At 33.0% G+C, this 57,671-nt stretch carries 58 protein-coding genes, 1 other RNA gene and 1 pseudogene (2 of these 60 cut by a window edge); 43 read left to right on the top strand and 17 right to left on the bottom strand.

Features of this window, described 5'->3' with window-relative positions; all coding sequences use genetic code 11:
- The 10 genes from C3729_RS11395 to C3729_RS11440 all read left to right on the top strand — a co-directional run.
- Window positions 1–1,319 carry the 3' portion of a TonB-dependent receptor gene (locus C3729_RS11395; RefSeq protein ID WP_104794272.1) on the top strand. The gene continues 1,051 nt to the left of window position 1, outside the view, so the window shows 1,319 of its 2,370 coding nt (coding positions 1,052–2,370); its start codon lies beyond the left edge, outside the window; the stop codon is at window positions 1,317–1,319.
- A 141-nt stretch (window positions 1,320–1,460) separates the two neighbouring features.
- Window positions 1,461–2,795: a trigger factor gene (locus C3729_RS11400; RefSeq protein WP_069798575.1), complete on the top strand. Its 1,335-nt coding sequence runs from the start codon at window positions 1,461–1,463 to the stop codon at window positions 2,793–2,795.
- A gap of 148 nt (window positions 2,796–2,943) precedes the next feature.
- Window positions 2,944–6,360 carry a M16 family metallopeptidase gene (locus C3729_RS11405; protein WP_104794273.1) on the top strand — a complete coding sequence of 1,139 codons (3,417 nt, stop codon included), beginning with the start codon at window positions 2,944–2,946 and terminating at the stop codon, window positions 6,358–6,360.
- 164 nt (window positions 6,361–6,524) lie between these two features.
- Complete coding sequence (locus tag C3729_RS11410) at window positions 6,525–8,282, top strand: tetratricopeptide repeat protein (protein ID WP_104794274.1); 1,758 nt, start codon at window positions 6,525–6,527, stop codon at window positions 8,280–8,282.
- A 124-nt stretch (window positions 8,283–8,406) separates the two neighbouring features.
- The gene (locus C3729_RS11415; RefSeq protein ID WP_104794275.1) at window positions 8,407–9,054 is read left to right on the top strand and encodes a response regulator; all 648 of its coding nucleotides are present in this window, start codon (window positions 8,407–8,409) and stop codon (window positions 9,052–9,054) included.
- A gap of 10 nt (window positions 9,055–9,064) precedes the next feature.
- Window positions 9,065–9,373: a hypothetical protein gene (locus C3729_RS11420; RefSeq protein WP_104794276.1), complete on the top strand. Its 309-nt coding sequence runs from the start codon at window positions 9,065–9,067 to the stop codon at window positions 9,371–9,373.
- A gap of 89 nt (window positions 9,374–9,462) precedes the next feature.
- Complete coding sequence (locus C3729_RS11425; RefSeq protein ID WP_104794277.1) at window positions 9,463–10,173, top strand: hypothetical protein; 711 nt, start codon at window positions 9,463–9,465, stop codon at window positions 10,171–10,173.
- Between the two features lie 10 nt (window positions 10,174–10,183).
- Window positions 10,184–11,089: a hypothetical protein gene (locus C3729_RS11430; RefSeq protein ID WP_133159981.1), complete on the top strand. Its 906-nt coding sequence runs from the start codon at window positions 10,184–10,186 to the stop codon at window positions 11,087–11,089.
- 29 nt (window positions 11,090–11,118) lie between these two features.
- Window positions 11,119–12,339: a hypothetical protein gene (locus tag C3729_RS11435; protein WP_104794279.1), complete on the top strand. Its 1,221-nt coding sequence runs from the start codon at window positions 11,119–11,121 to the stop codon at window positions 12,337–12,339.
- 13 nt (window positions 12,340–12,352) lie between these two features.
- A complete protein-coding gene (locus C3729_RS11440) occupies window positions 12,353–13,147 on the top strand; it encodes a hypothetical protein (protein ID WP_104794280.1) in 795 nt (264 codons plus the stop codon).
- Here C3729_RS11440 and C3729_RS11445 read toward each other — a convergent pair.
- Together C3729_RS11445 and C3729_RS11450 are read right to left on the bottom strand one after the other, a co-directional pair.
- Complete coding sequence (locus tag C3729_RS11445; protein ID WP_104794281.1) at window positions 13,137–13,718, bottom strand: DUF3109 family protein; 582 nt, start codon at window positions 13,716–13,718, stop codon at window positions 13,137–13,139. The genes C3729_RS11440 and C3729_RS11445 overlap by 11 nt on opposite strands.
- The gene (locus tag C3729_RS11450) at window positions 13,715–14,635 is read right to left on the bottom strand and encodes a DUF6427 family protein (protein WP_104794282.1); all 921 of its coding nucleotides are present in this window, start codon (window positions 14,633–14,635) and stop codon (window positions 13,715–13,717) included. The genes C3729_RS11445 and C3729_RS11450 overlap by 4 nt, the downstream gene beginning before the upstream one ends.
- A 42-nt stretch (window positions 14,636–14,677) precedes the next feature.
- On the opposite strand from C3729_RS11450, the gene C3729_RS11455 reads away from it, so the two are divergent.
- Window positions 14,678–14,911, top strand: a complete 234-nt coding sequence (locus C3729_RS11455; protein ID WP_104794283.1) for a DUF6341 family protein — start codon at window positions 14,678–14,680, stop codon at window positions 14,909–14,911.
- Window positions 14,912–14,981: 70 nt separating this feature from the next.
- Here the strand turns inward: C3729_RS11455 and C3729_RS11460 are convergent, their stop codons facing one another.
- From C3729_RS11460 to C3729_RS11485, 6 genes are all read right to left on the bottom strand, one after another.
- Window positions 14,982–15,419: a universal stress protein gene (locus C3729_RS11460; protein WP_104794284.1), complete on the bottom strand. Its 438-nt coding sequence runs from the start codon at window positions 15,417–15,419 to the stop codon at window positions 14,982–14,984.
- Window positions 15,420–15,485: 66 nt separating this feature from the next.
- Window positions 15,486–16,094 (bottom strand): fumarylacetoacetate hydrolase family protein, encoded by a 609-nt coding sequence (locus C3729_RS11465; protein ID WP_104794285.1) that lies wholly within the window; start codon window positions 16,092–16,094, stop codon window positions 15,486–15,488.
- A gap of 145 nt (window positions 16,095–16,239) precedes the next feature.
- Entirely contained in the window at window positions 16,240–17,004 is a 765-nt protein-coding gene (locus C3729_RS11470; protein WP_104794286.1) for a 3'-5' exonuclease, read from the bottom strand.
- Window positions 17,005–17,041: 37 nt separating this feature from the next.
- Window positions 17,042–17,752 (bottom strand): CDP-alcohol phosphatidyltransferase family protein, encoded by a 711-nt coding sequence (locus C3729_RS11475; protein WP_104794287.1) that lies wholly within the window; start codon window positions 17,750–17,752, stop codon window positions 17,042–17,044.
- Window positions 17,749–18,615, bottom strand: coding sequence for a lysylphosphatidylglycerol synthase transmembrane domain-containing protein (locus C3729_RS11480; protein WP_165785769.1), 867 nt, complete (start codon window positions 18,613–18,615; stop codon window positions 17,749–17,751). The genes C3729_RS11475 and C3729_RS11480 overlap by 4 nt, the downstream gene beginning before the upstream one ends.
- Window positions 18,596–19,549, bottom strand: a complete 954-nt coding sequence (locus C3729_RS11485) for a glycosyltransferase family 2 protein (RefSeq protein ID WP_104794289.1) — start codon at window positions 19,547–19,549, stop codon at window positions 18,596–18,598. Before C3729_RS11485 ends, C3729_RS11480 begins: the two co-directional genes overlap by 20 nt.
- A gap of 69 nt (window positions 19,550–19,618) precedes the next feature.
- Here C3729_RS11485 and C3729_RS11490 point away from each other — a divergent pair, with 69 nt between their 5' ends.
- From C3729_RS11490 to C3729_RS11530, 9 genes are all read left to right on the top strand, one after another.
- On the top strand, window positions 19,619–21,247 hold the full coding sequence (locus C3729_RS11490) for an ArnT family glycosyltransferase (protein WP_104794290.1): 1,629 nt from the start codon (window positions 19,619–19,621) through the stop codon (window positions 21,245–21,247).
- A gap of 114 nt (window positions 21,248–21,361) precedes the next feature.
- Entirely contained in the window at window positions 21,362–21,781 is a 420-nt protein-coding gene (locus tag C3729_RS11495; RefSeq protein WP_104794291.1) for a DUF2147 domain-containing protein, read from the top strand.
- 110 nt (window positions 21,782–21,891) lie between these two features.
- Window positions 21,892–22,899, top strand: a complete 1,008-nt coding sequence (locus C3729_RS11500; RefSeq protein ID WP_317615416.1) for a pyruvate dehydrogenase complex E1 component subunit beta — start codon at window positions 21,892–21,894, stop codon at window positions 22,897–22,899.
- A gap of 132 nt (window positions 22,900–23,031) precedes the next feature.
- Window positions 23,032–25,032 (top strand): KUP/HAK/KT family potassium transporter, encoded by a 2,001-nt coding sequence (locus tag C3729_RS11505; RefSeq protein ID WP_104794293.1) that lies wholly within the window; start codon window positions 23,032–23,034, stop codon window positions 25,030–25,032.
- 105 nt (window positions 25,033–25,137) lie between these two features.
- Complete coding sequence (locus tag C3729_RS11510) at window positions 25,138–25,611, top strand: Fur family transcriptional regulator (protein ID WP_069798615.1); 474 nt, start codon at window positions 25,138–25,140, stop codon at window positions 25,609–25,611.
- On the top strand, window positions 25,611–27,356 hold the full coding sequence (locus tag C3729_RS11515) for an OstA-like protein (RefSeq protein ID WP_104794294.1): 1,746 nt from the start codon (window positions 25,611–25,613) through the stop codon (window positions 27,354–27,356). The genes C3729_RS11510 and C3729_RS11515 overlap by 1 nt, the downstream gene beginning before the upstream one ends.
- A gap of 126 nt (window positions 27,357–27,482) precedes the next feature.
- Window positions 27,483–28,658 carry an aspartate aminotransferase family protein gene (locus tag C3729_RS11520; protein WP_104794295.1) on the top strand — a complete coding sequence of 392 codons (1,176 nt, stop codon included), beginning with the start codon at window positions 27,483–27,485 and terminating at the stop codon, window positions 28,656–28,658.
- A gap of 138 nt (window positions 28,659–28,796) precedes the next feature.
- Window positions 28,797–29,183 carry an START-like domain-containing protein gene (locus C3729_RS11525; protein ID WP_104794296.1) on the top strand — a complete coding sequence of 129 codons (387 nt, stop codon included), beginning with the start codon at window positions 28,797–28,799 and terminating at the stop codon, window positions 29,181–29,183.
- 85 nt (window positions 29,184–29,268) lie between these two features.
- Window positions 29,269–30,078: an aminotransferase class IV gene (locus C3729_RS11530; RefSeq protein ID WP_104794297.1), complete on the top strand. Its 810-nt coding sequence runs from the start codon at window positions 29,269–29,271 to the stop codon at window positions 30,076–30,078.
- Window positions 30,079–30,240: 162 nt separating this feature from the next.
- On the opposite strand, the gene C3729_RS11535 is transcribed toward C3729_RS11530, so the two are convergent.
- Window positions 30,241–30,789, bottom strand: a complete 549-nt coding sequence (locus C3729_RS11535) for a YqgE/AlgH family protein (RefSeq protein ID WP_104794298.1) — start codon at window positions 30,787–30,789, stop codon at window positions 30,241–30,243.
- A 24-nt stretch (window positions 30,790–30,813) separates the two neighbouring features.
- Between C3729_RS11535 and pdxH the strand changes: the two genes are divergently transcribed.
- Window positions 30,814–31,458: a pyridoxamine 5'-phosphate oxidase gene (gene pdxH / locus C3729_RS11540; RefSeq protein WP_104794333.1), complete on the top strand. Its 645-nt coding sequence runs from the start codon at window positions 30,814–30,816 to the stop codon at window positions 31,456–31,458.
- Between the two features lie 48 nt (window positions 31,459–31,506).
- Here the strand turns inward: pdxH and C3729_RS11545 are convergent, their stop codons facing one another.
- Entirely contained in the window at window positions 31,507–31,797 is a 291-nt protein-coding gene (locus C3729_RS11545) for an HU family DNA-binding protein (RefSeq protein ID WP_069798629.1), read from the bottom strand.
- Window positions 31,798–32,199: 402 nt separating this feature from the next.
- Here C3729_RS11545 and panD point away from each other — a divergent pair, with 402 nt between their 5' ends.
- The 4 genes from panD (at window position 32,200) to C3729_RS11565 (ending at window position 34,605) form a co-directional block, all read left to right on the top strand.
- Window positions 32,200–32,550 carry an aspartate 1-decarboxylase gene (gene panD, locus C3729_RS11550; protein ID WP_069798631.1) on the top strand — a complete coding sequence of 117 codons (351 nt, stop codon included), beginning with the start codon at window positions 32,200–32,202 and terminating at the stop codon, window positions 32,548–32,550.
- 11 nt (window positions 32,551–32,561) lie between these two features.
- Complete coding sequence (locus C3729_RS11555) at window positions 32,562–33,593, top strand: lysylphosphatidylglycerol synthase transmembrane domain-containing protein (RefSeq protein ID WP_104794299.1); 1,032 nt, start codon at window positions 32,562–32,564, stop codon at window positions 33,591–33,593.
- 190 nt (window positions 33,594–33,783) lie between these two features.
- Window positions 33,784–34,284, top strand: coding sequence for a peptidylprolyl isomerase (locus C3729_RS11560; RefSeq protein WP_069798636.1), 501 nt, complete (start codon window positions 33,784–33,786; stop codon window positions 34,282–34,284).
- 84 nt (window positions 34,285–34,368) lie between these two features.
- Entirely contained in the window at window positions 34,369–34,605 is a 237-nt protein-coding gene (locus C3729_RS11565) for a VF530 family DNA-binding protein (RefSeq protein WP_104794300.1), read from the top strand.
- Window positions 34,606–34,849: 244 nt separating this feature from the next.
- On the opposite strand, the gene C3729_RS11570 is transcribed toward C3729_RS11565, so the two are convergent.
- The 3 genes from C3729_RS11570 to C3729_RS11580 form a co-directional block, all read right to left on the bottom strand.
- Complete coding sequence (locus tag C3729_RS11570; protein WP_104794301.1) at window positions 34,850–35,230, bottom strand: YchJ family protein; 381 nt, start codon at window positions 35,228–35,230, stop codon at window positions 34,850–34,852.
- Between the two features lie 74 nt (window positions 35,231–35,304).
- Window positions 35,305–37,341: a M3 family metallopeptidase gene (locus tag C3729_RS11575; RefSeq protein ID WP_104794302.1), complete on the bottom strand. Its 2,037-nt coding sequence runs from the start codon at window positions 37,339–37,341 to the stop codon at window positions 35,305–35,307.
- 22 nt (window positions 37,342–37,363) lie between these two features.
- Window positions 37,364–37,975: a hypothetical protein gene (locus tag C3729_RS11580; RefSeq protein ID WP_104794303.1), complete on the bottom strand. Its 612-nt coding sequence runs from the start codon at window positions 37,973–37,975 to the stop codon at window positions 37,364–37,366.
- 102 nt (window positions 37,976–38,077) lie between these two features.
- Here C3729_RS11580 and C3729_RS11585 point away from each other — a divergent pair, with 102 nt between their 5' ends.
- The 8 genes from C3729_RS11585 (at window position 38,078) to rpoN (ending at window position 44,816) form a co-directional block, all read left to right on the top strand.
- Entirely contained in the window at window positions 38,078–38,596 is a 519-nt protein-coding gene (locus C3729_RS11585) for an SRPBCC family protein (protein WP_104794304.1), read from the top strand.
- Window positions 38,597–38,689: 93 nt separating this feature from the next.
- The gene (locus tag C3729_RS11590) at window positions 38,690–39,145 is read left to right on the top strand and encodes a hypothetical protein (protein ID WP_104794305.1); all 456 of its coding nucleotides are present in this window, start codon (window positions 38,690–38,692) and stop codon (window positions 39,143–39,145) included.
- Between the two features lie 100 nt (window positions 39,146–39,245).
- Complete coding sequence (locus C3729_RS11595; protein ID WP_104794306.1) at window positions 39,246–39,755, top strand: nitroreductase; 510 nt, start codon at window positions 39,246–39,248, stop codon at window positions 39,753–39,755.
- Window positions 39,756–39,869: 114 nt separating this feature from the next.
- On the top strand, window positions 39,870–40,430 hold the full coding sequence (locus tag C3729_RS11600) for a 30S ribosomal protein S16 (protein WP_069798862.1): 561 nt from the start codon (window positions 39,870–39,872) through the stop codon (window positions 40,428–40,430).
- A gap of 129 nt (window positions 40,431–40,559) precedes the next feature.
- Entirely contained in the window at window positions 40,560–41,105 is a 546-nt protein-coding gene (gene rimM, locus C3729_RS11605; protein WP_104794307.1) for a ribosome maturation factor RimM, read from the top strand.
- Window positions 41,106–41,207: 102 nt separating this feature from the next.
- Complete coding sequence (asnS, locus tag C3729_RS11610; protein WP_069798866.1) at window positions 41,208–42,656, top strand: asparagine--tRNA ligase; 1,449 nt, start codon at window positions 41,208–41,210, stop codon at window positions 42,654–42,656.
- A 69-nt stretch (window positions 42,657–42,725) separates the two neighbouring features.
- Window positions 42,726–43,271 carry an ORF6N domain-containing protein gene (locus C3729_RS11615; RefSeq protein WP_104794308.1) on the top strand — a complete coding sequence of 182 codons (546 nt, stop codon included), beginning with the start codon at window positions 42,726–42,728 and terminating at the stop codon, window positions 43,269–43,271.
- 78 nt (window positions 43,272–43,349) lie between these two features.
- Window positions 43,350–44,816, top strand: coding sequence for an RNA polymerase factor sigma-54 (gene rpoN / locus C3729_RS11620; RefSeq protein ID WP_104794309.1), 1,467 nt, complete (start codon window positions 43,350–43,352; stop codon window positions 44,814–44,816).
- Window positions 44,817–44,855: 39 nt separating this feature from the next.
- Here rpoN and C3729_RS11625 read toward each other — a convergent pair whose 3' ends face one another.
- Window positions 44,856–45,533, bottom strand: a complete 678-nt coding sequence (locus C3729_RS11625; protein WP_104794310.1) for a beta-carotene 15,15'-monooxygenase — start codon at window positions 45,531–45,533, stop codon at window positions 44,856–44,858.
- Window positions 45,526–46,062, bottom strand: a complete 537-nt coding sequence (locus C3729_RS11630) for an RNA polymerase sigma factor (protein ID WP_069798872.1) — start codon at window positions 46,060–46,062, stop codon at window positions 45,526–45,528. The genes C3729_RS11625 and C3729_RS11630 overlap by 8 nt, the downstream gene beginning before the upstream one ends.
- Window positions 46,063–46,388: 326 nt before the next feature.
- On the opposite strand from C3729_RS11630, the gene rnpB reads away from it, so the two are divergent.
- Window positions 46,389–46,718, top strand: an RNA gene (gene rnpB, locus C3729_RS11635) — RNase P RNA component class A.
- A 3-nt stretch (window positions 46,719–46,721) separates the two neighbouring features.
- On the opposite strand, the gene C3729_RS11640 is transcribed toward rnpB, so the two are convergent.
- Both C3729_RS11640 and C3729_RS11645 read right to left on the bottom strand, forming a co-directional pair.
- Complete coding sequence (locus C3729_RS11640) at window positions 46,722–47,597, bottom strand: polyphosphate kinase 2 family protein (RefSeq protein ID WP_104794311.1); 876 nt, start codon at window positions 47,595–47,597, stop codon at window positions 46,722–46,724.
- A 79-nt stretch (window positions 47,598–47,676) separates the two neighbouring features.
- Window positions 47,677–48,105 (bottom strand): DUF1573 domain-containing protein, encoded by a 429-nt coding sequence (locus tag C3729_RS11645; protein WP_104794335.1) that lies wholly within the window; start codon window positions 48,103–48,105, stop codon window positions 47,677–47,679.
- Between the two features lie 202 nt (window positions 48,106–48,307).
- Here C3729_RS11645 and C3729_RS11650 point away from each other — a divergent pair, with 202 nt between their 5' ends.
- The 9 genes and pseudogenes from C3729_RS11650 to C3729_RS11695 form a co-directional block, all read left to right on the top strand.
- On the top strand, window positions 48,308–50,923 hold the full coding sequence (locus tag C3729_RS11650) for a valine--tRNA ligase (RefSeq protein ID WP_104794312.1): 2,616 nt from the start codon (window positions 48,308–48,310) through the stop codon (window positions 50,921–50,923).
- 85 nt (window positions 50,924–51,008) lie between these two features.
- Entirely contained in the window at window positions 51,009–51,650 is a 642-nt protein-coding gene (locus tag C3729_RS11655) for a DUF4241 domain-containing protein (RefSeq protein WP_104794313.1), read from the top strand.
- 93 nt (window positions 51,651–51,743) lie between these two features.
- Window positions 51,744–52,634, top strand: a complete 891-nt coding sequence (locus C3729_RS11660; RefSeq protein ID WP_104794314.1) for a ribokinase — start codon at window positions 51,744–51,746, stop codon at window positions 52,632–52,634.
- Window positions 52,635–52,733: 99 nt separating this feature from the next.
- Window positions 52,734–53,576, top strand: a complete 843-nt coding sequence (locus C3729_RS11665) for an alpha/beta fold hydrolase (protein WP_104794336.1) — start codon at window positions 52,734–52,736, stop codon at window positions 53,574–53,576.
- A 9-nt stretch (window positions 53,577–53,585) separates the two neighbouring features.
- Window positions 53,586–54,233, top strand: a complete 648-nt coding sequence (locus C3729_RS11670) for an HD domain-containing protein (RefSeq protein ID WP_104794315.1) — start codon at window positions 53,586–53,588, stop codon at window positions 54,231–54,233.
- Window positions 54,234–54,281: 48 nt separating this feature from the next.
- Window positions 54,282–54,875: a hypothetical protein gene (locus C3729_RS11675; RefSeq protein WP_104794316.1), complete on the top strand. Its 594-nt coding sequence runs from the start codon at window positions 54,282–54,284 to the stop codon at window positions 54,873–54,875.
- Window positions 54,876–55,284: 409 nt separating this feature from the next.
- Entirely contained in the window at window positions 55,285–56,676 is a 1,392-nt protein-coding gene (locus C3729_RS11685) for an RtcB family protein (RefSeq protein ID WP_104794318.1), read from the top strand.
- A gap of 53 nt (window positions 56,677–56,729) precedes the next feature.
- Window positions 56,730–57,356, top strand: a pseudogene (prfH, locus tag C3729_RS11690) (peptide chain release factor H); the annotation flags it as partial.
- Between the two features lie 4 nt (window positions 57,357–57,360).
- A protein-coding gene (locus tag C3729_RS11695) for a tetratricopeptide repeat protein (protein WP_104794320.1) crosses the window boundary here: on the top strand, window positions 57,361–57,671 show its 5' portion. It continues 202 nt past the right edge of the window; only the first 311 of its 513 coding nucleotides appear in the window; its start codon is at window positions 57,361–57,363; the stop codon falls past the right edge of the window.

Below are 57,671 nucleotides of genomic sequence, written 5' to 3' on the forward strand. Positions count from 1 at the left end.
ACAAAGGCTATAAAGTAGGATTTCCGCATCAAGAAATCAATCACTTGAGATTGACTTCTAATAATTATTTCTTATTGAAAAACGGAACCATTAATGCTGATTTTGCTTTTCAAAACAATAAAAGAAAAGAATTTGCAGACGCAACCAATCCTGATGAAAAAGAATTGTTCTTTGATTTGAATACTTTCAACTATAACGTAAGATATAACGTGAAAGAAACCAATAATTGGGAAACTTCTTTCGGAATTGGTGGGATGCAACAATCGAACACCAATAAAGGAGTAGAAGCGCTTATTCCTGATTATCAATTTTTCGATGCAGGAGCGTTTGTTTTCACACAAAAAACTTTTAACAAAAAACTGACTTTAGCGGGAGGATTGAGATTTGACAATAGAAATGTAGATGCTCAAGAAATGCTGGAAGATACCGATGTGAAATTTGCGGAATTTAATAAAAATTACAGCGGAATTTCTGGAAGTTTAGGTTTGTCTTATCAATTAGACAAGCAATCTACTTTAAAATTAAATCTTTCTAGAGGTTTCAGAGCACCGAATATTGCAGAACTTTCTTCTAACGGAATTCACGAAGGAACTTTCAGATACGAAATTGGTGACATCAACCTGAAATCCGAAATCAGTCACCAAATTGATGCGGCATATTTCTTAAATTCAGACCATATTAGTTTTGAATTTACGCCGTTTGTGAACTTCATTTCTAATTATATTTATACCGAAAAAATGCAAGATGCAAACGGAAATGATGTGATTATTGACCCAAATGATCCAGTTCCTGCATTTAGATTTACTCAAGGAAACGCGCAGCTTTTCGGTGGAGAGATTTTCTTGGATTTTCACCCACATCCATTTGATTGGTTGCATGTAGAAAATTCATTTTCTTATGTAAGAGCTACGCAGAATAATCGTCCAGAAAATGAAAAGTTCTTGCCATTTATTCCAGCGCCAAAATATCGTGGAGAGATTAAAACCAATTTCGAGAAGGTGAATAATACTTTTTCTGATTTTTATGCTAAATTTTCAGTAGACCATTATTTCAAGCAAAATAATATTTACAGCGCTTTTGATACCGAAACTGCTACTCCTGCTTACACACTTTTGAGTGTAGGAATTGGTGCAGACATTAAAGCATTTGGCAAAAAAGACTTTTTCAATGTTTTCATCAGCGGAGAAAACTTAACAGATGTAGCGTATCAGAACCATTTGAGCAGATTAAAATATGCTCCTGAAAACCCAGCAACAGGAAGAATTGGCGTTTTTAACATGGGCGGAAATTTCAGTGTGAAACTGATGATGAATTTCTAAAAATCTAAGAAAATTACTTTATTGAGATGATAAAATTCTCGGTAAAGCGAATTGACTTTTTATAAGGAAAATTTACCTATAAAAAATGCTTTCTGTTTTCATAAAAAAACACTATTTTTGCAACTCAAAATTTTTAACAAGATGAATGTTACAAGAACCAATCATGACGAAGTAAGTGCTTTGCTTACAGTAACTTTAAATAAATCTGATTACAAAGATAAAGTTGAAAAACAACTGATCAATTATGCTAAAAATGCTACTGTTCCTGGTTTTAGAAAAGGGAAAGTTCCATTGAGCATGGTGAGAAAACAATTTGAAGCAGGTATTGCTTTTGAAGAAATTAACAAACAAATTTCTGAAGCGTTGAACAACTATGTAAACGAAAACAATTTAAGATTAGTTGGTCAGCCAGTTCCAGTTCCTATGAACGAACTAGATTACAATGCAGAAGAAGTTTCTGTAGGTTTCGAAGTTGGTTTTGAGCCAGATTTTAATATTGATTTATCTTCTTACGAAGCTCCTCATTATAAAGTAGAAGCTACTGATAAAGAAATCAACCAAAGCATCGAAAACATGCAAAAAAGATTTGCTGATAAAGATGCTCAAGATAAAGCGACTAAAGATTCTTATGTAGCACTTTCTATTGCACAAGTAGTAGAAGCTGATGCAGAAGGAGAGCACAATCATCCACCGAAAAATGTAGTAGTTTCTGCTGAGCAAAAAGAAGCTTTCGGTTTGGTAAAATCTCACAAAGTAGGTGATGTAGTGAAGTTAACTAAAACTCAGTTAACGGAAAACGAAACTTTGGCTAAAGATTTAAATTACAACGAGCATGAACTAGGTCACATTCATCATGAAGATTTAGAAGCTACTGTTACAGAAATCTATAAATTAAACTTAGCACCACTAGATCAAGAATTATTTGATAAAGTATATGGTGAAGGAAATATTAATTCTGAAGAAGAATTAAAAGCAAGAGTAAAAACTGAATTAGACGAATATTTCCAACAAAATGCTGATATTCACTTTGTGAATAAAGTATTAGAAAACGTTTCTGAAAAAACTGAAGTTCAGTTACCAGAAGCATTCTTAGTAAAATGGTTACTATTCTCTAATCCAAACATTACTTCTGAAGAGCAAGCTAAAGAAATTCTTGAAGCAGAAAAATCTATCATCAAAAATCAAATCATCGAAGGAAAATTATTCCAAGATTATGATGTAAAAGTAGATTATGCAGATGTTTTAGCTCAAGCTGAAGTTTTAGTAAACAACCAATTAGCAATGTACGGAATCCACAATCTTCCACAAGAAGAAGTACAGAAATATGCGGTAGAAATGCTAAAACAAGAAGAGCAAGTAAGACAGATTTCTCAAGAAGTTGCAATGGGTAAACTAAAAGATGTAATCCTAGAGAAAGCAAGCAAAAAAGAAACTAAAATTACACACGAAGAATTTTTAGCAGAATTACAAAAATAATTTTCTAGAAATTTCTTAGAAATATAAATCCGTCTCGAATTTCGAGACGGATTTTTTTTAACACACATTTAACTGATTTCTCTTGTCTTGATAAGGTTTTTCTTTATATTTTTATCAAATTAAATTAATATTAATCAAAATTAAAACCATGAGAAAACAATTTCTTTCTTTTGTATTGTCTTTCTTCCTGATTGCCAATGCATTTGCACAGAACATTCCTCTTGATCCTAGTGTCAGAACAGGCACACTTTCTAACGGGATGAAGTATTACATCAAGAAAAACGTAAAACCAGAAAAAAAAGTAGAATTCCGTTTAGCGATTAATGCGGGTTCTATCAATGAAGATGATGACCAGAGAGGTCTTGCTCACTTTATGGAGCACATGAATTTCAACGGAACTAAAAATTTCCCAGAGAATAAATTGGTAGATTTTCTACAATCTATCGGGATTAAATTCGGACAACACCTTAATGCGTATACCAGTTTTGACGAAACCGTTTATATGTTACCTGTTCCATTAGATAAGCCAGGAAACCTAGATTCTGGACTTAAAGTAATGGAAGATTGGGCTTTTAACGCATTACTTACCGATAAAGAAATAGAAAAAGAAAGAGGCGTAGTTTTAGAAGAATTGCGTTTAGGATTAGGAGCAGACAAAAGAATGCTAGACCAATATCTTCCTAAATTAGCTTACAATTCTAGATATGCAGACCGATTACCAATTGGTAAAAAAGAAATTCTACAAAATTTCAAACCAGATGCGTTGAGAAGATTTCACAAAGATTGGTACAGACCAGATTTAATGGCTTTGGTAGTAGTAGGAGATGTTAATGTAGATGAAATGGAGCAAAAAATTAAAGCTAATTTTAGTAAATATCAAAATCCTGCAAATGCTAGAAAAAGAGTAGACTATGATATGCCAAATCATAAAGAAACTTTGATTTCTATTGCTACTGATGCAGATGCAACTTCGTCTTCGGCGCAATTTTATATCAAAGATGATGGTCCTGCAAAACCAGATGTTACCGTAAATGATTATCAAAAAAGCATTGTAGAACAATTGGCTGCTACCATTGTGAATAACCGTTTACAAGAATTAACCAATTCTGAGAAGCCACCTTTTATTTTCGGATATGTTTCTCATAGCAATTTCTTGAGAACCAAAGATGCTTTTCAAGCGTATGCAATGACCAAAGAAGGAGAACAAAAAAATGCGCTTAAAGTGCTGTTAGAAGAAGTAGAAAGAGCAAAAAGATTTGGTTTTTCTCAAAATGAATTAGACAGAGCAAAATCAGAAACCCTTTCTAACCTAGAAAAATCTTATAACAATAGAGATAAAACAGAAAGTGCAAGATTGGTAATGGAATATGTAAGAAATTTCCTTAACCAAGAGCCAATTCCAGGAATTGAATGGGAATATGAATTGCACAAACAATATTTACCAAGCGTAACGTTAGACCAAGTGAATAACATTCTGAAAAATTATATCAAAGATGATAGCAGAGTGATTGTGGTAACTGGTCCTAAAAAAGAAAATGCAGTACTTCCTACAGATGCGCAGTTATTGGCAATTGTAGATGATGTGAAAAATGCACAGTTAAAACCTTACGAAGACAAAGCTGCCATTAAAACTTTGGTTGAGCCTTTTAAATCAAATGGTAAAATTGTAAAAACCGAAGCAGATGCCAAGTTGGGAACCACTACTTTTACATTAAGTAATGGCGCAAAAGTAACTTACAAAAAAACAGATTTCAAAGAAGACGAAATTGTTTTCTCAGCGATTAGTTTAGGTGGAAGTTCTTTAATTTCTAATGAAGACATCGAAAAAACGCAATGGGCTTTTCCAGCGCTTTCAGAATCTGGGTTTAATAAATATTCTAAAAATGACATTGCCAAATTCCTTTCTGGGAAACAGGTTTCTGTAATGCCTTATGTAGGAGGGATTTCTACAGGATTTAACGGAAATTCTACCAAAAAAGATTTCGAAACACTTTTCCAAATGATTTATGGTTATTTTACCAACCTAAATTATGACGAAGCAAGCTACAATTCTTATAAAGCGAAACAACAAGGATTTTTAGATAACCTTTTGGCAAATCCTCAAACGTATTTCCAAAGCGAAGTTCAGAAATATTTGAACCAAAAAAATCCTAGATTCTTCGGAATTTTACCAGATGCTAAAGCTTGGGAAAAAACCAGCTATAAATTAGCGTATGATATTTACAAAAAATCAGTGGCTAATGCAGGAAACTTCCATTTCTATTTTGTAGGAAATGTAGACGAAAACCAAATCAAACAACTTTCTGAACAGTATTTAGCAAGTTTACCTTCTACCCAAAAATCAGAAACGTATAAAGATTTAGGATACAGACCTCTTTTCACTTCTACAGAAAAAGTGATTAAAAAAGGGAAAGATCCTAAAAGTATGGTGATGATTAGATTCAGTGGCGAAACCAAATATAATGAGCAAGAAGACCTTGCCATGAGAGCTTTAGGTGAAGTTGCTACGATTAAAATCATCGAAAAACTTCGTGAAGACGAAGGCGGAATTTACGGAGGTGGAGCAAGAGGAAGCTTAAACAAAGTTCCTTACGGAAGTTACAATTTCAGTATTAATTTCCCTTGTGGACCAGAAAATGCAGAAAAATTAACCAAAATTGCTTTGGCCGAACTTCAAAAAATGATTGACAACGGTCCAGAACAAAAAGATTTAGATAAATTTAAAGAAGGAGAAGCGAATGATGATGTAACCAATATGAAAGACAATAATTATTGGCTACAAAACATCACGAGCTACCAAACTCAAGGTGGCGATAAATACAGCGTTCTTAATTATTTAACTAAAGTAAAAGCACTTACAGTAAAAGATTTACAGGCCGTTGGTAAAAAGTATTTAACCGATAAAAATAGAATGGTATTTACTTTAATGCCAGAAGTAGAAACGCCAAAAACAGAAGCTCCAAAAGCAGCAGTTTCTGCAAATGTAACGGCTCAACAAGTGATTGATAATTATGCCGCAGCTTTGGGTGGAAAATCTAAATTAGAAGCGGTAAAAACCGTGAAAACACTTTCTACAATTAAAGTAATGGGGATGGAAATGGAAGCGACTACTTTAGAAATGGCACCGAATAAATCTAAAGCGGTTCAAAAAGTTATGGGACAAGAAATGGTTCAAGTTTTTGACGGCGAGAAAGGGTATATGATGCAAGCTGGTCAGAGAATGGATTTACCAGCTCCTGCAATTGAAGAAGCAAAGAAAAAAAGACTATTCGAAGTGCTTTCTTACAATGCGGCAGATTTCAAAACAGTAGAAAAAGTAACGGAAGAAGGTAAAGAATTATACCTTTTAGCTGGTGCTGGTAAAAAATTATATTTTGATACCAAAACCAATTTATTGGTGAAAAGCACTTCTGACAAAGGAGATATGGTTATTCTAGATTACATGGAAGTAGACGGAATTAAGTTTCCTAAAAATATCAAATTAGCCATGATGGGACAAAACATGGAAATGACCAATAATCAAGTTATCGTTAATAAAGAAGTGTCAGTAGAAGACTTCAAATAAAAATTAATTTCATAGAAATATAAATCCGTCTCGATTTTCGAGACGGATTTTTTATGTCAGAATATACGAACTTTTTCGTATTTATTGGTAGAAGTTTAAACTCCAAATTTGTAAAAATCATAATTCATAAATTTTTATAAATTTAGACTTAGAAAAGTCTCTGCATGAAATCAATTTTATCTTTTGTATTCATTTTTACACTGAGTTTGACTTTTGGGCAAAAATCAAACCATAAAAAAATAGATTCTATTAATAATCTTCCGTTTGAAGTAAGGTTAAAAGATGCCGCAATTTTAGATAAAGTTTATCTGAAAAATGCAGAGGAATCTGCTAAAATTCATTATGACTTAGGCGAAGCTAAATCTTACAGCAACCTCAGTTTGGTCTATTATTATCAAGGGAAATATGAGAAAGATTTGGCGTATTCTCTGAAAGCGATTCATATTTTCGAGAAATTAAACGACTTAGAGAATCTTTCTTTAGAATGGGGAGAATTAGGGTATAGAATGAAGAAAAGAAATCTAGCGAAAGCGATTCAGTACATGCAGAAATCTAAACAAATTGCAGAAAAAAATAACCTTCAGAAACCCTTATTGAGCATTTATAACAATTATGGTGTGCTCAAAGAAATGAAAGTAGAATATGACAGCGCACTTTTCTATTACGAAAAAGGGCTCGCCTTAAAACAAAAAATTAATGACCAAGTCGGCATTCCTTATAGTTTGAATAATATTGCAGGGGTTTTTGTGCTCAGAAAACAATTTGACAAAGCGGAGGAAAACTATCAAAAAGCCCTTGAAATCAGAAAAAAAATAAATGATACGGTAGGAATTGCAGAAAATTACTCTTACCTAGGAGATTTGCATTTGATGCAAAAAGACTTCAAAAAAGCGATTGGTTATTATCAAAAATCAACAGAAATTACAGATAAACACAAGTATTTAGGACTTTCGCAAGATTCTTATCGCAAGATTTCAGAATGTTATGAAAATTTAGGTGAACATCAAAATGCTTTGCAGAATTTCAAGAAATTTTCAGAACTCAAAGACAGCCTCATCAATCAGGAAACCAATTCTAAAATTGCCGAATTAGAGGTGAAATTTGATACCAATGAAAAAGAAAAACAACTGCTTCAGAAACAAGCCGAAGTAGAAACTTCTAGAATCAAATTTTCGGTGGCGATTGTATTTGCGATTTTAGCCACTATTATTGGCTTTCTTTTTTATCGTCAACAAAGATTGAAAAACAAGCAACAGCATCAGGAATTTGAATTGAAATCTGCAATGGCTCAAATCGAAAGTCAAAATAAATTGCAAGAACAGCGCTTGTCTATCTCCCGAGATTTGCATGATAATATTGGCGCACAATTAACTTTTATCATTTCGTCTTTAGAAAATACAAAATTTGGAATTCCGAATTTAGAAACTGCGGTAGAAAAGCGTTTAGACAAAATCAGTGACTTTACCAGAAATACGATTGTAGAACTTCGAGACACGATTTGGGCAATGAATAAAGCAGATTTCACCATGGAAGATTTGAGTTCTAGGATTTTCAATTTTGTGGAACATGCACAATCTGCCAATCAAAATATTTTGTTCAATTTTAGCATTGATGAAAATCTTAAAAACAAGAAATTTTCTTCTGTAGTAGGAGTAAATTTATACAGAACGATTCAGGAGTCCGTGAATAATGCCATGAAATATGCTAATGCCAGTCATATCGTCATCAATGCAGAAAAATTTCAGGAAGGTTTAAAAATTGAAATCAAAGACGATGGAAAAGGTTTTGACACCGAAAATGTAGATGTAGGAAACGGATTGCTCAATATGAAAAAACGAATGGAGGAAATCGGGGGGAATTTTTCCATCAATTCAGAAATCGGGAAAGGAACTAGTGTAAATGTAGAATTGCTGAAATTTTAAAGAAATAGAACTGTAGAGTTGTAGAGTGGGAGAATTGTAGAGAGGGAGAGTTGGAGATTGATTGAAAATAATTATGAAACATGAAACCCGTATCTCGTATCTCGAAACTAATAAATAATATACCATGATAAAAATAGCGATAGTAGACGATAATCTTTTTTTGCAAAAAACGGTTCAAGAGAAACTGTCTTTTTTTGAAGATGTAGAAATCAAATCGAAATCTCTGAACGGAAAAGAATTGCTCCAAAAATTAGAAAAAAACTCCAACTTAGATTTGATTTTGATGGATATAGAAATGCCAGAAATGAATGGAGTAGAAACAACTGCCGAAGTAAAAAAGCGTTATCCGCACATCAAAATTTTAATGCTTACGGTTTTTGATAATGATGAAAAAATTTTTAAATCCATCAAAGCTGGAGCTGATGGTTATCTGCTGAAAGAAATTAATCCTCAAGAATTGTATAATTCCATCAAAGAAACGCTTTCTGGAGGCGCTGCAATGACGCCATCTATCGCGCTGAAAACATTGAAATTGCTCAGAGAACCTCAGGTTTTCGAAACGGAAGAAGAAAAAGAAAAAATTACACTTACTGCAAGAGAAATTCAGGTTTTGGAGCAATTGAGCAAAGGATTAAAATATGATGCTATTGCAGAAAATCTCATCCTTTCTAAAGGAACGATTAGAAAGCATGTGGAGAATATTTATGCTAAATTACAGGTTCATAATAAGTTAGAAGCAGTGCAGATTGCTAAGAAGAATAAATTAATTTAAATAGTACACCATGAAAAAGCTTCTCTATTTCTTGTCATTAATACTTGTTACCACTATTTCTGCACAAAATTCTAAAGATGCAGTTTTGAAAGTAAATGGCAAACCAATCGCTGCAAAATCTATTCAAAAAGTAGATACTACAAAAGTGAAAATCGGCAAAAAAGTTTCGAAGCAGAAATTAGATTCTACTTTTGATTTAACCATTTATGCTGTGAAAGAAGTTTATCGCAGAAACCCTATAGTAACGCTATTTTTCGCAATTATGGTTATAATAGGAATGTTCAAGATTTTTAAAAATTTTGGAAAAACCAAAGAGTAATATTAACTAAAGTTCTTAAAAAGATACGATTTTATTCGTATTTACTTGCCTATTTCTTCCGAGTATTTTTACAAAAAAAAAATTAAACTATGAGAAGAAAATTTATTTTATCTGCTGTTTCAGCATTTATGATTTCGGCATTTACTTTTGCGCAAGAAGGCAATAATTCTGTAAAATTTAACTTAGGAACTTCTTTTTCTAAACCTGGTGATGAACTGGCAACGGTAGCAATGGATGGTAAAAACATGCAACTCTCCGTAAGTGCAGAAGCTGCAAGATTTTTGAGTTACAAGAAAGATTCTAAATTGGGATTTAGAATTGCAGCAGTGGTAGGTTATGACAATACACACATTCTTTCTAGTGATGCGATTACTCAAATTAAGACGTCTATTCCGAATATTAAAGGAAGAATTTATCCTTTGTGTTTTAAAGGTTCTGCTTTTGATTTTGCAGGATTAGTAACCAAAGAAAAAGATTTGGGAATTGGTTTTTTGGATATTCCTGTGTATTTAATCTTAATTTCTACGGTGAATAGTTTACACTTTGATTATGGAGTTGGTTTTGGAAAACTCAAAGAATCCTCAAATATTTATGATGATAGTTTTGTAGAAACCACTACCAATAGAACCATGAATTATTTTGGTTGGGGATTTCAGCCTGTTATTTACAATTCTGAAAACGAAAAATGGTCTGTAAATGCGATGTTTGATTTCGGGAAATTTAAATGGACGAACGGAAACGGAAACACATCGTCTTTTAAAATGAGTACAGTAGGATTTGGTGCTCAATATCATTTTTAATTTTTTCAATATGATTAAGAAAATTTTCGTTCCAGTTTTTGTTTTGTTTTTCGCAGTCTTTTTTGCTCAAACCGAAAAATACAAAGCATCAGATTATTCACTGCTCAATAATGTAAAAAGCTATAATACATTTGTTTACAAGTACGATGTAGAATTAGGTAAATATTTCGTCATCGAAAAACACATCAGAATTTTTGAAAAAGGTTTGCTAAAATATGATTATGTTTTGGATAATTATTTGGATAGATTTACTCAAATCAAAAGATATACATATAATGCTCAAAATCAATTGATTTCTATAGAAACAGCGGATGATTATGAGAAGCCTCAATACTATCCTTACGAAGATTTTTTCTATGAAAATGGCAAATTGTCAAAAATTTCTGAAGTTTTAGGTAACAAAAGAATTTTTACAGATTTCAGTTATGATAAAAAAGGAAGAATTCTTAAGGAAAAAAGATATCAAGATGATAAATTGGTGTTGTCTACTGTAGATTATCATTACACTTCTGATAAAAATTTCACTACCAAAAAAGTGGTTTTTATTAATGACAATTCTAGAAAAATGGTAGACGCTGTTTATCAAAATAATTTGAAAATTTCAGAAGAAATAGACGACCCTGCTGCTAAAATTTCTTACACTTATCAGTATGACAAAAACGGAAATGAAGTGATGAAAAGTGATATGACAACAAGTTTTGATAGTCATTACGTTTACGGAAAAACTGGTGCCATTCTGAAATCCAAAAAAACAGAGTATGATGATTTAGAATTTGACATCGTTAATTATTTTGAATTTTCTGAAATTACTTACGAAGATGGTTCTACAGAAGGAAGCAGAGTTTTTGATAAAGAATTTGCTAAATCTTTCAATATGAGTGTTTTATCTTATGATTTTATAGATGATTTAAAGTAATTATTTTATATTTGGAATAAACATATACCATGATGAAAAAAATAATTCAACTTTTAGTGCTTTTGTTCGTGCAATTTTCTTTTGCACAACAAGATAATGTGGTAAAATTTCTCTCCGAAAACTGGGGCGTCAATAAAGATGTAGCAAAAATAGAAGAAGTGAAGTATTCTGTTGGCTTTACTTCTGGAAAATTTGAACCAAGAGAAACCAAAATTTATACCTTCAAAAACGGAAAAGTAATTTCTATAGAAACACAATATTCTAAAGATAAAGTAATAGAAACTTTTGAATATAATACCAAAGGAAAACCTACAAAATTCACTTATATTTCTACTGGAACAGATAAAGCCAGTGAAAATGTTTCTACATTTATATACGATAAAAAAGGAAATTTAATAGAAATAAAACCTTCTAATCCTAGATTTCATTGGCATTATAAATATCAATATAAATCTAATGGAACACCTTCTGTAATTGAAATTTTTAAAGATGGAACACTTTCTGAAAAAGATATTATCACTTCTTATCAAGACGAGAAAAACTTTACTTATATTTATGAAAATTATTCTACAACTGATGGTAAAAAGGTTTTTGAACTAAAAGAAAGTTTAGTAAACGGACAAAAACCAAAGAACAAAGAATATTGGATTGAAGGAAAAGATCAATTCGGAAATGTTTTTAGAATAAGAGAAAATCATATAGTTTTAGGAAGATTTTATTACTCTCGAAAACTAACTTACACAAACGGAGAAACCACTGGAAGTACAGAATATAATCCCTATTTCACAGAAGGAATTAATGGAGATATTACTCAACTTCCAGAAAATAAAAACCCTAAATCGAGTTACAAAATTAGATTAGGCGAAGACGGAAAATTTAAAATGGAGAATCAAGCAAATCAGCCTATTCCAGATTTAAGTAAAGGTTTTATCAGTCCAAACAAAACAGATTTCATTTATTTTGACCCTAATAATGGAGAAGTTGCATTGGTGAAAGATATGAAACCTAGTGAAGATTTCGTGACGATGAAGCCTTATAATGTGCCTTCTAAAAGATATATTGTCATCAATAATGATTATCAATTCATCATTTTTGATAACGGAAAACAAATCGATACTTCTAATATGAAATTGGCTCAAGATATGGGAAATTTAGTTATTCAAGAAAATGGTGTGGCTAAATATTTTGTTCCGAATTTGGACAAACTTACTTTCTTGAAGTTTTATCCGCTTTATATTTTGGCGCTTTAAAAATTTTGAAAACATGAAACAAATAACATTTTTCACCATAATTATTTCCATTTTCGGATTTTCTCAAGAAAAACTCACCACTCAAGATTTTGGCTTGCATAAAAATACCGAAACTGTGATTTCTAAACAATATTGGGAAGATGACCAATCGAATATAGTTTTTACAGAAGAATTGAAATTCTACAATACATTTTTAGAAGAGAAAAAAAACAAAGATGGAGATTATGTTACCGTGAAAAAATATTACTACAATATTGATAATTTATTGGTGAAAATAGAAACGGAGCATCTTAATTCTGGCGAGAAAGAAAAAGAGGTTTTTCACTATAAAAATCTTCAGTTGCAGAATTCTGAACTTTGGATGCATGGTAAAATGTTTTCTAAAACTCAATATTTCTATGACAAGAATAATAGATTGATAAAAGAAATAGAAAAAGATGCTAAAAATAAAGTGAGCAGAATAGTAGAGTACAAAAACTACAAAAATGATGATTCTTTCACCAAATTGATAAAGGATTTTCAAAATGGAAAAGTGTTAGAAACCACCGAAGAAATTTATGAAAATAAATTATTGGTAGAAGCCAATTATGAAATGTACAACCTGAAAACCAATGTTAAAAATACTTATAATAAAGAAGGTTGGATTGTAAAAGAAGTGTTCAGCAATAGTGAAGTGGTAGAAAATACCTTTACTTATGAGGTAGATGAGAAGGGAAATCCTACTAAAGTTACCAAAACCAATTCCCAGAATCAAGGAAATTATGTTTTGGTAATCAATAATACATATTCTACTTTTCCTACGAATTAAATTCGCGTTCCCATTCTTCTGCAGCTTCGCAAAGGGTTTTGTAAAAATCTTCGCCGTACTTTCTAATCAGTGGCGTTTTCAAGAATTTATAAACAGGAACTTGCAATTCTTTACCTAAGGTACAAGCGTCGCTACAAACGTCCCATTCATGATAATTGATTGCAGAAAAATTTCTGTATTCTGTTACTCTAATCGGATAAAGGTGACAAGAAATAGGTTTTTGCCAATCTACAACTCCGTCTTCGTATGCTTTTTCGATTCCACATTTGGTGATGCCTTTTTCATCAAAAATTACATAAGCGCATTCTCCACCATTTACGAGTGGCGTTACCAAGTCGCCATCAATATCAGTAACGTGTGTTCCTTGTTGCTCTATGGCAACTATTCCTTCTGGTCTAAGATAACTTTTAATTTTTGGATAAATTCTTTCCAAAATTTCAGTCTCATTTTTGTCAAGCGGAGCTCCCGCATCTCCTTCTACACAGCAGATTCCTTTGCATTTGCTGAGGTTACATACAAATTCTTCAGAAAAAATATCTTCAGAAATTAATTTATCATCTATTTGAATCATAATCTTATTAGTTCGTCTAAATCTATATAAGTAGTAAGTTTAAAAAGTAATAAAGTGAGAATAATTATCCATACACCGAATTCTTTCATCCAATATTTTTTCAAAAATCTCAAGGCTCTAGAAAGGATAATCACATTCGGTAAAACCAATAAAAGTAAATATTCATAATTTTTGCCCATGTAAAGAAAAACAGTGACCAATTGTGCCAAGAAAAACAAGAGCATAAACGTATACTTAAATTTACTCGAAGGACTTTTTTTATTAAAGTTGGCAAAATGATCCATTACAGCATACAAAACGTATAAAGCAACGGGTAAAAGAAAGTATAATGGATAGTAATCTTGCATGAGTGAGTTTTCTACATAAGGAATATAACTTTCGTCAAAATCATGATAACCAATAAGATACATCACACCAAAATAAGTTCCAAAAACCAATGTATTGCCAAAAAATAATCTGAAAATATTCAGCGAAATATGATCTGAAGTAGAAATAAGGTGAATCAACACGAAAATAAACATAGGCCAAGTTGTAGGCAAAAACAAGAAATTCACCGCCAAAATTGCTCCAATGATTAGGTATGAATTTTTCCTTACTTCATCTTGATTGCTTGTCAATAAAACCATTACAAAAGAATTGGTAAAGAGTGACATTGCAATTCCTATGTCTAGACTTCCTGGATATAATGCAAACACAAAAAAGGTATATAGAAAAAGAGGAAGATGAGTATTGTAATTCAGGCCAATAGCGTTAAAAAGAAAATATCCTAAAGCAAATCCGCAAAACGTAATAATGCTAGAAAAAACACCTAACGTTTTGAAATCCAATATATTAAATGATATGATCAAAAGAAATAAAAAAAATATATAGACAGGAATCGAAAAAATATTGCTTTCTTTTGATAGTAATCTGAACATTTTTATTAATTTTGTGCAAAGTTAATTTAAAATAAGAAAAAAATGACGTCTTTTTGGTTATTCTTAAGTGATTTGTTCAAATGGTCTTTCGGATTCTATGATTTCGCAGGAAACGTATTGAACTGGATTCTATTTATTGTAGCTAGTGCTTTATTTTGCTATTGGTGTTATGTTTTAGTAACTACATTAGGGAACAATAAAGATAAAGAATATTATTCACCTACAGAAGGTAAATTCCCATACTACAACCCAGAATTACACACTAAAGAAGATTAATCAGATTTCTTAACAATATAAAATCCCGAAATTGTAAAATTTCGGGATTTTTTTATTCTATTTGTTAAAATTAATTGTGACAAGGAACTACTAGAACAGGAATGGTAGATTTTTTGGTGATATCTTTGGTAAGACTTCCTACGAAAACATCGTAAATGCCGCTTCTTCCATGGCTTCCCATGACGATGTAGTTCGCCTTTTTGTCTTTAGCATATTCTAAAATAATTTCAGCAGCGATGCCTTGTTTAAGTAAATGTTCACAAGCTACACCTTTTGCTTCTATTCTTTTTTCAATTTCATTCAACTCGGCGAGTTCTTCAGAAATTTCAGATTTTTCTATCTCTGGGAAATATTGAAATCCCATATCTCCTATAGCAAAACCTATATCTGCAGGAGCTACGTGTATTAAATAAATTTTTCCGGCTATTTCTTTTGCAAAATCTACAGCGCCTTCTACAAGAGTATCTGTAGTGTCAGAAAAATCGATAGGTAAAATAATATTTTTCATGATATGCTTTTAAAACACTACTAATTTACAATTTTTTAGCGGGAAATAAAAGCTTTTCGGCATGATTTATTGTATGCGCAGACTATAAACCTTTTCGCTTTCTAGAAACATTTCTAGTTCATCGTTCTCTGATACCTTTCCTACACCTTTTGGCGTTCCTGTGAAAATTAAATCTCCTACTCTTAAAGTGAAGTACTGAGAGACAAAAGCAATAATATCATCTGGCGAAAACATCATCAGATTGGTATTGCCATCTTGTACAGTCTCTTTATTTTTTTGAAGTTGAAATTTCAAATTTTTTAAATCAAAATTTTCTTTTGGGAAAAAATCAGAAACTACAGCACTTCCGTCAAAACCTTTCGCCAATTCCCAAGGAAGTCCTTTTCCTTTGAGCTGAGATTGTAAATCTCTAGCCGTAAAATCTATTCCAAGCGCAATTTCGTCATAATGTTTAGGTGCATTTTCTTTTTGGATGTATTTTCCACCTTTAGAAATTTTGAGTACCACTTCTAATTCGTAGTGCACATCATTAGAAAATTCTGGAATGTAAAAATCACTGCCTTTTTTGAGAACAGCAGTATCTGGTTTCATAAAAATAACAGGATTTTCTGGAATTTCATTTCCTAATTCTTTCGCGTGTTCTGCGTAATTTCTTCCTATGCAAATGATTTTCATTTTGTTAGATATTAGATGTTGGGTGATGGATGTTTTTGCGTCGTTAAAATTTTTAAAAACGTTTAGCTATTTGTCTAAAATTACAAAAATCTGCGTTCTCTGCGTAAATCTTTGCGCCATCGCGTGAAAAATTTTGTGAAAAATCTTAAAACTTACTTCTCAACTGAATTTTAGTCAAAACTTTCTTGGTATAAAGCGGGAAATCAGCATTCTGAATCCAACCGAAATATCCTACATCTTTCGTGAAGACATCTTTCACTTTTTGACCTTTGTATTTTCCGAAAGTGAAAATTTCTTCGTCTTTATCATCGAAGGCGATAAATCCTGCCAAATCTGCAAATTTATTATGGAATGAAAACTCGCTTAAAGCAGCAATATCATTCGGTAAATCTGCATATTTTTCGATTTGAGCATCCAGAACTTCGAAGGTTGCCAGTGTATCTGCTTCCGCAGAATGTGCATTTTCTAGAGATTTTCCGCAATAAAATTGGTACGCTGCACTTAGATTTCTAGGTTCCATTTTGTGGAAAATGGTTTGTGCGTCAATTGGTCTGTGTTTAGATAAATCAAAATCATAACCAGCTCTCAACAATTCTTCCGCCAAAAGAGGAATATCAAATCTATTCGAATTAAAACCTCCTAAATCAGAATCCTTAATCATGTCAATAATTTTCGGAGCCAATTCTTTAAAAGTAGGAGAATCTTTTACATCTTCATCAGAAATTCCGTGAATAGCAGTAGCTTCTGCAGGAATAGGCATTTCTGGATTTACATACCAAGTTTTGCTTTCTCTAGAAGCATCTGGAAAAACTTTTAAAATGCAGATTTCTACAATTCTGTCTTTAGAAATATTGATTCCAGTAGTTTCTAAATCAAAGATACAGAGTGGTTTATGGAGTTTTAAATTCATAAAATTTATTTTGGTAGGGACAAGTCGCGACTTGTTCTTACATTTGTTTTTGAAAAATTAGGGAAACGATTATATAAAAAACGATAACCATAGGGATTCCTGCCAATCCTAAAATTGAAATTAGTAGAATTCCGCCCAAAAGTAAGATGAGTTTTGGGTAATTATCTTTCAGTTTCATCGATTTAAATTTAAGCGCAATCATTTTAATGGGACTGATAAGTAACCAACAGCTTGCTGCGATGAGTCCTACCAAAAATACAGGATTTTCAAACGTTCGCCAGAACATTCCTGTTTCTTGAAATGCGTAATACATTCCGAAAAGTAAAACCGTATTACTCGGTGTGTTGAGTCCTTTAAAATAATAGCTTTGCTCTTCATCTAAATTAAAAATAGCCAATCTGAGACATGAAAATAAAGCCACGAAAAGCCCTAAATATTTCAACTGAAATGGCAATTCGAAATCCATAAACTGATTTCCGAAACCTTCCAATGCTTTAAACATCGTTACACCAGGCAAAAGTCCGAAACTTACCATGTCTGCTAGAGAATCTAATTGTGCGCCGAGATTAGAATTGGCTTTAAGCGCTCTTGCTACAAATCCGTCTAAAAAGTCTAAAACCAAAGAAATGATGATGCAAATTGCGGCAACTTTATAATTTCCTTCTACTAAATTGATAACACCGATGCTTCCCGAAAATAAATTCCCGAGAGTGAAAGCATTGGCTAAATTATTTTTTATAAAATTCATGGCGTTTCAGTAAGTTTCAAATTTAACTTTCTTATTTGAAATATCACTCCAAAAAGTGAAAAAAATGCAGTAATCATTGTAAAAAGTAAAGACGCAGAAACTGAAATTTCTGGCTGAAAACTGAACCACTTAGACGCTTGTAAAAAAAGCATTTCTCTCACTCCAATTCCTGCAAAAGAAATTAAACTGAGCACAGAACTTGCCAAAAATACTACCGCGTAAATGGTGAAATTGTCAGTTACATCTAAACTTTTTAATAAAAATATAAAACTGATGACTTGTAAAATTTGGACTAAAAATGAATAGGAAAAAGCTTTAAAAAAAACTTTGGTGTAAGTAGAAAAAAGCTTTTTAGTTAAAAAATAAGTAAAGAAAAATCCCACCACTAAAAGCACAAATAAGATGGGGAAGAATTTAGCTTCCAGTAAATTGAATGAAAATACTAAAATCAATACGCAGATTCCCAAAAGTCCGCTTAATCGGTCATTAAAAAGCGATGAGGTAATTTTTTTGGCACTCCAACCAAAATTTTTATGCAAAAGATAGACTTTGTAAGCGTCTCCACCAATTCCACCTGGAATGAAAAAATTATAGAACATTCCCAAAAAATAGAGTTCTAAATTGCTTCTGAAACTCAAATGGAAATCATTGGCTTTAAAATAGAGTTCAAGTCTTTTGGTAGAAATAATTTGGGAAGCCAAAAAGAGAATAGCAGCCATCACGAGATAAAAAACATTCGTTTTTGCCCATAAAACGGTTACTTCCCGAAAAGGGATTTTCTGAAAAACGAAATACAACAAAGCTATGCTAATGAAAATTTTAGCAAAGTTGATGAGTAGTTTTTTAAGATTGACTTTCTCCAAATGTTGTGATATTTCTGATGTTAAAAGGTCTTTTTTCTTGAGATTCGTAGTAGGTTTTCATCAACATGTCTACAATAATTCCTGTGGTGAAAAACTGAATGCCAATGAAAATAAGTAAAACACCTAGGATTAATAAAGGTCTTCCGCCAATGTCATTTCCTAAAATTTTGAGAGCCAATAAATAAATATTAACCAAAACTCCCAATGTAAAAGTGATTAAACCAATATTTCCGAAAAGATAAATCGGTTTAGAAAGGTATTTTTTATTGAATAAAACCAAAAGCAAGTCATTAATCACCTTGAAAGTTCTGTTCATTCCGTATTTAGAAACGCCATGTTGTCTTGGGTGATGCTTTACGGGAATTTCTGTAATTTTAGCACCATTTAAATGCGCCATTAAACTAATAAATCTATGGTTTTCGCCGTAAAGATTCAGTTCTTTTGCCGTTTCATTGGTGAAAACTTTCAGTGCACAACCTTGGTCAGAAATATTGAGTTTTGTAGATTTTTTGATGATGAAATTCGCAATTTTTGAAGGAATGGTTCTGATGGAAGAATCTTTTCTTTTTTGACGTTTCCCTACCACCAAATCGAAATTTCCGTTTTCTAATAGCTCTACCATTGCTGGGATATCTGAAGGATCATTTTGCAAATCACCATCAAGTGTAATTACATAATCACCAGTTGCATAATCGAAACCAGCCATCATCGCAGAACTCTGTCCGTAATTTTTTTTGAGCTCAATCAACACTACATTTGGATGTTTTTTTTCTTTGATTTCTTGTATGGTTTTATCCGTAGAATTGTCGTCTATTAAGATGAGTTCGTAGTGATATCCATTCATAGCATCAGAAATTCTGTCAATTAAAATTTCTGCATTTCCTTCTTCGTTATACATAGGAATAACGAGAGAGTAGAATTTATTTTTATCCATTGTAGCGCTTGATTTGTTACCTTTGCAAAGCAAATTTTTGCAAAAATACTAAAAAACCTGATTTTTATAATGAATCAAAATCAATTACTTTCTAGAAATCAAATCTTTTTTCTTTTTGTAGGCTTTGTTTTGGTGTACTTAGTAGGGCTATTTATTCCACTCATGGAAAATGATTCTGCTCAACATGCTACAATGGCGATGAGAATGACCAATTCTGGCAATTTTCTAGAAATTTATAAAGGAGATAATCCTTATCTAGACAAACCGCACTTGCATTTTTGGCTCGCAGCTTTATCGATGAAAATTTTTGGAATTAATCATATTGCTTATAGAATTCCAGCGATTTTATGCTTGTTTTTAGCGGCTTTTTCTGTAAAAAAGATTGCTGATTTATTGTATAAAAACGAAAATCTAAGTTATACCGCCTCACTGATATTTTTAGCGTCACAAACGATTATTCTTTCTGCACACGATGTAAGAACAGATGCTGTTTTGACGGGTTTTATTGCGCTTTCTATTTGGCAGTTTTTAGCTTTTATCAAAACACAAAAAATCAGCAATGTTATTTTAGCAGGTTTTTTTACAGCATTGGCTTTTTCTTCAAAAGGTTTGATGGCGATTGTGATTATAGGATTTTCGATATTTTCTTATTTGCTGTATTCTAGAGAATGGCTGAAATTTTTTAATGTGAAAATCATTTTTGCCGCGCTCAGTTTCGGAGGGGGGATTTTGCCGATTTTGTACGCGTATTATCATCAATTTGGAAACGAAGGTGTAGAATTTATTCTATTTAATCAAAGTGTAAATCGTTTACAAGCCAAAGGTTTTGAGCAGAATAGTCCTGATTATTCTTTCTTTTTTCACACATTGCTTTGGGCGTTTTTACCTTTTTCAATCGCATTTTACACGGGTGTTTTTGAAAGAACTAAAAATTTGATTCAAGAAAGATTTAAAAAAGTAGAAGGCGTAGAGTTTTTAACTTTAGGCGGATTCTGGTTGGTGATGTTGGTATTTAGTTTTTCTAAATTTAAGTTGCCTCATTATTTAAACGGACTAATTCCCATTATTTCGGTTTTTACCGCTTCTTATATTTTTGAAATTTTCGAAAAAAATCAATGGAAAAAAGCCAGAGTTTTTTGGGTGATTCAGTTGGTGGTTATTTCGGTAAGTTTAGTAGGCGTTTTACTGCTCACGTATTATTTTACTGGAATTCATGAAGTGGTTTTATTTGTGGTAGGCTTGTTTTTTGTGGGAACTTTACTGCTTTACATTTTCAAAAAAGAAAATATGGTGAGAAGATGGGTTTTGGTCTCATTGCTTTTTGCTATAACCATTAATATTTTTCTCAATTCGCAGTTTTATCCTGTTTTGACGCAATATCAAGGTGGTTTAAAAATGGCTCAATATTTTGAAAAAAAACAAGTTTCAACCCAAAATCTTTTCATGCCGAAAGATTATGAAATTTGGTCTTTTGATTTTTATACTCAACAAAACACGCCTCGAAAAGAGGTTTCTCTGTTGAAAAAAGGAGATAGAGTTCTGGTATACGAAAATGATTTACAAAATATTACACAACCGTATAAAATTCTTCATCAGGAAACGCATTTTAAAATTACTAAACTTTCCCTAAAATTTCTGAATCCTAAAACCAGAAATGAAAAGTTGAAAAAGCTTTATTTATTAGAGATATTAAACTAGTGTTTAATTTTCTGAATTTTGGCACCTGCTTTGTTATTAGTATGATAAGAATAACAATAAATTTGTTGTTTAACAAAAAATATTTACTTTTAACAAAAATTTAAAATTAGAAACATGAAAAAATTAGCATTCGCATTTTTCGCTTTATTCTTCAGTGTTCTTTCATATGCTCAAATAGAAGGGAAATGGAAAACAATTGATGATGAAACAGGGAAGCCTAAATCTATCGTAGAAATTTTCAAAAAATCAGACGGTAAATATTATGGCAAAATTGTACAATTATTACAAAAACCAGAAAATAACAACTGTGTAAAATGTACAGATGACAGAAAAAATAAGCCGTTAGTTGGTTTAGAAATCATCAGAGGTTTAAAGAAAGACGGTTCAGAATTTACTGATGGAACCATTACAGATCCTAAAAAAGGAAAAACGTACAATTGTACTGTGACAAGAAGTGGTGATAAACTGAATGTAAGAGGTTACGTAGGAATCTCATTAATCGGTAGAAACCAAACTTGGCATAGAGTAGATTAATCTATTTTATAGATAAAAACAAACGAGACACGTCCTAAAAGATGTGTCTTTTTTATTTGTTGACTAAAGTAATAATTGATACATAATAGTTTGATAAAAATTCCTTAAATTTGCAACTCAACAAATTAATCAAAATGAAAGAAGTACAATTTCGTGAGGCTATCTGTGAAGCAATGAGCGAAGAAATGCGTAAAGACGAATCGATATATCTCATTGGCGAAGAAGTAGCAGAATATAACGGAGCTTATAAAGCTTCAAAAGGAATGTTAGCAGAATTTGGTCCAAAAAGAGTAATAGATGCACCAATTGCAGAATTAGGTTTTGCTGGGATTTCTGTAGGAGCTGCAATGAACGGAAATAGACCAATTGTAGAGTTTATGACTTTTAATTTTTCTTTGGTAGCTATTGACCAAATTATTTCTAATGCTGCTAAAATGTACCAAATGAGTGCAGGGCAGTGGAATGTTCCTATCGTTTTTCGTGGGCCTACTGGTTCTGCAGGTCAATTAGGAGCTACTCACTCTCAAGCTTTTGAAAGCTGGTATGCAAACTGCCCAGGTCTTAAAGTAATTGTTCCTTCTAATCCATATGATGCAAAAGGATTATTAAAATCTGCAATTAGAGATAATGATCCTGTAATTTTCATGGAATCTGAACAGATGTACGGAGACAAAATGGAAATTCCAGAAGAAGAATACTACATCCCAATTGGTAAAGCTGATATCAAAAAAGAAGGTAAAGATGTGACTTTGGTTTCTTTTGGTAAAATCTTAAAATTAGCAATGCAAGCAGCAGCTGATTTAGAGCAAGAAGGAATTTCTGTAGAAGTAATAGACTTAAGAACAATTCGTCCGCTAGATTATGAGACAGTTCTTAATTCTGTACAAAAAACCAATAGATTAGTAGTTCTAGAAGAAGCGTGGCCATTTGGTTCTGTAGCTTCAGAAATTACTTACATGGTTCAGCAGAAAGCATTTGATTATTTAGATGCACCAATTAAGAGAATTACAACTCCAGATGCACCTGCTCCATATTCAGCAGCGTTATTTGCAGAGTGGTTCCCGAAATTAGAAAAAGTAAAACAAGAGATTAAAAACGTTTTATACGTAAAATCTTAAAACTTTAATCATATTTTAAAAAAGCGCAATCATTTTTGGTTGCGCTTTTTTAATTTCATGTAAAATTTTCTTAGGAAAAAGTATTTCCTCTAGAAATTAGATTAAATTTGCATTTATTTTTAAACTTGAAAAATGTCAGACGTTTTAGCTGGAGGTCATCATTTTGACACCAAAAAATTAACTTTCATAGGAGTTTTAGTTTCATTAGGAATCGTTTTCGGAGATATTGGTACCTCACCATTGTATGTAATGAGTGCCATCATTAAATCTGGAAAAGAAGCTAAAATGATTTCTGAAGAATATATAGAAGGAGCACTTTCTTGTATTATTTGGACGCTCACGCTGCAAACCACCATCAAATATGTTCTTATTTCCCTTAGAGCTGATAACAAAGGGGAAGGTGGGATTTTAGCGTTGTTTTCTTTGGTGAAAAAAATGAAAACAAAATGGTTGTATCTCGTTGCAATTATAGGAGCGTCTGCGTTAATTGCAGATGGGGTAATCACGCCTTCTCTTACGGTAATGGCTTCTATAGAAGGTCTTAAGCAAATCAAAGGATTAGATTTAGGAATCAATTCTATTCTAGCAATGACTTCTGTAATTCTGGTCATTATCTTCGTAGTTCAGCAATTTGGAACCAGTTTTATTGGAAAGTTTTTCGGACCAGTAATGGTGATTTGGTTCTTGTTTTTAGGAGGATTCGGTGTGGTGAATTTAATGGAACATCCAGAAATTGTAAAATCATTTAATCCTTATTACGCCTATAAATTAATCGTAACTTCTCCGAGTGCGATTCTTATTTTAGGAGCGGTATTTCTTTGTACTACAGGAGCAGAAGCTTTGTATTCAGATTTAGGACACTGCGGTTATAAAAATATTAGAGTGAGTTGGGTTTTTGTAAAAATCATGTTAATTCTAAACTATTTAGGTCAAGGTGCATGGTTACTAAATAACTATGGAATGGTTTTCACGGGAACCAATCCTTTCTTCGGAATGTTACCACATTATTTAATTATTCCAGCCGTAATTTTGGCAACAGCAGCGGCAATTATTGCTTCTCAAGCATTAATTACAGGTTCATTTACTATTTTTTCAGAAGCAATGTCTCTTAACTTTTGGCCGTTCCAACAGATTCAATATCCTTCTGGTTTAAAAGGTCAAATGTATATTCCAAGAATCAATTGGGGTTTACTTATTTTCTGTCTAATTGTAGTATTCTATTTCAAAGAATCTGTACATATGGAAGCAGCTTATGGTTTATCTATTACGGTAACCATGATGATGACTACCATTTTATTGATTGCATGGTTGTGGAGAAATAGAGTGAATAAACTTTTTATAGGAATTTTTGCCTTGGTTTATTTGTCTATAGAAATAGGATTTTTCAGTGCCAACATCATTAAATTCTTCGAAGGTGGTTGGATTACCGTTTTCTTAGCAGGTTTTGTGGCAGTTTGTATGTACGCTTGGTTTAATGGTAGAATGATTAAGCAAAATTTTATCAAGTTTGTAAAACTGAAAGATTATGTTTCTACAATTAAAGATATTAAACTAGATGAGTCTATTCCTAAATATGCAACCAATTTAGCATTTTTGAGTAGAGCGAAGAAAGAGGATGAGGTGGAATCTAAAATTATTTACTCTATCATGCGCTCTCAGCCAAAAAGAGCAGACCATTATTTTATTTTAAATATCATCAACCAAGAAGATCCTTTTACCTATAAATATTCTATTGATGAGGTAATGCCAGGAACGGTTTATAAAGTGAATTTCCTTTTAGGATTCAAAATTGATAGAAAAATCAATGATTATTTCAATCAAGTGTTGTTTGATATGATGAAAGAAGGCATTATTCCTGATAGAAGTAGCCATCCTTCTCTTAGAAATCATAATATTCCGCCAGATTTAAAATATGTGATTATTGACAATGTTTATATCAATGACTTCTTATTGACGGTAAAAGAAAAAATTACCTTGAATATCTATAATTTCGTGAAATATATCGGTAGTAGTGATTTCAAAGCGTATGGTTTAGCACCGCATAATGTTTTGGTAGAATCTGTACCGCTTATCAATAATCCGATTAGAGAGAAAAAAATTATTTTAGAAGAGTTTAAACGTTACGATTCTTAATATAAAATGAAAACCTCAAGCAATTGAGGTTTTTAGATTTTGTCTCTCATTAAAATTTACCTTTTATTAGTTAAAAATTAATAAATTTGCTTTTCAATTAAAACAATGGAAGCTACTCAAAAAGAAAAAAATATAGGTGTAATAAAAGATGTTCTGAAGCAATATTTACAAGATAAAGCCTACAGAAACACTCCAGAAAGATATGCCATTTTAGAAGAGATTTATAATATGGATCATCACTTTAATGTAGATGATTTATATCTCATCATGATTAATAAAAAATATCATGTTTCTAAGGCAACCATCTATAATACTATAGAAATTTTTCTAGATGCAGGCTTGATTCGTAAACACCAGTTCGGCGAAAAGACACTCTCTTCATCTTCTTACGAAAAATCTTATTTTGATAAGCAACATGACCATTTAGTGATTTACAAAGATGGCTCAGACAAAGAGATTGAAGAAATTATAGAATTTTGCGACCCTAGAATTCAGGGCATCAAACAATCTATCGAAGAAGCGTTTGGCGTGAAAATTGACAATCATTCATTATATTTTTACGGCCACAAAAAAAAATAATGAAAAAAATCCTTTTCGTACTCTTCATTTTTATTTATGCTTTAGGTTTTTCGCAGATTGATAAACTCAATTCCAAAGAACCTTTAGTAAAAGATCCTTATTTCAAAAAAGAAACCAATGTAGCGGTTCAGCCTGGTCAAAAAGTACGTTTTATTCACTCAGATTTATTCGAAAGAAAACCAGATATGTACGGAGGAAATCCTTTCTTCACAGGAAATGTTCAGTTTGAACATCAAGGTGCCATGTTGACGGCAGACCGAGTGATTTTTTACGAAAAAGAAAATTTCGCTAAAGCCATTGGAAAGGTTTTGCTTGTTACTTCAGACGGAAACAGAATTACCTCAAACGAAATGGAGTATGATGGAAATACTCAACGAGGAATTGCCCGTGGAAAAGTGGTGCTTACTGATGCGAAACAAACCATTACTACAGATATTTTGTATTATGATAGAGTAAAAAATACCGCTTATTTCAATTCTGGAGGAACTATAAATGATGGTAAAAGTACCATGTGGAGCCAAACTGCTACTTATTTCATAGATTCTAAAACCAATGAATTTACCAATAATTACACTATTGATAATGCCCAGTATAGAGTAGAAGGAAAAAATATTAAGCATTACCAAAATACCAATATTGCTGAATTTTTCGGGCCTACAACCATTATCAATAAAGAAAAACCTTCTAATTACGTCTACACTGAAAATGGGAAGTATCTTATGACTGAAAAACAGGTGTATCTTAATAAAAATTCTAGAATTTATTACAATGGTAAAATTCTGAAAGGAGATAAAATGTTTTTTAATCAACTCACAGGTTTTGGTAAAGCAGAAGGAAACGTGAGATTAGATGACCCGAAAGAAAATCGTTACATCATCGGTGGTTATGGAGAAATCTACGAAAAAATAGATTCGGCGATGATTACCCAAAAACCTTATGCGGTAAAAATCATGAATCAAGATACAGCTTACATCGCTGCAGAAAGATTTTTAAGTTACCAAAAATTAGATTCTACCCAAAAGAAAAAAAGTTTCCTTCGTGGCTATAAAAAAGTAAGGTTGTTCATGACTAAAGCCCAAGGTAGAGCAGATTCTTTGAGCTTTAATGAAACGGATGGAATTCTTCATTTAAACGTGAAACCTCTTTTCTGGAGCGGAGAAAAACAAATTTCTGGAGATAAAATCGAAGCCTATTTCAACACAACGGAACAAAATATAGACTCTCTAAAAGTCATCGGAAATGCATTTGCCATTTCTAAAGCAGATTCTCTCACGTTGAAAGACGAGTTTAATCAAGTGAAAGGAAATTTAATGACCGTTTTTTATCAAAACAACGAAATTAAAATTGCCAAAGTAACAGGGAATGCTCAAGCTATTACTTATGCAGATTCTGAAGATGCGCAGACCAAAAAATTAGATAGAATCGGTATTGCGCTTTCTACTTGTGGACAAATTGAAGCACTTTTTGAAGAAAGAAAAATTCAGATTCTCTCTTGTAATATTGGAGCCAATTCTGATATTTACCCGATGAGTATGATTGCTCCAGAGAAAAGAAAATTCACAGATTTTAATTGGAATACCAAAGACCGACCACGGAAATGGGAAGATATTTTCCTCGATACGCCTAATTATGAAGAAGTGAAATATGAAACAGATGATACGCTGTACCAAAAAGCGGAAGAACTTCGTAAGAAAGAGGAAGCCAAGAAAAAACCAAAAACCATCAAAAGAGATAGAAAACTATAAATCAATAGAGTCGGACTTTAGTCCGACTTTTATTTTTGAATTCATATTTGGCTTTATCGAAACTTAAATTTCAAAATTTTTCAAAAACTTCCATCTTCCAACTTTTATCTTCTTTATCTTTGCAAAATGAAACAAGAATTTTTCAAATATCAAGCACAAACTACTCCTTATGCAGCAGGTTTCGAAGTAGAAAAAGCAGAAGGAAGTTATATTTATGGTAAAGATGGTAGAGCTTATTTAGATTTTGTAGCGGGAGTTTCTGCCAATACTTTAGGGCATTCTCATCCTAAAGTGGTTAATGCAATTAAAGAACAGGCAGATAAATATCTTCACGTAATGGTTTATGGAGAATACGCTCAAGAAAAACCAGTAGAACTGTGCAGACTTTTAGCAGAAGCTACTCCAGAACCTTTAGAAGTTACCTACTTGGTAAATTCTGGTGCAGAAGCCATCGATGGAGCATTGAAATTAGCAAAAAGATACACAGGACGAGAAGAAATCATCTCCATGAAAAATTCTTACCATGGCAATACTCATGGTGCTTTGTCGGTTTCTGGGAATGAGTTTCACAAGAGAGAATTTCGTCCTTTGTTGCCGATGATTTCTTTCATAGAATTTAATAACGAAGAAGAATTTTCTAAAATTACCGAAAAAACAGCTTGCGTAATCGCAGAAACGATTCAAGGAGCTGCAGGTTTTTTGACGCCTTCTCAAAATTATTTTAAAAATTTAAAGAAAAGATGTGAGGAAGTTGGGGCTTTATTAATCCTTGACGAAATTCAGCCAGGTTTTGGAAGAACAGGAAAATTATTTTCTTTTGAACATTATGATATGGTTCCTGATATTCTCGTGATGGGAAAAGGAATGGGAGGTGGAGTTCCAGTTGGCGCATTTATGAGCTCTGCAGAAATTATGAAATCACTTCAGCATTCTCCTAAACTAGGACACATTACTACTTTTGGCGGAAATCCTCTCATTGCAGCGGCGAGTTATGCAACTTTAAAAGAAGTTTTAGAGAGTAGTTTAATGAATGAAGTAGAAGAAAAAGAAAAACTGTTCAGAGAATTATTGGTTCACCCAAAAATTAAAAAAGTAAACGGAAGAGGTTTAATGCTCGCAGTAGAATTAGAATCTCCAGAGTATACATTAGAAGTAGCGAAGCGTTGTATGGAAAAAGGACTCATTGTTTTTTGGCAACTCTACCGAAATGAATTTATGAGGATTTCTCCACCGTTAACCATTAGTAAAGAAGAGATTAAAAAAGGCTGCGAAATTATTTTAGAAACTTTAAATGAAGAATAAACAAAAAAAGGGGTTTTAAATTTTTAAAACTCTTTTTTTTTATGCGAAAACTCATATAGAAATTATATATTTTATCGAAAAATAGTTGCAGATATATAAAATTAATTTATATATTGCGACACCAAAAATGGTAAAAATATGACGAAACATAAGGTACAGTTTGAATATACAATGCATTGTCTTTCAGAGATTTTGTATGAATATATGGCAACTGCAGAAGGCCTTTCAGAATGGTTTGCAGATGAAGCAGTAGAAAGAGGTGATGACTTTTATTTCAGTTGGAATGGTGGTCCCGCAGAAAAAGCGACATTAATCAGATATAAACCTGAATCTTTTGTGCGTTTCCGTTGGGAAGAAGACGAAGGAACAAAATATTTCTTCGAAATGACCATTATCATTGATGAAATTACCAATGACCTTTCTCTTAATATTACCGATTTCTGCGAAAAAGGAGATGAAGAGGAAACCAGATTATATTGGGATAATCTCATCGAAAATTTACAAATCAAACTAGGCGCGGCTTAATCTTTCAACCCAAGTAAAAAGATTGATAATTGAAATTTCAGTTATCATTTTTTTTGCAATTTTCATAACTAAAAATCATTACAACATGATTTATCTAAACGGACAAAAAACACAAGAAATAGTACTTCAGAATAATGCATTTTTAAATGGCGATGCTGTAAAAGTTCATTTTTTTGTTAAGAATCATCAGTTGATTATGGCAGAAGAATGCTACTTTTTTTTGATGGCTTCAATGCGAAAAATGAGAATGAATATTCCGCTTTCTTTTACGCTTGAATTTTTCACAGAAACCTTTAATAAAGCCATTTCTGAAAATAATTTAGAACTGGGAGTGATTACTTTTATGGCGTTTAGAAACAGAGAAGATGTGCTTTCTTCTAGAACGCCAGTGCAATATTATTTTGAGTTGAATCCTCATGTAAATGTACTGTCTATCCATAAAAATATTGAAATAGATTTGCTTAAAGAAATTTCAGTAAATACCAATATTTTGAGCAATATCAGAACGCATTCGCCGGAAAATATTTATGCAGAAATCTATGCTGCTGAAAATGATTTAGACGATGTAATTTTGCTCAATCCAGATAAAAGAGTAGCGAGAACCATCTCTGGAAATATCTTGTTGCTGGAAGAAAATACGATTAAAATCCCGAAACAATCAGAAGGTGCTTATATTTCTCCGTTAATGGAAAATTTCGTGACTTTCCTTCATAAAAATGCTTTTGTCATCATCGAAGAAGCAGAATTAAGTGCTTTCGAAACACAAAAAGCAGAAGAAATTCTCGTAATTTCTGATGAAAAAGGAGTTTTTTCGGTATCAAAAATTAGAAATAAAGAATTTGGCAACGAAAGATTCTCTGCAATGGTAGAATCTTGGAGTAATAGTTTCGCTTAAAATTGACGAACTCGGCAATCAACCTTTTGTAAGGTCCATTACCGAGTTCTTTTATTGAGAGTTTAGATAAAAACCCAGTTTAAGCGATAATTATTTCTAAAAGAAATCCTAAATTTTTGTTAAACATTCTGCCTCAACTTTTACCTCTACCTTTACCTCAGCCTAATTCAAGCTCACATTTTCTGGAGAATTGGCCCAAAGCAAATAATCTCCGCCTAGATTTTGCATAATTTTTTTCCAAAGCGTTTGATCATTTGGCGAGGTGTAATCCAATTGAAAAAGGTCTACTACCGTCCACATTTTATTCTGAATTTCTTGGTCTAATTGATAAGGACTCCATCCAGAATAACCCTTAAAGATTTTTACTTCTTGTTTATTGAGGTCTTGGTTTACCATGGCAGAAACAATTTCTTCTTGCTGTTCTGTTATATAGAAATCTTCATCAATTGGTAAATATTCAGAAGTGAAAGGTTTTCCTTTGACTAAAAAAAATATACGATCTGTTTCTACAGGACCGCCTTCATACACTTCTAATTCGGTACCGAGTAAATGCTTCATGTTTTCGCTCATGAAATGATTTTTCTTGTTCAAAATAAATCCAAATGCGCCATGAGCATCATGCTCTATAATTAAAACTACAGAGCGAGAAAATATGTCCCCCGAAATATCAGGTGTAGAAATTAAAATTTTACCTTTGTAAGAATTATTCATTACTCAAATTTAAAAAAAATTTTGATGGAAAATCTTCATGATAAAAGAAAAGTATACGAAAAGTCACAATTATTAGAAAGCGAAATTAAAGAAAATCCTATCGAAATGTTTCGAGATTGGTTTCTGGATGCAGAAGAAAGTCCTTCTGTTTCTGAAGCAAATGCGATGGCAATTTCTACGGTAGAAGATGATGGTTGCCCCAGAACCAGAATGGTTTTGCTAAAGGCTTATACTTGGGAAGGTTTTATTTTCTATACCAATTATGATAGCAAAAAAGGGAAGGCTCTTCAAAAAAATAATAAGGCTTGTCTTCACTTTTTTTGGCCAGGTTTAGAAAGGCAGATTGTCATAAAAGCGGATTTAGAAAAAGTGGCCGAGAATTTAAGTGATGGCTATTTCGGTTCAAGGCCAAGAGGAAGTCAATTAGGTGCAGCAGTTTCTCCACAGAGTTCTGTAATTCCTAATCGAGAATATTTAGAAGATAAATTAGCAGCATTAGAAAAAGAATACGAAGGAAAAGAAATTCCTAGACCTAAAAACTGGGGCGGATTCATCGCAAAACCTTATCAGATAGAGTTTTGGCAAGGAAGACCTAACCGTTTGCATGATAGAATTATCTATGAGCTTGATGAAAATTACAATTGGAAAATATCAAGATTAGCTCCATAAGAAAAGCCTCACCGAAAGGTGAGGCTTAATTCTTTTGAATAATTTGAATTATTTCTTTTTAGCACCTGAAACAGCAGCAGCTAAATCAGCACCAGCTTTGAATTTTGCAACTTTTTTAGCAGCAATTTTGATTGGTTTTTTAGTTGCAGGGTTAATACCTTGTCTTGCAGCTCTTTCAGCTACTGAGAAAGTACCAAAACCAACTAAAGCAACTTTACCATCTTTTTTCTTAAGAGTAGCAGTTACGTTAGCAACGAAAGACTCAAGAGCAGCTTTAGCAGCAACTTTAGTAATACCGGCATCTTTTGCCATTGCGTCGATTAATTCAGACTTGTTCATAGTTATAAATATTAATTGTTAATTTGTTACGTAAGACAAATATATAACAATTTTCATATTGTGCAAATTTTTTTCACAATATTAATAATAATTATAGTTTTTTCTATAAATTAACGAGAAAATGATAATTGTTATCTATTACAATAAATAGGCTTTTCCGAGCATTGAAATTCTTTTTATATGCTTTGAATAGAGTGTTTTTTAAATAAGCGTTTAATGAATTTCTAAATTATGAATTTGTTAATTTGATATTTTTTTTCCTCTTTTTTGTTATTAAATATAATGTTTAACTTGTTTATCTGCTAAAATGTCTTTTTTTAAATGGAATTTGGCGAAATATTATATTTGTTTAAATCTCAGATAATTCTTTACTAATCAATTAATTTATTTTAAATTTGCGCCATGTTAATAGAAGTTTTTAAATCAAAAATTCATCGTGTTACGGTTACTGCTTCTGACCTTAATTACATCGGCAGTATTACAGTAGACGAAGACCTTATTGATGCCGCAGGTTTAGTGGTAGGAGAGAGAGTTTACATCGTAAATGTAAATAATGGCGAACGTTTTGATACTTATGTTATAAAAGGTAAAAGAAAATCTGGTGAAATTTGTCTCAACGGACCAGCCGCTAGAAAAGTGCAAAAAGGAGATGTAATCATCATTATTTCTTACGCGCAAATGTCTGTAGAGGAAGCACAAAACTTCCAACCGAAAATTATTTTCCCAGACGAAAAAACCAATCTTCTTACTTAATTGCTATTCTTTTGGAAAATCAAAAAAAATCATCGTCTCTTAAAACAGTTTCTACGATACTGGTATCTATTGCTTTTGCAGCCCTTTTTATGTGGTTTGCATTAAAAGGATTAGATTTTACAAATATCAAAGCCTCTTTAGCTAAAGCCAATTATCTTTGGGTTTTTGCCGCTATGATTTTTGGGTTATTAGCTTATTGGTTCAGAGCAGTTCGTTGGAATTTATTATTAGAACCGATGGGTTACCAGATTTCTAATTCTAATTCATTGTGGACGATTTCTTTCGGGTATCTCATGAATCTTACCATTCCTAGAAGTGGCGAATTAGCACGTTCTACTGCTTTATATGGCGTAGAAAAAGTACCGGTAGATAAATCTTTCGGAACCATTATTTTAGAAAGGGTAGTAGATTTATTCTGTATGTTAGGATTTTTGGTTCTTACGATAGTTTTTAAAGAAGACGCCATTGTTACTTTTTACCAAAAATCAGGGATTAAAATAAATCCTACTTATATTATAGGTGGAATTGCAGTATTGGTAGTAGGAACTTTTATTTTTTTTAAATTCAAAGACAAGTTTACCCATCTTCCTCTGATAGGAAAAGTGATAGAATTTGTAGAAGGGATTTTTCATGGGTTAACTACCATTTTCAAACTCAAGCAAAAAGGTAAATTTATTATATTATCTATCGCGATTTGGGTTGCTTATTATTTGGCAGCGTATTTAGTGTGTTTCGCATTGCCAGAAACTTCAAGTTTTACATTTGCAGACGGATTTTTCTTAATTGTAGTAGGAACATTAGGAATGATGGTTCCAGCTTCTGGAGGAATTGGAGCATTTCACCTAGCTATGAAATTAGGTATTTCTGCCCTATTTCTTTCTATGGGAAAAGATGCTAAATTGGGAGGTGAAGTAGGATTAAGCTATGCTTTTATTTCTCATACCATGCAATTGGTAATTATGCTAGTAATGGGACTTATTTCTATTCCTATGCTTGCAAAAGCTAGAAATGAAGCGGTAAAATCAAAAGAAATATCACAATAATTGATAGAAAAGAACTTTTTTGGTCGAATTCTAAAGAATTAATTTTTTTGAAAGATTTATTGGTTCAATTTAGATAAGAGTTTAAAAAAAAACAGGTCAATTTGGCAGTTAAAAGTTTTATTTTCTCCAAAGGCAAGAAAATTGACACCAATAGAATAAAAAGAGAGCATTCTCTAAAAAATAAAATATTATGACAATAGACAACCAACAAGTAGTTGCACTCAACTATGTTCTTCACACAGATGGAGAAAATAACGAAAAAGTTCTTGTAGAAAAATCAGATGCGGGAAATCCGCTTACATTTTTATATGGAGTGGGAATGATGATTCCAAAATTTGAAGAAAGCATAAAAGGATTAACTTCTGGCGATAAAGCTTCTTTTACTATTTTGCCGGCAGAAGGTTACGGCGAGAGAAATCCTCAAGCAGTAGCACAATTGCCTTTAGAAATGTTCAATGAATCAGGAATGCCACCAGTTGGTGCAATTCTTCCACTTTCAGATAATCAAGGAAATAATTTCCAAGCAGTAGTGGTAGAAGTTACTCCAGAAGTGGTAGTAGCAGACCTTAATCATCCAATGGCTGGAAAAACTTTATATTTCGATGTAGAAATCGTAGATCATAGAGAAGCTACTGAAGAAGAACTAGCGCATGGACATGCACACGGAATTGATGGCAACTCTGGTCACTAATTTCTAATCTTTTTTTGAAATTATACCTAAAAAAATATTTTAAAAACAAAAAATCCCGAAATTTTCGGGATTTTATTTTATAACATGGAACAGAATTCTAAAGATCCTTTACACGGGAAAAGATTAGATGCCATTCTCGAAGAATTGGTAGATTATTACAATGGTTTCGAGGAACTGGGAAAGCAAATAAACATTCGTTGTTTCAACGAAAATCCGAGCATCAATTCTTCGCTTAAATTTCTACGAAAAACAGATTGGGCAAGGAAAAAAGTGGAAAGCCTTTATCTCTATGTTTTGAGACAAAAGAAGAAAAATAAATAATTGTTTTTAGTATATGTTAAAAATTAATAAACCGCAAAAGAGACAAAAGAAAGGATTGAAAACAAGTATTTCAAAAGTAAAAAAAGTAAAATATTCTACTTTTTTTACTTTTGGATTGCTTTAAGAAATAAAAAGCTTTTGTCTCTTTTGTGGTTTTAAAAATCATTTTAAAAACTTGTCGTGTTCTAAAATAATTTTCGCTGATTAGGTTATTAAAAAAACGTAAAATTAACTGAATTTCACTTTAATCTAAAAATTTCCCTGAAACATAATACCATTTTTTATCTACCTTTTTAAAAGTGGATAACTCATGATGAATGTTTTCTTTCCCGAATTTATCTGTGAAATACGCTTTAAATTCTACTTCTTTTTCGCTGGAATTGATGATTTCAAGTTTTGTCCAAGTGTTTTCTTTTCCCCAAGCTTCCAATTCACTTTTGTCATGAAATTTTCTTTTGCTGGGCAATGTGGTTTGCCATAAATATTCACCATTCGGAATGGCAAATGCAGCATAACGAGAACGCATCAGTTCTTCCGCAGTTTTTGGAAACTCTTTTTTAGAATGAAACGGCTCGCAACATTCATCGTACAATTTTTCTGAACAACAAGGGCAAAGATTTTTCAAATTTTAGATTTTAAATTTTAGATTTTAGATTGGTTGTTATTTTCAATTTTCAATTTTCAACTTTCCATATTCCATTAACCAAAAGCTCTTTTCAATAAACTTTCTACTTTCGGTTCGCTTCCTCTGAAATTTTTGTACAATTCCATCGGATCTTTTGTTCCTCCACTAGAAAGTAAAACTTTGTATTTTGCTGCAATTTCAGGATTGAATATTCCATTTTCTTTGAAATATTGAAAAGCATCTGCATCTAATACTTCTGCCCACTTGTAAGAATAATATCCCGCAGAATATCCTCCTTGGAAAATATGTGAAAAACTTGTGCTAACAGCTGTTTCTGATAGAGTAGGATAAACTTGAGTCGCTTTGATGGTTTCGGTTTCAAAGGTTTTTACATCTTCTACTTTTACGTTTTCAGCGTGATAAGACATGTCCAAAATTCCGAAGCTGAGTTGTCTCAAGGTTTGATAGCCTTCCATAAAGTTTTTAGAATCTTCTATTTTCTGAATTTTTTCATCTGGTAAAACTTCACCCGTTTGATAATGTTTCGCAAATGTTTTCAAAAATTCTGGTTCGTAACAGTAATTTTCTAAAAATTGCGAAGGCAATTCTACAAAATCCCATTTCACAGAAGTTCCAGAAAGATTTGGATACTGAGTGTTTGCCAAAACACCGTGTAAAGCATGCCCGAATTCATGGAAAAGCGTGGTGACTTCGTTGAAAGTCAGTAAACTAGGTGTTTCTGAGGTAGGTTTGGTAAAATTACAAACTACAGAAATGTGCGGTCTGTGATTTTCGCCATTTTTGATGTATTGATTTTTAAAACTCGTCATCCATGCTCCCGCTCTTTTCCCCTTTCTTGGATGATAATCGGCATAAAGCAAAGCTTTGAAACTTCCATCTTCCGACTTCTGACTTCCAACTTCTAGAACTTCATACGTTTTCACATCAGTGTGATATTTTTGAATGTCACTGGTTTCTACAAATTCTAACCCGAAAAGTTTTCCAGCTAACCCGAAAACCGCTTCTTGTACTTTGTCTAACTGGAAATAAGGTTTCAATTCTTCATCATTGAAATCAAATTTTTGTTTTCTGAGTTTTTCGGCATAATAAGCGTGGTCATAACTTTGCATTTCTGTAATTCCATCTGCTTTTGCTAAAACGGAAAGCTCTTCCACATCTTTTTGGGCAAAAGGTTTTGCTTTAGTCAATAATTCGTTCAAAAATTCTAACACTTTCTGTGGAGATTTTGCCATTCTTTCTTCTAAAACATAATCTGCAAAAGATTTGTAGCCTAACAATTGCGCTTTTTCTTGACGAAGTTTTACCAATTCTTTGATGAGATTTTGGTTGTCAAATTCACCACCATCAAAAGATTTTTTTCCGTTTGCAATTGCCAATTCTTTTCTCAATTCACGATTTTCAGCATAAGTAAGTACAGGAAGTAAACTCGGGAATTGAAGCGTAATCACATAACCTTCTAGATTTCTTTCTTTTGCTTCTTCTTCATATTGCGCAAGAATTGCCTCTGGAATTCCAGCCAAATCATCTTTGTTGGTCAAGTGTTTATAATATTGATTGGTCGCTGCCAAAACGTTTTGTCCGAATTGTAAAGATTTTTTAGAAAGCTCAATATTGATATTTTTGAGTTGTTCTTTTTTCTCGTCATTCAGCAATGCACCGTTTCTTACAAAACCTTTGTAGGTTTCTTCTAGAAGCATTTTTTGCTCTTCGTTAAGCGTGTAATGGTCTTTTTCGTCGTAAACTTTTTTAATTCTTGAAAAAAGTTGTTCGTTTTGCGAAATTTTAGAAGCAAATTCGGTCAATAAAGGCGAAACTTCTTGAGCGATTTGTTGAATTTCGTCATTCGTTTCAGCAGAATTAAGGTTGAAGAAAATACTAGAAACCACATCTAATTGTTCACCAGAATAAGCCAAAGCTTCGATGGTGTTTTCGAAAGTAGGCGTTTCAGGATTGTGAGTGATTTCTTCTATTTCTTGCAAAGATTTGTCTATCAGTTCTTTGAATGCAGGTAAGTAATGTTCTTCTTTTATTTCTGCAAATGGAGCTGAATTATATTGGGTGTTAAATTTCTGTAAGAGTAAATTTGTCATTTCTAAAATTTTAACAAAAATACTAATATTCTTTATGATAACCTATCCCAAAATCTAGCCCAATTCCCATGAAACTATGTTTAGAAATATTTCCTAAAAATTTAAAGCCTACACTGTTCCCTAGAGCAGTAGGTTTGCCTACAGGAATTAATTCATAAATTCTATAAGGACTTTTTTCCGATTTGAACCATTTTATAGAAATTTCAAATGGACAACCTGCGTAATTTTTTGATTCTGTATAGGTTTTGTCATAATCATCTTTCTTATAAATTTCATATTTGTTGGTAGAAATTCCTACAGAAAAACTGTACGCAAAATTGTCTTCTATGAATCTTCTTCCGTATAAAATACCAACTTCCGTGTTTTTAAAATCACTTGAAGGGAATGGGATTGGTGTTACAGGAGTGATTGGGATAGCTTTTACGCTTAATTGGTTAAACTCTGAATATCTGGCTGTAAATAAATTTTTATTCTTTTCATAATTGATGCTTCCGTATTGTATAATGCCGCCAGAATTGTTAATTTCTTTAGCGTATCCCAATCCAAGGTCAAAAAATAGGATGGGATTTGTTTTTTGTGCTAAAATATTGGAAAATATAGATAAGCAAACAACTATTAAAAAAGATTTTTTCATGGTTCTTGATTTTAGATATTCAAATTTAGTTCATTTTTCTATAACAAATGTTGATTTAGTTCATTTTATTATCTTTGTTAAAACACTGAAAATATTCACACTATGAAAAAGTTTTTAAAAATCCTTTTGGCAATTCTAGCCGTTTTGGTGATTGCCATGTTCGTTATTGGTGAAAAATACCATTATGAAAAATCGATTGTCATTAATGCTCCTGCAGAAAAAGTGTATTCACATCTCAATTCTATGAAAGCATTTAATGAATGGAATCCTTGGATGAAATTAGACCCGCAGTTGCAATCTACTTATTCTGGAGTTTCTGGTCAGATTGGCGATAAGCATTGCTGGACAAGTGATAAAAAAGATGTAGGAAATGGATGCCAAGAAATCACAGCACTTATTCCAAATCAGAAACAAAGCACTAAAATGGCTTTTGAAGGTCAAGGTGAAGCCACTTCTGATATTGTATTGACACAAGAAGGAAATGCTACAAAAGTGGTTTGGACGCTAGATGCAGAAATGGAATATCCTTCTAATCTAATGAAGCCAATGATGGATTACTGGATGGGAAAATCGTATGAAGAAGGACTCCAAAATTTGAAAAAACTTTCAGAAAAACCTTAATTTAAAATTTTAGAAATATAGAAAACGGGAAATTTCCCGTTTTTTTATTTTTCGATATTTCAAAAGAGAATTTTATCTTCGCTGAATATTTTAATGAAGATGTTGGTCAAAGATTATGATAAAACTGCACTGAGGAATTTTGTGAAAGACACAATTTCTGGGAAGATAAAAACGCTGGAGTTTTATCTCAATTTTACTTTGGAAGCAACGAGAGAAGTAAAGAAAACTTCTAAGTATGATTCCATAAGGGAAGAAATGCAAGAAGAAATTTATCACTTGGATAAACAAATGTTTGCGCTCAAAACCATGCAAAAGAAAATGAATCAGGTGCTTCGTCATTCTTCGGATAGAGTAAAACTTGGTTCACTGGTCATTACCAATAAAGCCAGATTTTATCTTTCGGTTTCTCTCGGCGAGTTTTTTTACGAAGGAGATCGGTTTTATGCGATTTCAGAAGAAAGTCCGATGGCTAAAATCATGTTAGGCAAAACCGAAGGCGAAGAATTTGTTCTCAATAGAATTCACCAAAAAATTGAAAAAATTATTTAATTAATTTTGTCAAATATCAATAGAGCGGACTTTAGTCCGCTTAGTAATAATCAATCATTCCATTTGGCTTTAGCCAAAACTTAACAGCTTTTTTTTAAAAATGAACAATTCAGAAATTTTAAAACAAATCATAGAGAGCAGAAAAAGTACGTATCCCAAAGATTATACTAGCGAAGAAATTTCTCAAGAAATCTTAGATGAAATCTTAAGTTCTGCACAGTTTGCGCCCAATCACAAGAAAACAAAACCTTGGAGATTCCGTATTTTTAGAGGAGAAGAAAAGCAGCAGTTGGCAAAAGAAATTCAGAAAATTTACAAAGAAACTACGCCAGAACACTTGTTTTTAGAGAAAAAATATCTTGATTTTGCAGATAAAATTGCCAAAACAGACACCGTGGTTACCATTTCTGTAAATTTCAGTGGTTTGCTTCCAGAATGGGAAGAAATTGCAGCAACTTCGATGGCGGTTCAGAATATGTATTTAACTTGTACGGCAAATCAAATAGGTTGTTATTGGAGTTCTCACACAGTAATAAATCATCTCGGTGAATTTCTGAATTTAGAAGAAAATCAACGTTGTCTCGGATTGTTTTATTTAGGGAAAGTTTAAGTTTCAGCTTCCAATAACAAACACTGGGCAAAATTTTTTTGAAACAAAATATTTTACTATCTTTGCACACTTAAAAATATTAACAGGGACGAGTTCCCATAAATTCACAACAATATGTCAGTAAAAATTAGATTACAAAGACACGGTAAAAAAGGAAAACCTTTTTTCCACATCGTAGTAGCAGATGCTAGAGCAAGAAGAGATGGTAGATTCATCGAGAAATTAGGAATTTACAATCCAATTACTAACCCTGCAACAATTGAACTAGATGTAGATTCAGCTGTTAAATGGTTAAACAATGGTGCTCAACCAACTGATACTGCAAGAGCTATCCTTTCTTACAAAGGTGCTTTATACAAAAAACACTTACAAGGTGGTGTAGCGAAAGGTGCTTTCGACGAAGCTGAAGCTGAAAAAAGATTCAACGCTTGGTTAGAAGCTAAAGAAGCTGCTGTAAACGCTAAAAAAGACGGTTTAACTCAGTCTAAAGAAGCTGCTAAAAAAGCTGCTCTAGAAGCTGAAGCTAAAGTAAACGAAGCTAGAATTGCTGCTGCTGCTCAAGCAGAAGCTGATGCTAAAGCTGCTGAAGAAGCTGCAAACGCAGAACCTGTAGCTGAAGAAACTACTGAAGAAACTCCAGCTGCTGAAGCTGAAGGAACTGAAGCAGAAGCATAACAATTTTAGAAATAAAATGTACTAAAGACGCAATTTATTGCGTCTTTATTCTTTTAAAACAAAGTATATTTGCATCATAAAACCAAATAAAATTTTTTTGGTTTTTAAAAAATTTTAAAATATCAACCCATGAAAAAAGAAGATTGCTATTTTTTAGGAAAAATTACCAGAAAACACGGTCTAAAGGGAAATGTAATCATAAAACTAGACACAGACCAACCAGAATTATACAATAAACTGGAAGGGATTTTTGTGGAAGTGAACGGACTTCTCGTGCCTTTTTTTGTGGAAAAGCAACAATGGGGAAATGATAACTCTAAAATCATTACTTTCAAGAATTCTTCTGAACAATTGGTAGAACAATCTATTGGAAAGAATGTTTTTTTACCACTTTCTACCTTGCCAAAACTTTCAGGGAATCAATTTTATTATCACGAAGTCATTGGGTATGAAATCAGAGAAGAAGATGGTAAATCTTGCGGAAACATTGTAGAAATAAACGACCAAACTGCACAACATTACTTTATTCTAAAATTAGCAGACAAAGAAATCATCATTCCAATTATCAAAGGCTGGATTCTAGAAGTAAACCGTGAAGAAAAATTTATCAAAATGCAATTGCCAGAAGGATTGATGGATGTTTTCTTAACGCCATCCAAGAATGACGAGCAATAAAATTATTCTTTTCAAAAACTAATTTTTAAAACCGTAAAAATCTCCGCGTTACATCAAAAATTACGCCAAAATTTCTTATTTTTGCTGAATAATTATGAAGTCATGAGTAAGAAGACCATTAAAGAAATTTTAGGAGATTATAAAAAACTTTTACATCACGATATTACCATTCAAGGTTGGGTGAGAGCATTCCGTTCTAACCGTTTCATCGCATTGAATGACGGTTCTACGATAAACAACATTCAGATTGTAGTAGATTTCGAAAATTTCGACGAAGAAATCATCAAAAATATTAAAACTGCTTCTTCACTTAAAATTACCGGTGAGGTAGTAGAAAGTGAAGGAAAAGGTCAAGATATAGAAATCATTGCGAAGAAAATTACAATTCTTGGTGATAATTTCTCTGAAGAAATGGAAAAAACTGTTCTTCAACCAAAAAAGCACTCTTTGGAAGTTCTTCGTGAGCAGGCGCATCTTAGATTCAGAACCAATCTTTTCGGCGCGGTTTTCAGAGTGAGAAGTGCGGTAAGTTTTGCGATTCACCAGTTCTTTAACCAAAATCATTTCTTTTATATGAACACGCCAATTATTACTGGTGCTGATGCAGAAGGTGCTGGTGAAATGTTTGGAGTGACGAATTTTGATTTAAATCAAATTCCAAGAGATGAAAACGGTGACATCGATTTTGCACAAGATTTCTTTGGCAAAAAAACCAATTTGACGGTTTCTGGTCAGTTAGAAGCGGAAACAGCAGCGATGGGATTAGGTAGAGTGTATACTTTTGGGCCGACTTTCCGTGCAGAGAATTCTAATACTACAAGACACTTAGCAGAATTCTGGATGGTAGAACCAGAAGTGGCTTTCAATAATTTAGAAGACAATATTGATTTGGCTGAGAATTTCTTGAAATATGTAATCGGGTATGTTCTAGAAAATTGCAAAGACGATTTGAAATTTTTAGACCAAAGATTTGCTGAAGAACAAAAACAAAAACCAGAAAAAGATAGAGCCAAAGAAGGTTTAATAGAAAAACTAGAAAACGTAATTAAAAAACGTTTCATGAGAGTTTCTTATTCTGAAGCCATCGAAATTCTATTGAATTCTAAAGAAAATAAAAAAGGAAAATTCCAGTTCCCAATTGAAGAATGGGGCGCAGATTTACAATCAGAACACGAGCGTTATTTGGTAGAAAAACACTTCGAATCTCCAGTCGTTTTATTTGATTATCCTAAAGAAATCAAGGCATTCTACATGAGATTAAACGAAGATGGGAAAACCGTAGCGGCAATGGATGTTCTTTTCCCAGGAATTGGAGAAATCATTGGTGGTTCACAAAGAGAGGAAAGATTAGATGTTTTGAAAACCAAAATGCAAGAAATGCACGTAGATGAACATGAACTTTGGTGGTATCTAGATACTAGAAAATTCGGTTCTGTTCCGCATGCTGGTTTCGGTTTAGGTCTAGAAAGATTAATTCTTTTCGTAACAGGAATGACTAATATTAGAGACGTGATTCCTTTCCCTAGAACTCCGAAAAACGCTGAGTTTTAAGGAAAATTAAGGTTGTGTCTAGATATTTTTTAATCTACCGCCTTAAAATTTCAGAAAACTAATAACCAAATGCTTATAAAATTTAACAACATCGAGGAAACGATAATTACCTTGAGAAATGAAAAAGTAATTATCGATAGTGATGTAGCAGAATTGTATGGAGTAGAAACTAAAAGAATAAATGAAGCGGTAAAAAACAATCCTGAAAAATTTCCGCATGGATATATTTTAGAGATTGACAAAACAGAAATTGAAGATTTGCGGTCGAAATTTTCGACCACAAAATGGTCGTCAAAATCTAGAGTTTTGCCAAAAGCTTTTACAGAAAAGGGTTTATATATGTTGGCTACGATTTTGAAAAGTCAAAAAGCAACACAAACGACCATCGCTATTATTGAAACTTTTACAAAAATTAGAGAATTATCTCGTACTGTTTCAGAATTGGCAGAAGTAAAAGATGAAAGTGAACAAAAATCTTTGATGCAGAAAAGTGGTGAAATTATTTCGGATATTTTGGGAGAAGAAATGAAAACGACAGATACAGAAACCACTGTAGAACTCAATTTTGCGGTATTGAAATTTAAACACACCATCAAAAGAAAAACCGATAAATAAATTTTATAAAAATAATTTTTAAAAATATAACACTCCAAAAATTCAAATTGATAATTTTGAATTTCTAAATAATAAACAATGCTCAAACAAAACCTACAAATAAAATTAGGACAAAAATTAGCTCCTCAGCAAATTCAGTTGATGAAGTTGATACAGCTTCACACGCTAGAATTTCAGGAAGAGTTAGAGCGTGAGTTAGAAGAAAATCCTGCCTTGGAAGTAGTTAAAGAAGACAGTGGTGATGAGGATGATTTTAGCAGTTTAGACTCGGATTACGAAAGTGAAGGAAGCGAAAGCATAGATACTGATTTTGATGTAGATGAATATTTGTATGATGATGAGCCTTCTTATAAAACCGCTTCTAGCAATTATTCTGCAGATGACGAAGATTTTGATAACGAAAGTTTATTAACAGAAGGACAGTCTTTGTATGATTATTTGATGGAGCAAATCCACTTGTCTAGTATAGACGATGAAGACCTGAAAATTGCAGAATACATAATCGGAAATCTAGATAATGACGGATATTTGAGACGTGAGATTAAAGCTATTGTAGATGATTTGGCTTTTTCGCAAGGGATTTATACCACTCAAGAAAAAGTAAAGGAAATTCTAGAAAATTATGTTCAAAAACTTGATCCAGCTGGAGTAGGAGCGAGAGATTTACAAGAATGTCTTTTATTGCAAATTGAGAAAAAAGTAAGCAGAGATAAATCGGTGATTTTAGCGGGTAATATTTTAAGATATCAGTTCGATGCTTTAACCAATAAACATTACGGCAAAATCATCAATAAATATGATATAGAAGAAGAAGATTTAAAAGATGCACTGGAAGTGATTTCTAAATTGTCTCCAAAAGTAGGCGGGAATTTTGATACACAAACCATCACCATCAATCAAGAAATTATTCCAGATTTTGTGATTCAAATAAAAGATGGACAAGTTTTACCGCTTCTGAATAGTAGAAATGCACCTACACTTAGAGTTTCTGAGGAATACAAAGAAATTTTAAGCACCTATTCTCATGATAAAAACTCTGCGGAACATAAACAGGCCGCACTTTTCATCAAACAAAAGTTAGATGCTGCAAAATGGTATATTGACGCCATTAATCAGAGACAAAATACGCTGATGCAAACCATTTCTGCGATTGTAAAATTACAGAAAGAGTATTTCTTAACCGGAGATGAAAAAAACATCAAGCCAATGATTCTGAAAGATATAGCAGATATAACAGGATTTGATATTTCTACGATTTCTAGAGTGGTGAAAAGCAAATATGCAGACACGCCAAGTGGAATTATTTTGCTTAAAAATTTATTCTCAGATTCATTGACGAATGATGATGGCGAAGAAGTTTCGACCAAGGAAATTAAAAACCATTTGCAAGAAGTCATCAGTCATGAAGACAAGAGAAAACCATTGACAGACGATGCTTTGGTAGATGTTTTGAAGGAAAAAGGATACAACATTGCTAGAAGAACGATCGCAAAATACAGAGAACAACTCAATATTCCAGTCGCAAGATTGAGAAAAGAATTATAATAAAAAAAACCTTCAGTAATGCTGAAGGTTTTTTATTGTTTATTGTTCCTGTTCTATTTTTTGCAATTGCTCTAGATTTCTGCTCAGTCTGCTCATAATAATTCCGTAGACAATTCTGTAATACAGCCAAATCATGAGAACGCCTAAACCAATACTTATCACTATTCCAGTGATAAATCCTATCAAAGTGGCTTGGTTTAAATGAATGTTTTGAGCTTGCAACACATTCATAATGAAATAAGTAATAATCCCCGAAAAAACAATCAATAAACCAATGTTGGTGAAGATAAATAAATTCACCGTTCTTTTGAACTTGATAATTTGGAGAATAAAATTTTTCAAATTGCATTCTACCTTAATTTTTAGGTAATTTCTATAAAAAAGAAAAACAAAAATCGCGGTAATCAGTAAACTAAAGACTTTCAAGGCAAAATAAAGATGCTCAAAATTCATTTCCACATCATCATTCATTTGCACGCCCAGTTTTTCTAAAATATTAGTAAAACTATTGCTTCTTTGAGTAGAAAAAATCGTACAAATCCCAACAATGGCGAAAAATAAAAATTCTGCCAAACTTATCCAGAAAATATATTTTACATAGTTGGTAGATTTTTTATTGAGCATTCCTTCTATTTCAGACGTGTTATACACATCAGAAACGGGTTGTTCCTGCCAAGATTTTTTAAATTGGTCTATATTGAAATCTTCATTAAGCATGTTGAGTCATCAATTCTTTAAGTGTTTTTTTGAGTCTGTTCATTTTTACACGGGCATTTACTTCTGTAATCCCTAGGTTTTCTGCAATATCACGGTAAGGCAAATCGTCTAAATACATCATCACAATCGCACGTTCTACTTTTGGGAGCATTTTTATCACCTTATAAAGCAGAGTGATTTGTTGTTGCTTTTCGTCATCATCTTCCACATAATCTCTGTGGTGAAAATCCATCAACTCATCGGTTTGAGGAGATTTCGTTTTCTTTCGGAAAAGCGTAATGGCCGTATTGAGCGCTACTCTGTACATCCAAGTAGAAATTTTGGACTGTCCTTTGAATGAGTCGTAACTGCGCCAAAGTTGTAACACAATTTCTTGAAAAAGATCCTGTTCATCTTCCAGAGAATTGGTATATAATCTGGAGACTTTTATAATAAGCCCCTGATTTTCTTTTACCAACTTAGAAAATTCTTTTTGTTTAGAATCCAATTTTTTAGAAATTAAAGAACGAAGATAAGAAAATGCGCTCATTAATGAATGCCAAAACATATTTTTTTTCTTGGGCGCCAAATTCCTCATTCCGCTCCCGCTTTTTTGTTTTTTAGATTCTTCTACTTCGCTCAGAATGACAAAAAACAAAAAGAGCTCCGCTCAACTCGGGGCGCAAGTTTAGGGATTTTTAGAAACCATTTTTTTTTAAAATAACTTTCAGTGAAAAATACAACCAACCCTTTCTGCGTTTTTTGAGGAATCTGTAAAACGCAGAAAGGGTACAGAATAATAAAAATACATTCCACAACATCCGACCTCTAACCTCTGACATCTAACATTCAAAATTTCCGTATCTTTGCACTCCACGAGAAAAACAGCTTGTTGATTCCAAGAAATTGGGGTAGGAAAGTCCGGACATCACAGAGCAGCATAAAGGTTAACAACCTTCCGTCGTGAGACGAGGACAAGTGCAACAGAAAGCAAGTACAGTTCGGCTGTAGTGAAATCAGGTAAACTCTATGCGATGCAATGGTAAGTATATCGATGCTTTTTAGAGCAATCTAAGAATAGGAGTAGCTCGCTCCGAAAATCGAGGGGTAACCAGCTCAAGGTTTGTAGTAATGTAAACCGTAGATAAATAACAAGCGTCCCGATTCATCGGGAAACAGAATCCGGCTTATCGTTTTTCTCGTGGTTTTTTATTCGCTTTCCAACTGCTTTTTCGCATCATCCAGTCCTGCTCTCTCTTCTTCTGAAAGTGTAGGATATTGCAGATTCATTTTTTCTAGCGTTTCTATAATAATTTGTATAGCTGCTACTCTTGCAAACCATTTTTGATCTGCAGGAATCACAAACCAAGGTGCGTGATCTTTACTGGTTTCGGAAATGGCTTCTTCGTAAGCCTTCATATATTGGTCGAAAACGGCACGTTCTTTTAAGTCGCCAATAGAAAATTTCCAGTTTTTTTCTTGTTCAGCAATTCGGTCTAGGAAACGTTTTTTCTGCTCTTCTTTGGAAACGTGGAGAAAAATTTTCACGATTTTCGTTCCATTTCTAGCGATATGTTTTTCAAAATCTTTGATGCTTTCGTATCTGTTTTTCCAGAATTTTTCATCGATTTCGTTAGTAGATTTCCAAACTTTTTCGCTTAGATTATATTCAGGATGCACTTTACACACCAAAACACTTTCGTAATGACTTCGGTTGAAAATTCCTATTTTCCCTTTTTCTGGTAAAGCCAAATAATGCCTCCAGATGAAATCATGACTGTATTCTTTAGAAGTTGGCGTTTTAAAACTGGTCACTTCGCAACCTTGCGGATTTACTCCACCGAATACATGTTCTATCAAACTGTCTTTTCCGGCAGCATCCATCGCTTGTATCACTACCAAAAGTGATTGACTGCCATCTGCGTAAAGCTTTTCTTGAAGTTCATAGAGTTTTTTCTTCTCTGCATCAAGCATTTTTTGACCTTCTTCTTTGGTCAGTTCGCCTTTATAATCGGTGTTGAAATCTTTGAGATTGAATTTTTGATTTTCTTTTACAAGAAAGTTATCGGTGAAATTGGTATCCATTTTTAAAGTGTTTTGTTCAACTAAAGATAATAAAAAAAACCGACTGTAACTAGTCGGTTTTATATTATTTAATAGCTGATTATTTTATAGTTACAGCATCTTTTTTCTGGTCAGAAGTATTTTTTACTTCTGCTTCTTTTGCATTTCCTTCTACTTTTCCTTGAATGTAAAGAACGATTCTTCCGTTTACTGGGTCATTAGAAAATACATCAATAGATTTTTTAAAAGGGGCAATATTAGCAGTGTTATAGTGAACTTTTATTTGTCCTGATTTTCCTGGCATAATTGGATCTCTTGGCCATTCAGAAGCTGTACAGCCGCAACCAGGTTGTACGTTAGAAAGAACTAGAGGTTTGTTACCAGTATTTTTAAAAGTAAAAACTCTGTTTCCATCAGCGTTTACAGGAATAGTGCCGTAATCAATTGTTGTTTTTTCAAAAGAAATAGTTTGTGCAGAAGAGAAAACAAAACCTCCTATAAGCAACAAACCTCCAATAAATTTTTTCATATCTAGAAAGTTTTTTTGTTGTAAATTAAAGTTCAAAATTATAAATAAATTCTGTAATTAAATTCAAATTCTTCTTTTTTATTTTACATTGTCTCATTCTTATTCCAAAATTCTCAAAAAGAAGAGTTTTAACCATTTAAAAATTCACATTTTATCGTATTTTTGCAAATTACAAGCCAAACTCATTTTTATTTAAAAATTTATGCAAATTTCAGAAAAATATAATCCTCAGGAAACAGAACAGAAGTGGTACAATTACTGGTTAGAAAACAATTATTTTCATTCTACTCCAGATAACAGACCTCCTTATACGATTGTAATTCCGCCACCAAACGTGACGGGTATTCTTCACATGGGACACATGTTAAATAATACCATTCAAGATGTTTTGGTCAGAAGAGCCAGAATGCAAGGATTTAATGCACTTTGGGTTCCGGGAACAGACCACGCTTCTATCGCTACTGAAGCTAAAGTGGTAGCGAAACTGAAATCTGAAGGAATTAATAAGTCTGATATTACCCGAGATGAATTTTTAGTTCACGCTTGGGATTGGACGCATAAATATGGCGGAACAATTCTTGAACAATTAAAGAAATTGGGTTGTTCTTGTGATTGGGACAGAACGCGTTTCACGATGGAACCGAAATTGTCTGCTCAAGTCATCAAATCTTTCGTTGATTTATACAATAAAGGTTTGATTTACAGAGGTTACCGAATGGTGAACTGGGATCCAGAAGCCAAAACCAATATTTCTGATGAAGAGGTGATTTATAAAGAACTCAATGGGAAACTTTGGTACCTTAAATATAAAATTGAGGGTTCTGAAGAGTTTATTTCTGTGGCTACCACTCGTCCGGAAACTATTTTCGGTGACGTAGCGGTTTGTGTAAATCCTAACGATGAAAAATATGCGCATCTGAAAGGCAAAAACGTAATCGTTCCGATTGTAAATAGAGTCATTCCAATTATTGAAGATGAATATGTGGACATGGAATTCGGAACTGGAGCGTTGAAAATCACTCCAGCTCACGACATTAATGACTACGAAATCGGTCAAAAGCATAATTTGCCAATGATTGATGCATTAGATGATGATGGTAAACTGAATGAACACGGATTGCATTACAACGGAAAAGATAGATTCGAGGTTAGAAAACTGATTGCTAAAGAATTAGAAGAAAATAATCTTTTGGTAAAAGCCGAAGATTATGTAAATAAAGTTGGAACTTCTGAGAGAACAGGAGCTGTAATTGAACCAAAAATTTCTCAACAATGGTTCCTGAAAATGTCTGAAATTGCGAAGCCAGCTTTGGATGTAGTAATGAATGACGAGGTGAAATTCCACCCAGAAAAATTCAAAAATACGTACAGACATTGGATGGAAAACATCCGTGATTGGAATATTTCTCGTCAATTGTGGTGGGGGCAGCAAATTCCAGCGTATTATTATGGAGAAGGAAGTGAGGATTATGTGGTTGCAGAAAATGTAGAAGAAGCTTTGGTCTTAGCCAAAGAAAAATCTCAAAATCCAGATTTACAAATTTCAAATCTTCATCAGGACGAAGATGCTCTAGATACATGGTTCTCTTCTTGGTTATGGCCTATGTCCGTTTTTGATGGAATGTTAGATGAAAACAATGAAGACATCAAGTATTATTATCCGACTTCTGATTTGGTAACTGGTCCAGATATTATTTTCTTCTGGGTAGCCAGAATGATTATGGCAGGATTAGAATTTAAAGGCGAAGTTCCTTTTAAAAATGTATATTTTACAGGAATTGTTAGGGATAAACAACGCAGAAAAATGTCTAAATCACTCGGAAACTCTCCAGACCCAATAGAATTGATTGAAAAATATGGCGCAGATGGAGTAAGAGTAGGGATTTTGCTGAGTTCAGCAGCCGGTAATGATTTGCTTTTTGATGAAGATTTAATGTTGCAAGGAAGAAACTTCGCGACTAAAATCTGGAACGCTTTCAGACTCATTCAAGGTTGGAAAAAAGAAGACAAACCAGCGAATGAAGCAGATCTTCAGACGATAGAATGGTTCGGAAATCAAATGAATAAAACCATTGCCGAAATCAATGACCAATTCTCAAAGTTCAGAATTTCTGATGCGTTGCATTTGATTTATAAACTGATTTGGGACGATTTCTGTGCGTGGTATTTAGAAGCCATCAAACCAAATTATGGAGAAGGAATTTCTCAAGAAGTTTATGATAAAACCATCGTTTATTTTGAGGAATTGATGAGATTGTTACATCCTTTCATGCCATTTTTAACTGAAGAATTGTATCAGGCAATTGCAGAAAGAAGCACAGAAGAAGCTTTGGTGATTGCTCAACAGAAAAAAGCAGAACCTTTCTGCGAAGAAAATATAAAAGCCTTCGAAACGGCTAAAGAATTGATTTCTGGCGTTAGAAATTACCGTCAAAGCAAAGGGATTTCGCCTAGAGAAGCCGTAGAATTATTTACCAATGCTGTTGCTTTCGAAAATGAAGCGGTGGTGAAAAAATTAGCCAACATCTCTGAAATTAATTTCGGAAATAAAACGGACAAACCAAGTTTCACTTTCTTAGTGGGAGCTACAGAAGTTTCTATTCCATTGAGTGAAAACCTTGATTTAGAAGAAGAAAAAGCAAAAACAGAAGAAGAACTAAAATACTTAAAAGGCTTTTTAATTTCGGTAGAAAAGAAATTATCTAACGAAAAATTTGTTGCTGGTGCTCCTGCTCAAGTAGTAGAAAACGAGCGCAAAAAACAAAAAGATGCGCAAGATAAAATTGCAATTTTAGAAGAAAAATTAAAAACATTGTAGGGATTGGAAGTCTGATGTGAGGTGCTCTTTTGCATTTTGCATAAGACCACACCCAACTTCCTTTCATCAAACATCCATCAGAATCATGTCACACTTAGAAAACATATCAAAACTTTTTTCTAAAAATTTTGTAGAAAATCCAATGCTAGAAACTTTCGAGGCAGGAAAAATTCATCTTCCTAGCGGAAAGTTAGTCGCTTGTGACCCATTGATTACCCATGACATGAAGGAATTTGTGATTCATTTTCCTGTAGGTGATTTTCCTGTTTTGGTACACAAAGAAAGAGACAGCAATTGTATTGCTTATGTAGAAATAGTGTTCAGCAATGAACACGTAGATTCTTTTAAAATGGCAACTACAGAAGGTCAACATGTAGAAGATTTGCATGGAGAAGAAGTTTTCGGGTATCCTGTAGAATCGGGGATGGGTTGTTTTATGGATGCAGAAACTCAGGATAGTCTTAATCATCTAGAAAATAGACTGTTCCATAGAAAAGGAGCAGATTTTATGGGAATTTATGAAGAGTTTTTCCACAGTCATTTCTTTGATGAAAATGGAGCGATTGACCAATTTGCGTTCCTAAAACCAGACGAAGAAAAACCAGGAAATATTTTTGCTTTCGAAACAGGATATGGAGAAGGTTTCTATGCAAGTTATATTGGTTTTGGTGCAGAAAATCAACCGGTTAAAATCATTACAGAATTTATTGAAATAAAATCTGAATAATTATTCTTATCGAAACAAAAAAAGACTAATTTTGTTGTAGACCAAACGCTGAAATTTTAAACCTATTTCAAAATTTCTTAAAATTAAACTTCAATGAAAGTAAGCGCAGAACAGCCCAAAATTATAGTTATAGGAAGTTCTTCTATCGATTTAGTCCTCAATACGCAATATCACCCAGAACCTAATGAAACAGTAATCGCCCAAAAATCTGAAACCTTTTTTGGAGGAAAAGGAGCCAATCAAGCAGTAGGAACAGCGAGATTAGGAGCAAGTACGTTTTTTATTGGTTGCGTAGGAATAGATCCTTATGGTCAACAAATTCTTAGAAATTTAGTAGATGAAAATGTGAACGTAGGTTTTGTACACGAAGATTTAGACCACGCTACAGGAACGGCTTATGTGACTGCAGCTCACGGTAAAAATGCCATCGTAGTAGTTCCTTCAGCCAATTATTGTCTAGAGCCAAAGCATTTAGAGAGTGCAGAAAGATTTTTTTCTACAGCAGATTTAGTGCTAACTCAGTTAGAGATTCCGATGAGTGTGGTAGAAAAGACGTATGAATTTGCTAAAAAATACAACAAAAAACTGGGAATTTATGCTTCTCCCGCTGCTAGAATTTCAGAAGAGATTTTAGAGTATGCTTCTTTTATCGTGGCTAAAAGCAATGAACTTTCCGTCATTTTTGGGGAAGAATCTAGAGAAAAAATTTTAAGAAAATATCCAAATAAACTTTTTGTAAGAGACGATGCCAATTCTACCATTTATCACAATGGTTCAGAGATGAAATACCACAGAAACGACCCAGAAGACATGCCAAATAAAATGGGAATGGGAGATGCTTTTACTTCGGGATTTTCCATTGCGTTGTGTCATGGGAATGAGGTAGATGATTGTGTGAAATTCGGGAATGATGTTTCGCTAAAAGTGGCACAAAAAAGAGGTTCACAAACTGGTTTACCAAGATTAAGTGATTTCGCTTTGTAACGTTTTACCATAGAATAATATGCAGAGAATTTCAAATTTTTGAAATTCTCTTCTTTTTTTAGATATTTTTGGAAACAGAATCTCAACAGATTTTCTCTTATGAATAATACCATTACCATCCATACTCAAGACCAATATCCCATCACTGCAACTCTTTTTGAGCCAGAAAATGCGAATGGGAAACTACTGTTGATGAATTCTGCGACAGGTGTAAAGCAACAGACCTATTATCCTTTTGCACAACATTTTGCAGACTTGGGATTTGTAGTGATTACCTATGATTACAGAGGAGTGGCGCTTTCTAAACCAGACCAGCTCAAAGGTTTTAAAGCAAGCATGAGAACATGGGGAAATACAGATTATAAAGCTGTTACAGATTTTATAGAGGAGCATTATCCTCATCACCGAAAATTTCTAATTGGGCATTCTGTGGGCGCTTTAATTCTTGGAATGAATAAAGGTTCAGAAATTTTTGAAAAATTCTGTTTCGTTGCTACTCAAAATACCTATTTTGGGCATCTTTCTCCAAGAATTAAAATGTTGGGATTATTAGGTTTTGGATTGTATCAGCCCGTTTTAACTCGAGTAAAAGGATATTTCAAGACGTATTTTGTGAATTTAGGCGAATCTTTACCCAAAGGCGTTTCAGATGATTGGCGAACTCTCATCATGAACCGAAAATCCGTAAATCGATTACTCGAAAAAACGGAGAATTTCTCTAAAAATCTACATCAAGAGGTTTTATATCTCAACATGCAAGATGATGATTGGATTACAGAAACGGGAATGAAACTGCTCATGAACGAAACGTATGTCAATATGAAACCTATTTACAGAACCGTGCATCCTAACGAAAGCAATGGTGAAGAAATAGGTCACATTAATTTTTTTAGAGCAAAACACAGTAAACTTTGGAGCATGGTTTTCGATTGGTTTTCGTAGTTTTGGAACATGAAAAATCACATTACCCTTACCATAAATTTTGTTAAAGAAAAACTAGAAGGCGCAGAAGCAGGACACGATTGGTTTCACATAGAACGCGTGTGGAAACTCTCTAAAAAAATAGCCGAAAAAGAAGGCGGAAATCTAGAAGTGATAGAACTTTCTGCGCTATTGCACGATATTGCAGACCCTAAGTTTCACAACGGTGATGAAACTTTGGCGCTGAAAATTTCTAAAGATTTTCTTGAAGAAATTCATGTAGAGGGTGAATTAATAGAGCAAGTGTTGTTTGTTATCAAAAATATTTCCTTCAAAAATAGAGCAGAAGCTCCAGAAAATCCTCCTTTAGAATTACAAATTGTGCAAGATGCAGACCGTTTGGATGCGATTGGTGCGATTGGAATTGCAAGAACTTTCAATTTTGGTGGATTCAAGAATAATTTGATGTATCATCCAGAAATCAAGCCGAATCTTGGCATGAACAAAGAAGAGTACAAAAAATCCAACGGGACAACTATTAATCATTTTTATGAAAAATTATTGTTGCTCAAAGATTTAATGAATACCGAAACCGCAAAAAGAATCGCGTCAGAAAGACACAATTTTATGTTGCAATTTCTAGATGAATTTTATAAAGAATGGAATGTGGAACTGTAGAATTTCTGATTTTTTCAAAAGTCAACCAAAAACAATATCTTTGTTAGAATGAATAGTCTCAATTTTGTTTTACTTTTCCTCTTAATTCTAGCTCTTATTTTAAGTTTATTTAAAACAGGAGCCAGAGCGAGATGGGCTAAAAACATCAGATTTTTTATTGTAATTTTAGGTTTAGCATTTTTCGGATATTGGTTTTTTCAAAAGAGTTTCAGCAATTTTTTAGAAAAATCCATGTCGATTCAGGTCATCAATAGAGTGAATCAACCGCTTGATATTTATGCCATAAAAGTTATCGACAAAGACCAAAATAAATTCCTCACCAAACATTTAGGCAAAGTAAGAACTAATCATTACCAAATAGACTATTTTGTGATGAGCAATTCTAATGAATTTTGGGTGGCTGCTTACAATGTAAAAAATAAATTGGTTTACTTCTCACAACACAGTGTTCAGAACAAAGAAGAAGACCAAAAAATAGAGGTGAGAACCTTTTTAAACCAAAGTCAAAAACTATCAGACATCGCCGAAAAAGTGATAGAAAAGAATAAGCTCGAAAATGTAAATCAAAGCATTTTTGTCTCTCTTACTTTATTGGTTTTATTCTTAAATATCGTGCTTCTTACGAGAAAGAAAAAAAGCTAATTTGCTGGCTTTCAAAATATTTTTTCAAAGATTTTTTGCGAATTTCAAAAAAATCCATTTATATTTGCACCCGAAAACAAAGTTTAACAATTAAAAAAACGAAGCAAAATGTTCAAATTTCACAATTTATCTTCAGTAGGATTACCACTTTCTGTGGTACGCTTCGGTGTTTTCGGTTTCAGCTAGAATTGTAATCAATAATGAAATATAGAAACCCGAAGTTGTAAAATTTCGGGTTTTATTTTGATACAAGATTCTACAAATTTCCCCGAAATTTTCTTGAATGCAGGCTTACCATCAATTTTTTTGTTGGCATATTCTCGATGTAATTTTTTAAAAATACATCCAGAGTTTTTAAGATGATGATTCTTGTAATCAGTCATCAAATATTTTTATCAATTATAAAACAATGGGAAATTTAAAACTAAAAGGAAAAGATATCCTGAAATTGGGATATCCTAATAATAAATCCGTGACGGTAGCTTTAGAAGTGGCAAAGAAAAATTTTGCCAATAAGAATACCGCTTACGTGAAAAATATTTTGAAGGAAATTTTACTTCAACCAGAAGAATTTAAAAGCAATCTAATGCTAGGACAAATTGCAGAGGAACTTTTAACGAGTCAAAAAACAGAAAAAAGAATGCTCTTGAACAACAGAGTTTCATTTGAAATTTTCGGAGAGGAAATTTCAGAAGATGCAGTCAATCAGTTTTATACATCGCTCAAACTTCCGGTTTCGGTAAAAGGTGCATTAATGCCAGATGCACATTTCGGATATGGTCTACCAATTGGTGGAGTTTTGGCAACCAAAAATGCTGTAATTCCTTATGGAGTAGGCTTGGATATTGGTTGTAGAATGTGTTTGAGTATTTTAGATACTCCAGTTTCTTACTTAGATGGAGCAAAGGACAAATACGAAAAAGCATTAGCCGAACATACCAAATTCGGAATAAACGAAGTGCACAAAACGCACATAGAAAATGAAATTTTTGATAATGAAACATTTAACCTAATGCCCATTTTGAGAAGATTAAAATCCAAAGCCATCAAACAATTGGGAACTTCTGGTGGTGGAAACCATTTTGTAGAATTCGGAGAAGTAGAAATTCTAGAAGATGATGAACAAATTGGTTTGCCCAAAGGAAAATACGTGGGAATTCTTTCGCACAGTGGTTCCAGAGGCTTCGGAGCAGAGATTGCACAATATTACACAAGAGTGGCGGTAGAAAACTGTCCGCTTCCAAAAGAAGCGCAACATTTGGCTTGGCTAGATGTAGACACACATCTCGGACAAGAATATTGGATTGCAATGAATTTGGCGGGAGATTACGCTGCTGCTTGTCATGCCGATATTCACAGACGCTTGATAAAAGCGGTTGGCGGAAGATTGAAAGCCAGAATAGAAAACCATCACAATTTTGCGTGGAAAGAAAATGTGGACGGAGAAGAACTGATTGTTCACAGAAAAGGAGCAACTCCAGCTTCAGAAGGACAATTGGGAATAATTCCCGGTTCTATGACCAGCAAAGGGTACATTGTAAAAGGCAGGGGAAATGCTGCTTCTCTTCATTCGGCTTCTCACGGAGCAGGAAGAAAACATGCTAGAAATTTTGCCAAAAATGCTTTCACCCAAAAAGAGATGAAAGAAGAATTAAAAAAGCATAAAGTAACCTTAATCGGTGGGAGTTTAGAAGAAGCACCCATGATGTACAAAGACATCAATCAGGTGATGAATGCTCAACAAGATTTGGTAGATATTCTGGGAACTTTTCAACCGAGAATCGTGAGAATGGATAAGTGAAAATCAATAGAGTCGGGCTTTAGCCCGACTTAAAAAATCAAAAATACAAATGGGCTTTAGCCAAAACTTATATGAAACAAAAAAATAAAAATATCGTTCAAATCACCTCAGGAAAAGGACCTGTAGAATGCGAGTTTTTTGTACAAGAAACCTTTAATCTGATGAAAAAAGAAATGGAATTTCTAAAATTGAACTACAAAGTTTTAGAAGTTGTAGAAGGTGAAATTTCAGGTTTTCAGTCGATTACTTTTGAAGTAGAGGAGAATCCTGAATTTCTAAATTCTTGGATAGGAAGCATTCAATTCATGGGGAAAAGTAAATTCAGACCACATCATCAACGTAAAAATTGGTTCATTGGCGTTTTTGAAATCGAAAATTTCTTTGAACTTGAACTCGATGAAAAAGAACTGGAATTTCAAACCATGAGAAGTTCGGGAAATGGCGGACAAAACGTGAACAAAGTAAATTCCGCAGTTCGCGTGACGCATTTGCCTACAAAAATTCAAGTGGTAGCAGTGGATTCTCGTTCGCAATTGGAAAATAAAAAAATCGCAGTCGAAAGATTGAAGTTGAAGATTTTGGAGCTTAATGCCAAAAAATCTTCGGTACAAAAACAAAATCAGTGGATGAATCATCTCCAATTGGAAAGAGGAAATCCCAAGAAAATTTTTAAAATGTAAAAAAATGACAACAAACAAATACTATTTTCAAGCCTTAGATAATTTTCCCTATAACCTAGAGGAAACCATGGAAGCACTGAATTATGCTTTGTCTTATGATGACCATAATGCAGAGAGTCTTTGTCTTTTAGGAAGGGTGTATTCTGAAGTTTTGCAAGATTATGAAACCGCAAAATCTTACTTCGAAGAAGCCATGCAAGTGAAACTAGATTCTGTTTCTACACCGCTGTTCTATATAGATTGTTTGCTGAATAATGAAGATTATGAAGAAGCCAAAAAACTGATAGACTATGCTAAAAAAATTAAAGGAATTGA

The sequence above is a fragment of the Cloacibacterium normanense genome, assembly GCF_002943105.1.
Taxonomy (GTDB): domain Bacteria; phylum Bacteroidota; class Bacteroidia; order Flavobacteriales; family Weeksellaceae; genus Cloacibacterium.

Bases quoted from the DNA above. Each gene is read 5' to 3' on its own strand.
- C3729_RS11400 (WP_069798575.1), top strand. From the start codon at position 1,461: ATGAATGTTACAAGAACCAATCATGACGAAGTAAGTGCTTTGCTTACA.
- C3729_RS11405 (WP_104794273.1), top strand. From the start codon at position 2,944: ATGAGAAAACAATTTCTTTCTTTTGTATTGTCTTTCTTCCTGATTGCC.
- C3729_RS11410 (WP_104794274.1), top strand. From the start codon at position 6,525: ATGAAATCAATTTTATCTTTTGTATTCATTTTTACACTGAGTTTGACT.
- C3729_RS11415 (WP_104794275.1), top strand. From the start codon at position 8,407: ATGATAAAAATAGCGATAGTAGACGATAATCTTTTTTTGCAAAAAACG.
- C3729_RS11420 (WP_104794276.1), top strand. From the start codon at position 9,065: ATGAAAAAGCTTCTCTATTTCTTGTCATTAATACTTGTTACCACTATT.
- C3729_RS11425 (WP_104794277.1), top strand. From the start codon at position 9,463: ATGAGAAGAAAATTTATTTTATCTGCTGTTTCAGCATTTATGATTTCG.
- C3729_RS11430 (WP_133159981.1), top strand. From the start codon at position 10,184: ATGATTAAGAAAATTTTCGTTCCAGTTTTTGTTTTGTTTTTCGCAGTC.
- C3729_RS11435 (WP_104794279.1), top strand. From the start codon at position 11,119: ATGATGAAAAAAATAATTCAACTTTTAGTGCTTTTGTTCGTGCAATTT.
- C3729_RS11440 (WP_104794280.1), top strand. From the start codon at position 12,353: ATGAAACAAATAACATTTTTCACCATAATTATTTCCATTTTCGGATTT.
- C3729_RS11445 (WP_104794281.1), bottom strand. From the start codon at position 13,718: ATGATTCAAATAGATGATAAATTAATTTCTGAAGATATTTTTTCTGAA.
- C3729_RS11450 (WP_104794282.1), bottom strand. From the start codon at position 14,635: ATGTTCAGATTACTATCAAAAGAAAGCAATATTTTTTCGATTCCTGTC.
- C3729_RS11455 (WP_104794283.1), top strand. From the start codon at position 14,678: ATGACGTCTTTTTGGTTATTCTTAAGTGATTTGTTCAAATGGTCTTTC.
- C3729_RS11460 (WP_104794284.1), bottom strand. From the start codon at position 15,419: ATGAAAAATATTATTTTACCTATCGATTTTTCTGACACTACAGATACT.
- C3729_RS11465 (WP_104794285.1), bottom strand. From the start codon at position 16,094: ATGAAAATCATTTGCATAGGAAGAAATTACGCAGAACACGCGAAAGAA.
- C3729_RS11470 (WP_104794286.1), bottom strand. From the start codon at position 17,004: ATGAATTTAAAACTCCATAAACCACTCTGTATCTTTGATTTAGAAACT.
- C3729_RS11475 (WP_104794287.1), bottom strand. From the start codon at position 17,752: ATGAATTTTATAAAAAATAATTTAGCCAATGCTTTCACTCTCGGGAAT.
- C3729_RS11485 (WP_104794289.1), bottom strand. From the start codon at position 19,549: ATGGATAAAAATAAATTCTACTCTCTCGTTATTCCTATGTATAACGAA.
- C3729_RS11490 (WP_104794290.1), top strand. From the start codon at position 19,619: ATGAATCAAAATCAATTACTTTCTAGAAATCAAATCTTTTTTCTTTTT.
- C3729_RS11495 (WP_104794291.1), top strand. From the start codon at position 21,362: ATGAAAAAATTAGCATTCGCATTTTTCGCTTTATTCTTCAGTGTTCTT.
- C3729_RS11505 (WP_104794293.1), top strand. From the start codon at position 23,032: ATGTCAGACGTTTTAGCTGGAGGTCATCATTTTGACACCAAAAAATTA.
- C3729_RS11510 (WP_069798615.1), top strand. From the start codon at position 25,138: ATGGAAGCTACTCAAAAAGAAAAAAATATAGGTGTAATAAAAGATGTT.
- C3729_RS11515 (WP_104794294.1), top strand. From the start codon at position 25,611: ATGAAAAAAATCCTTTTCGTACTCTTCATTTTTATTTATGCTTTAGGT.
- C3729_RS11520 (WP_104794295.1), top strand. From the start codon at position 27,483: ATGAAACAAGAATTTTTCAAATATCAAGCACAAACTACTCCTTATGCA.
- C3729_RS11525 (WP_104794296.1), top strand. From the start codon at position 28,797: ATGACGAAACATAAGGTACAGTTTGAATATACAATGCATTGTCTTTCA.
- C3729_RS11530 (WP_104794297.1), top strand. From the start codon at position 29,269: ATGATTTATCTAAACGGACAAAAAACACAAGAAATAGTACTTCAGAAT.
- C3729_RS11535 (WP_104794298.1), bottom strand. From the start codon at position 30,789: ATGAATAATTCTTACAAAGGTAAAATTTTAATTTCTACACCTGATATT.
- pdxH (WP_104794333.1), top strand. From the start codon at position 30,814: ATGGAAAATCTTCATGATAAAAGAAAAGTATACGAAAAGTCACAATTA.
- C3729_RS11545 (WP_069798629.1), bottom strand. From the start codon at position 31,797: ATGAACAAGTCTGAATTAATCGACGCAATGGCAAAAGATGCCGGTATT.
- panD (WP_069798631.1), top strand. From the start codon at position 32,200: ATGTTAATAGAAGTTTTTAAATCAAAAATTCATCGTGTTACGGTTACT.
- C3729_RS11560 (WP_069798636.1), top strand. From the start codon at position 33,784: ATGACAATAGACAACCAACAAGTAGTTGCACTCAACTATGTTCTTCAC.
- C3729_RS11565 (WP_104794300.1), top strand. From the start codon at position 34,369: ATGGAACAGAATTCTAAAGATCCTTTACACGGGAAAAGATTAGATGCC.
- C3729_RS11575 (WP_104794302.1), bottom strand. From the start codon at position 37,341: ATGACAAATTTACTCTTACAGAAATTTAACACCCAATATAATTCAGCT.
- C3729_RS11580 (WP_104794303.1), bottom strand. From the start codon at position 37,975: ATGAAAAAATCTTTTTTAATAGTTGTTTGCTTATCTATATTTTCCAAT.
- C3729_RS11585 (WP_104794304.1), top strand. From the start codon at position 38,078: ATGAAAAAGTTTTTAAAAATCCTTTTGGCAATTCTAGCCGTTTTGGTG.
- C3729_RS11590 (WP_104794305.1), top strand. From the start codon at position 38,690: ATGAAGATGTTGGTCAAAGATTATGATAAAACTGCACTGAGGAATTTT.
- C3729_RS11595 (WP_104794306.1), top strand. From the start codon at position 39,246: ATGAACAATTCAGAAATTTTAAAACAAATCATAGAGAGCAGAAAAAGT.
- C3729_RS11600 (WP_069798862.1), top strand. From the start codon at position 39,870: ATGTCAGTAAAAATTAGATTACAAAGACACGGTAAAAAAGGAAAACCT.
- rimM (WP_104794307.1), top strand. From the start codon at position 40,560: ATGAAAAAAGAAGATTGCTATTTTTTAGGAAAAATTACCAGAAAACAC.
- asnS (WP_069798866.1), top strand. From the start codon at position 41,208: ATGAGTAAGAAGACCATTAAAGAAATTTTAGGAGATTATAAAAAACTT.
- C3729_RS11615 (WP_104794308.1), top strand. From the start codon at position 42,726: ATGCTTATAAAATTTAACAACATCGAGGAAACGATAATTACCTTGAGA.
- rpoN (WP_104794309.1), top strand. From the start codon at position 43,350: ATGCTCAAACAAAACCTACAAATAAAATTAGGACAAAAATTAGCTCCT.
- C3729_RS11625 (WP_104794310.1), bottom strand. From the start codon at position 45,533: ATGCTTAATGAAGATTTCAATATAGACCAATTTAAAAAATCTTGGCAG.
- C3729_RS11630 (WP_069798872.1), bottom strand. From the start codon at position 46,062: ATGAGCGCATTTTCTTATCTTCGTTCTTTAATTTCTAAAAAATTGGAT.
- C3729_RS11640 (WP_104794311.1), bottom strand. From the start codon at position 47,597: ATGGATACCAATTTCACCGATAACTTTCTTGTAAAAGAAAATCAAAAA.
- C3729_RS11645 (WP_104794335.1), bottom strand. From the start codon at position 48,105: ATGAAAAAATTTATTGGAGGTTTGTTGCTTATAGGAGGTTTTGTTTTC.
- C3729_RS11650 (WP_104794312.1), top strand. From the start codon at position 48,308: ATGCAAATTTCAGAAAAATATAATCCTCAGGAAACAGAACAGAAGTGG.
- C3729_RS11655 (WP_104794313.1), top strand. From the start codon at position 51,009: ATGTCACACTTAGAAAACATATCAAAACTTTTTTCTAAAAATTTTGTA.
- C3729_RS11660 (WP_104794314.1), top strand. From the start codon at position 51,744: ATGAAAGTAAGCGCAGAACAGCCCAAAATTATAGTTATAGGAAGTTCT.
- C3729_RS11665 (WP_104794336.1), top strand. From the start codon at position 52,734: ATGAATAATACCATTACCATCCATACTCAAGACCAATATCCCATCACT.
- C3729_RS11670 (WP_104794315.1), top strand. From the start codon at position 53,586: ATGAAAAATCACATTACCCTTACCATAAATTTTGTTAAAGAAAAACTA.
- C3729_RS11675 (WP_104794316.1), top strand. From the start codon at position 54,282: ATGAATAGTCTCAATTTTGTTTTACTTTTCCTCTTAATTCTAGCTCTT.
- C3729_RS11685 (WP_104794318.1), top strand. From the start codon at position 55,285: ATGGGAAATTTAAAACTAAAAGGAAAAGATATCCTGAAATTGGGATAT.